We start from the raw sequence: 57671 nt of genomic DNA, 5'->3' as shown, positions 1-57671 counted from the left end.
GTTCATCTCATACAGCTGCTGCGGCTTATTCAAAGCAGCCGATTCATCCCGCAGCGAGACGGCGCGGCAGCCTTGAATATCCAGAATGAGATTGCCCTCCGTATCCATTAGTCGGATATCGCCAAGCAGGCCGGAAGCATCCTGCTCCGAGATTGTGGCGTGAATCCACATCGCATCCGACAGCTGGCGGTAGACATGCCCCTGAGTAACCCCAACCGGCATATAAACCGACGAAGCATTCGGGTCGATTGGCAGTGCAGCGGCCATGACCTGGAAGCAAACATCCAGCACAGCCGGATGAATGCGGTAGGCGGACAGCTCCGGTACCAGACCCACTGGAACGTCCACTCTGGCCAGCGCCTCGTTGCGGCCTTGCCATAGTTGCCGGATTCCCTGGAATGTCGGTCCATACTGAAGCCCCATTGTTTTGAAGTGGCTGTAGCAGATATCACGGGCAATCTCGGTCCCGCAGCGCACTTGCAATTCGTCCAGCTCTATTCGCCTGGCCTGACCATGATGCGGACTGACGCAGCCTTCCGCGTGAAGAGTCCAGTTCGTATCGCCTTGGCTGCTGAAAATGCTGAACCGTGAAGCAGTCGGATCAAGGGCAATACGCAGCTTGACGGTCTCTCCCTCCCCGATAAAGAGAGCTTTCTTGAAAGCAATAGCTTCGGTATGCAGGACGGCTGCCTCTTCGCCGTACAGCTCCCGCGTCGCAGCAAGGCCCATCTCCACATAGCCCGCACCCGGGAAGACAACCGCATTCTGAATGCGGTGATCGTCCAGGAACGGCAGGCGGCGGGCATCCAGCTCCACCTCCCATGTCGGGTATGGCGATGGCAGGCGGCGGCCGAGCAGCGGGTGAGAAGCACTTCCAATCCGGTCCTGCTCAGATAACGCGGATTCATGCCAGTAGCGCTGACGCTGCCAAGGATAAGATGGATAAGGGATAAATGGCTTCTTGCCCGGGTAGAGCGCATTCCAATGGATCTCATAACCGAATTGGTACAGCAAGCCCAGCGACTCCAGCACCGTTCTCCGCTCAGGTGCGCCGCGCTTCAAGGATGGAATGGTATGGCCTGTCCTTCCGAGCTTCATCAACGACTCCGAGATCGAGCTCGACAATACAGGGTGCGGGCCGATTTCTACGAAAGTGCCGTATCCGTCCCTAATCATATCCTGCACAGCCGAAGCGAAGTAGACCGGCTCCCGTACGTTCTTCCACCAATATTCCGCATGGAGATCCATGCCCTCGATCCTGTGGCCTGTCGCTGTGCTGTAGAGCGGAATAGCCGTATGAGACAGCTCCAGATCGTGAAGCTCGCCCGTCAGTTCTGCCCGTAGTGGCTCCATGTAATGGCTGTGGTACGGAACGCTGACATGCAAGTATTTGCAGAAGATCCCTTCCGCCTCCAGCTTGTCAGTCAGCGTCCCCAGCGCCTCCGGCTCACCGACCAGCGTCACCGCGCTTGGACTGTTAATAGCGGCAATGGATACTGCGGCGCCCTCCGAGCGATCCAATCTCCGCTCCGCTTCCTCTAGTGAAAGTCCGATAGCTGCCATCTTGCCTTGTCCAGTCGTCTGCTGCTGTAGACGGCTGCGGTGATAAATGACCCGGACAGCCTCCTCCAGTGACAATGCGCCCGCAACATGGGCTGCAGCCACTTCACCGGCGCTATGGCCCACAATCGCCTCTGGCACGATGCCCCATGATTGCCACAATTCAGCCAGCGCGACTTGAATGGCAAAGTTAGCCGGCTGAGCCACCTCAGTCTCGCCCATGCGTGATTCCGGCTCCTTCGCCATCATCGCATCCAGCAGCGACCAGCCGGCATGCGCCGTGAACAGCCGGTCGCACTTCTCGATTGCCGCCCGGAAGACGGGCTCCTCGCCGATCAGCTGGCGGCCCATCGCCCACCACTGCGGGCCCATGCCGGTGAAGACGAAGGCCAGCGGCGGCAGCGCCGCAGCCGTACCGTCGCGATTCAGTCCTGTCGACTCCGGCAGAACATCCCGCTGGGCAATCCCCTCGAGCAGCTCAGCCCACTCCTTCTTCGACCCCGCTACTGCAGCGATACGGACGCCATGATGATCGCGGCGCCTTGACAGCATATAGCCGGTATCCTGCAGGGACGCCGCCTCTGCGGACCGCTCCGACTTCGCTCGCATAGTCATGGCGAATGTCCGCAGCGCTTCCTCGCTTCGAGCAGACAAAGGCAGCAGCATATCCCGCTCCTCATCGCTGCCGCTCTGCTGCTGGATGCCTCTGACCAGCTCCGGTGCCTCCTGCACGATGACATGGGCGTTCGTGCCGCCGAAGCCAAATGAGTTAACGCCCGCCAGACGTGGTCCGTCCGCATACGGCCAGTCAGTCAATTGCTGCGGAATTTGCAGCTTCAGCTCATCGAACCGGATATTCTCATTCGCCTCAATCAGATGCAGGTGTGGAGGAATCTGACGATGCTTGAGGCAAAGGACTGCCTTGATCAAGCCCGCAATACCGGCAGCCGCTTCGGTATGGCCGATATTCGTCTTCACCGAGCCGATGTAGCAAGGCTTGCCGTCCTCCCTGCCCTCGGACAGGAACGAGCCCAGCGCGTTCGCCTCGATCGGATCGCCGACCGGCGTGCCTGTACCATGGGCTTCAACATACTGAACTTGTGCCGGATGGACACCGGCCCTCCGGTACACTTCCTCCATAAGCGCACGCTGAGCTTCCCCGCGAGGAACCGTAATACCGGAGCTGTGTCCGTCCTGGTTCACGCCTGTTCCCCTAATGACCGCATGAATCGGATCGCCGTCCTGAATTGCCTTCGACAGCGTCTTCAGCACAACCATGCCGGCTCCCTCACCGCGCACATAGCCGTTCGCCCTGGAATCGAATGCCTTGGAGCGGCCATCTGGAGACAGCATACCCGCCTTTGACTCGGCGATGAAATAATCCGGCTTCAGCATCACGTTGACCCCTCCGGCGAGCGCCAGCGAGCTTTCCCCGTTCCATAAGCTTTGGCAAGCCAGATGGACCGCTACCAGGGAGGAAGAGCAAGCCGTATCCAGCGAAATGCTAGGGCCGCGGAAGTCAAAGAGATAAGAGATTCGATTCGCCAGCAGCGTCATCATCGCGCCCGTCGCCGTATGCGAATCTACCAAATGCCTGTTGCTCTCTGAAAATTGCAGAAGCTTGTAATCCAGCGTAAAACCGCCCATAAAAACGCCGGTATCAGAGCCCTTCAGCCGTTCGGCTACTTGTCCTCCATTCTCCAGTGCCTCCCAGCAAACCTCCAGCAGCAAGCGCTGTTGCGGGTCCATAAGGGATGCCTCGCGTGGCGATATCCCGAAGAAAGACGCGTCAAAACGATCTACCTGCTCCAGAAAACCTCCCCATTGCGTATTCGTCTTGCCTGGTTTTGATCGGTCTGGATCGTAATAGGCTGCTTTGCTCCAACGATCCTGAGGAACATCTGTAATGCCGTCAACGCCCCTCTGCAAGATGTTCCAGAAGGCTTCAGGATTGCTCGCTCCTCCGGGGAAGCGGCAACCCATGCCAATGATTGCAATCGGTTCCTTCGCATGCTGCAATTCGTTGATGCCCATGGCTTGTTCCTGTCTGTTCACCCGATCTCACCTCTTGTTTCCTATGAAATTTTTTTATGATTCGACAGGCTCTGGAACCAGGCCATCGTCTCGGCAACGGCTTGCTCGTGAGGCGTCGTGTCCTTGCCGAACATCTTCTCATATTTGCTCGTGTTGACGACAAAAGGCTCCTCGAACAAATACAGCATTTCCTTAATCTCTCTCATATTCGCATTAAAAAGAGAGAGCAGTGCCACGAATGCTTTCGGCGCGACACGGAATTTAGGTTCCCTTCCTGCCATGCTGTAGATCATCGATACGATCTGACGCGTGGTAAGCGTCTCAGCGGCCGGGACATGCCAGATATGCCCAAGCGATGCCTGAGATTGACCCAGCTTCACCAGCCCCTTGGCAAAATCACGAATGTATATATAAGTGTGAGGAGCATCAATGTTGCCAAGTACCTCAGCCGGCTTGCCTTCAAGCGCCGCCCGGAAGACCCGCTCTCCCAAAGCGGAGTCCAGCACGCCCGGACCGAAGAAGTCCGGAGCCCGGCCGATTGCGGCGCGTACCTTGCCGCTGCGATGCGCAGTCAAGAGCCTGTTGGCCATTTGGGCCCGTGTAATGCCTTTGCGCCCGTCGGCCCTGTTCGGAAGGTCTTCCGTCAGATCCCGTCTCGCGCTGCCGTACATGTATAAATTGTCTGCATAGACGATAATGGCCTTCTCGTTCTCTGCCGCTTCGATAATACCGTCCATAATGGGCGGGAACATCTCAGGCCAAGCCGTATAGGGCGCCTTGGCACAATGGTAGATGACGGACGCTCCCCGGCAGGCACCTGCAAATTCAGCTGAAATCGTCGCATCCCCCTTCACGACCTGTACCGAATTAGGTACATTGGCACGTCCGCTGCGATTGACCATGCGCACCTTTTTGCCCTGAAACAGCAACTCCTCCATAACCGCCATGCCGAGCGGCCCGGTACCAATGACTACATGAAGTTCATTCATCTCCTCACACATTCCCCTTCCTAATATGGAGTCTACAACCTACGATGCTAATTATACCCATTTTGAGAATCGCAGTAAATATCTTTAGTCAAGTAAATTTTATTAATTGTGTTCAGTTATTTACGCACATACTCAAAAGTGCCTGGATCAGCAAAAAAAAGCAAGCCAGCAGCGGGTTTGGTCCGCTTCCGGCTTGCTTCAGCTATGCTTGTTCGGAGGTGTCTGCATCACAACCCCCTCCTAGAACGTGTTCATATGGAGCCGGACTACGACTTTCTTCCAATCCGTTGCCTTGCCGTATCCTTGCTTGCCGTAATCGGCTGATGGCTGCCCGCCTTGGCCAATCCGTAGACGGGCATGTTGTTGTACATGGCCTCATAGCAGCCCCTGCGCACCTCATACGTCTCATGGTAGATGCCGACGCTGCCGCTAGCCCCGACCTTCCGATGGAAGTTTCGCCAGGCCTTCAGATGCTTCTGCCCATGTCTCGCATAATGCTCCAGTTGCTCGAACGATCGCCAGTACTGAATGACTGTAATACCGCGCCAAGAGAAATGAAAGCTCGCATGGAGGAAACCAAGTTCCTTGTTCGTATACAATTCTTGCAGCATGGGGCTCATCGCAAGCGTCACCGGCAGCCACCGGTGCACCGCCCAAATCCGGTTAATCCGTACGCCGATATGAAACACGACGAACGATCCCTCCATCCCAGCGGTATACCTTCCGGGGAATATGACGGCCATCTGACTTCCTACCCTTTCTCGAGAAGCTGCAAATGAATCTCGTAGAACCCGATGATATCGGTAGAAGCATACTGCTGAGCGGTCAGGAACGAGCCATAGAAGATCGTGAACAGCACCTTGACCGCGCGGTCAAGCGATATCCCGTCCTTCAGTGTTCCTGTCTTCTCGGCATGCTCCATGCTGGTATGGAAGATCTTATGGAGATCGGGCGTGGAGCTCCCTACCTCTTCATGATCAGGAAAGAGAAGCCGAACCTCGGCTTCGCTCATTTCCTGCAGATGAGGATGCATTCTCATCTCCGCCAGGAACGAGATCAGGCTGGGCAGTATGCCAGGCGTCACCTTCGTCTGTTCGGCTACCTTGTACAGCAAGTGCCGGATGGCATCGAAGCCCTTCTTCTTCTCCTGTTCAATCTCGATAATCCGTTCCGTCAGCCATACCCGCATGAAGTAGACAAGCACGTCTTCCTTCTTCGGAAAAAACTTAAAAAACGTAACACGCGACACTTCGGCCTGTCGACAAATGTCTTCCAGCATCACTTCATGGAACATTTTGTCTTCCATTAAGGACAGACTAGCCTCATATAAAGCAATCTTGGCTCTAGCCTTCTTGATCTCCCTTAATGAAATATCCGCTATAACCACGAGCATCATCCTCATTTTTTCGTTAACTCATGTCAATAACTTTACTTACGATAAATATTATTGTCAACATTTATTCCAAACTTTAACAAGATTACCGTCATTCAAACGCTTGGCAGACGACCAACGACGCTCATTTGTCTTTATACGATCCGCTGCTGATTTCTCCCATCATACCATTTGCGCAAGTCTATCCGATACGTCGTCTCGTCTCATTCCTACCGCTTAACCTTGTCGGGTTTTGTCGAACGAACAATATGTAGATTTATAGGGTTTTCATGCGTACACTCAAGAGGCTGGAGAGTCGTTATCCGTCGATTCCTCACTGCGGCGAATTTGGCTATCCATCTACATTTTTTTCTACAACTATGTGTCTATTTCAATCTTCGATTGTCTAATAGAAGGACGAGGCTGACGGAGATGCGGGAGAGAGGTGATGAATTGCGGCAATTCTCTGAGGTCTATGAACAATATTCGGCTCCTGTGCATCGGTTCCTCTTATCCCTCACCCATGATGAGGCGATGGCGGAAGAGCTAACGCAAGAGACCCTCTATCGGGCCTTCCTTCATATCGACCGCTTCAAGGGTCAAGCCTCCCTGTATGGCTGGCTGTGCCAGATTGCGAAGAACTTGTACTTCAATGAATACAAGAAGAGCAAGCGGCGTGCGGATGAGCCTGCATGGGATGATACCGAGGCCGGGGGCGACTTTACCGTCCGGATGCTCCAGAAAGAACAGGCCATCATGGTTCATCGTATCCTACACGCGTTACCGGAGCCCTATAAGGAAGTGTTCACGTTGAAAGTATTCGGCGAGCTCAAATTCAGAGAAATTGCGAGCTTGTTCGGCAAAACCGAATCCTGGGCAAAAATGACCTATTACCGCGCAAAAGAGCGAATCGTAACGGAAATGGAGGAACGTGAATGAGCACATCTTGCAATATCGTGTATGACTTGCTGCCGCTTTATGTCGACGGCGCATGCTCCTCAGAGAGTAAGGCTTATGTCGAAGAACATCTGGCAGGCTGTCCGGCATGCCGGAAGAAATATGAAGCGATGGCACAGCCCATGGCGGTTGATGTACTGCTGGGAAGTCAAGAAGACGCGGGGCAGAATGAAGGAGTGGAGGAACAACAACGTGATCATGCTGCCAAAAGAGTGCTAAGACGCATCAAGAGGAGATGGCTATTATCGCTTATTCCTTTGCTGCTGATCATCCCCCTGCTGTTCCTGGGCATCAATCAATATCGCGGCGAAGGCATGTCGTTCACCAATCTGTATGATCATTATGCCGCAAGCCAATTTCTCACCGCGCTGGAGAAGCGGGATTACGAGCGGGCATTTTCTTATCTGAATATGGACTTTTATTATTATGATGACATTCAAGAAGGACTAAAGCATTCGGCGGATATACTGGCCTTCAAGGAAGAGAGCATCAGGCCGGAAACTGACGAGAACGGTCGCCTATTTTATACAAACGGAGAAATTAACTATACGGAGGAGCAGGTCAAGGCGATTATGCAGCAGTACGAGGAATTCCCAGAGTCAAGAGAGACGGACAAGAAGAACGCCCAGGACTTTATCGACAAATACGGAGACATGAGCTATGAGCAATTCTATGAGAGAAGCAAAGCGAATTTCATCGCCAATATGAAGGAGTGGGAGCAGCTAGGGCATACGCTAACCGGCCATCGAATCAGTTCCTCTTATGTAATCGAATACGACGGCGTGACAAGTTATAGCTTCTATCTTCATTTGACAGACGGCAAGCAGGTTGTGAAGTCAGGCAAGATCAGTCTGTCCGGCAATGACAAAGGAGTGTTCTACCTCACAGGCGGCTCTTACATTGCGGAAAATGATCCGCTTACACCAAAGCTGCTAGAGAGCTTGTCGATTTCTGATCTGAAGTAGTTGGGCCATTAAGTCTATAAACCTTTCATCCCATTAATAAAGGCGGCCGTTCTCTGGAACGGTCGCCTTCAATTTGCATCACTGTGCGCTATACGGCCCTCTTTCCGCTGCGGTAACGATTGAGCTTAAAAGTATACCAGATGTACGGCATGCCTGGGAAAACAAGCAGAATGAGTGAAGCCAAACCTGCAACGAGTCCAATCTGTCCAGCAGCTTGGGCAGCCAGTCGTTCATACTCATCATGCGAACGAGCAGAAGCGCTATAGTCACGATGAGCAGCGGCAAGGCTGCCTTGCCGGACATTTTCCGCTCACGTTCGTATCGTTCAATAAGAGAGTCTTGATCCGTATAGATCGGTCTGGTGCCTGGAGGAGCGCTGAAGATATGGAAGGCACTCTCCCCGCCCGCAGAACACACCTTCTTGCAGCCCGCTTCTTCGAACAAGGCGAAGTAATCGGCATCCGCATCCTCCTGATAATCTACGCTGTAGATAAGATTCTGAGGCTCTCCCTTTCTCAAGGTATATCCGAATGGGGCAAAGCTCTCTAGCAACCATCCTTTCCGTGCGTGCTTGCCTAGCTTCTTCATATCCGATGCTTCTGTAAATGCCAACCCGCCGCTAGCAACATACTTGGTTTTCTTCATACTCCCTTCACTCCCCTTTGTTCAAATATGGCTTCCGCATGGCGTACCATATCCTTGCGCCACTCGACGTTCTTCTTCAGCAGCTCCATCCCTTTGGAGGTAGCCGCATAGGTTTTGCGTTTGTCATCGTCGTCATCAAATAGCTCAATAAGTCCGGCAGCCAATAGCTTCTTAATGGTGGTGTACATCGATGCCGGTCCGACCGTCAATCGCTGATTCGTCATCGTCTCGATCGACTGCATAATCAAATATCCGTGCTTGGGCTCCACAACGGACAGCAAGATGTAGAACGCCGTATCCGTCAGCTCGCCCATCTCCAAAGAATCATTTCTCGGCAATTCGGCACCTCCTTTATATCATTTAACGATATATCATTGAATGTAGTATATCGTTTAACGATATACGTGTCAATGGGCAGATGCAGAGTGGGAATCGACTTCGTAAATTTGACTCGGCAACTATGATATGATGAAGATATGGGCGTTGTATAACCTTTGTTGTTATAGGAAAGGACATGGCTAATGATTACTTTGCCTTATGCAACAGAAATTGATGAGCCGCTCTTCTTACGAGATGTGCAGCTTCATTTTTTCTATAATGATCTCATGCTGATTTCTTTTGAATTTCAGGGATATCGCTTTGTCATGTACTGTGAAGATCAGGGTATGGGCTTTTGCCCCTATCTAGTTGAGCCGAATGACGATAATGGAGCTCTCCCTTCAGCCAACCTTAATCTTCACCAGCTGCAAAACCGCCTAGAAGATGTGTATCAAGCGATTGCCGAATACGATCTTTCGTTTCACAACTATATAAACAAGTATGTAGATCCTACAAATAAAATTGGAGGTTGAACGACAAATGAGAATCGCATTTATAGGACTAGGCACTATGGGCAAACCGATGGCTATGCATCTTCAGCACGCTGGACATACGCTGGCTGTCTATAATCGCAACCGCGACAGAGCCCGGGACTTCGAACAGCTGGACTCGGTCACGATCGTATCGACACCGAAGGAAGCTGCGGGACAAGCAGATATCGTGTTCACTATGCTGACGGATGACGCGGTGGTTGAAGCGGTATATTTGGGAGAGGACGGCATCTTGTCCGCTTGTACGGATGAGGCATTCGGTACGCCGAAGATCGTCGTAGATTGCAGCACTATCTACCCGGATACGACCAAGATGCTGGCGGAGCGCCTCGCTGACGTTGGCGTCGAAATGCTGGATGCACCGGTGTCGGGCAGCGAGCCGCATGCTATTGAAGGCATTCTCACCTTCATTGTCGGGGGCAAGAAGGAAGCGTATGAGACTTGCCTGCCGCTATTCGAATTGATGGGCAGGAAGGCTCTATATATGGGGCCTAACGGAACTGGAGCCAATGCGAAGCTCGCGAACAACTTGATTGTCGCAGCCAATATCTCCGCGCTGGCGGAGGGCATGTCCATTGTTCAGAAGTCCGGCGGCAACCCGGAGCTGTTCCTTGAAATTTTGGCCGGCGGAGGCGCCCGCAGCGCTGCGGCTGAGGTGAAGGGTCCACGCATTCTGAACCGCGACTTCTCGCCGCAATTCATGGCCCAGCTCATGTTCAAGGATGTGAAGCTCGCAGGACGTCTCGCCCAGTCCCTGCAAGTGCCTTCTCCTATCCAGGCCACCGTGCAGCAGTTGTTCCAAATTACTTGTAACAACGGTCTCGGTCAGGAAGATCTCAGCGCTGTAGTGAAGACGTATGAAGCGTGGATTGGGGAGACTATTGGGGAGAAAAACTGAAGGTCAAATGTAATACTGTTGGAAAGAGCCGAGAACGTCTGATTGGACGTTTTCGGCTTTTTGCTTATTGGGCGTTTTTTGAACAATGTAAGTTGGAGTATTTCGGTACATACTATCTGCCAGCGCCTCTGCATATTGACGCTTAACATTTCATCCACCGTCTTCGCCTCCCAGGTAGAGGATTTCAATCCTCGCACCGCGTAGGGTGCGACGCAGCTCTCACTATGTTCACTCATAGCATCTTCAAATTTCAATCCACGCACCCGCTTAGGGTGCGACATAGACAAAAGACACTCCCCCACCCGTTATTTGATTTCAATCTACGCACCCGCATAGGGTGCGACATATCTTGTGATTGACGTGCCGTAGTCTCGTAACATTTCAATCCACGCACCCGCATAGGGTGCGACTGCCCTGTCTACGTGTAAGATCATCACGTATCCAATTTCAATCCACGCACCCGCATAGGGTGCGACATGCTAACCATAAAGCTACGAAAAGATGGCAAGGAATTTCAATCCACGCACCCACGTAGGGTGCGACGATCGAAGATGTGGTTGTGACCTCGGCGGGCGCTATTTCAATCCACGCACCGGCGTAGGGTGCGACCACCGTATACAACCTCTGCGGCATCACAGTTATGATTTCAATCCACGCACCCGCGTAGGGTGCGACTTCTCTATGAATATGGTGATTACCAGTACAAAGAATTTCAATCCACACACCCGCGTAGGGTGCGACTTCTACAAGCGGCAAAAGAACATGAGAATATCACATTTCAATCCACGCACCCGCGTAGGGTGCGACGTGGTTGTCGAGATGATTACAATATACCTCATAAATTTCAATCCACGCACCCGCGTAGGGTGCGACTGGCTATTCCTATCAAGCCCATATTGACCGCATATTTCAATCCACGCACCCGCGTAGGGTGCGACTACTTCATACGTATCGGAGGGCGTGACACTGACGATTTCAATCCACGCACCCGCGTAGGGTGCGACAAAAGTAAGCAGCACGACGATGGTCTCTAACCTATTTCAATCCACGCACCCGCGTAGGGTGCGACCTTATGTGGATGGCATGGCTATAGCTATAAAAATATTTCAATCCACGCACCCGCGTAGGGTGCGACAACGGTGACATGATTACCATGTACCAGCTAGCAATTTCAATCCACGCACCCGCGTAGGGTGCGACGACAACTTAAGCGAAATGTACCCGAAGGCAAATAATTTCAATCCACGCACCCGCTTAGGTTGCGACCTGACATCAACCTCAATCAATTTACCATGTAGAGTATTTCAATCCACGCACCCGCGTAGGGTGCGACCATTTGAATCTAGCAACCTATTATTTCTGCAGTAATTTCAATCCACGCACCCGCGTAGGGTGCGACGTGTCCGGCACCGACGTCGAGCTGACGATCGAGGATTTCAATCCACGCACCCGCGTAGGGTGCGACCTAGTAAACCTGTTAAAGCTAACAAGAGCTTAAGTATTTCAATCCACGCACCCGCGTAGGGTGCGACTATTAAAGAGATTCTTTAAAGCAATCCCGATAAATTTCAATCCACGCACCCGCGTAGGGTGCGACAAAGAGGGAGATACCTACGACTACGAGGATGACATTTCAATCCACGCACCCGCGTAGGGTGCGACGAGCCAATTCGTTCCTAGTCTTATGCGCCAGATATTTCAATCCACGCACCCGCGTAGGGTGCGACTTGCGCTCGCCCTCGGCAATTCTGAGTTCCTTTACATTTCAATCCACGCACCCGCGTAGGGTGCGACTCTGTCGCCGCATCCATTGACGCTCGGTGTTGTTATTTCAATCCACGCACCCGTGTAGGGTGCGACTAACGATCGACTATGAACGGATGCGCGTCACATCATTTCAATCCACGCACCCGCGTAGGGTGCGACAATTATCAAATGGGTAGGTGCCGAGTTGGACAAATTTCAATCCACGCACCCGCGTAGGGTGCGACCATGCGGAATTTGCTTAAGCTTTTTGACGGGATATTTCAATCCACGCACCCGCGTAAGGTGCGACGATCAATGTCTCTTGCTTCCACTCATGACGACAATTTCAATCCACGCACCCGCGTAGGGTGCGACTCGCAACGTCTTGTCCCAGGTTCCGCGTGAAACTATTTCAATCCACGCACCCGCGTAGGGTGCGACTCGCAACGTCTTGTCCCAGGTTCCGCGTGAAACTATTTCAATCCACGCACCCGCGTAGGGTGCGACCTTGTCCAAATTTTCCTTCAGCTTGTCCCACTTTATTTCAATCCACGCACCCGCGTAGGGTGCGACGTCATGGAAAATGAAATCATCCAATACATCACTATTTCAATCCACGCACCCGCGTAGGGTGCGACTCGGATGACTTGCAAGTTATTGCTGATATTCTAATTTCAATCCACGCACCCGCGTAGGGTGCGACTATTTTCATTTATTTTCTTGTTTCTGTTGTGCAATTTCAATCCACGCACCCGCGTAGGGTGCGACTTCCTGAATGAGCTTTTTATTGTACCTGCTGAATATTTCAATCCACGCACCCGCGTAGGGTGCGACATATACTGACGTAAGTGTGTCTCCAACGTTTTCTATTTCAATCCACGCACCCGCGTAGGGTGCGACTCAAGCCCGGCAACGGTGGTCTTGGTTAGGCCGATTTCAATCCACGCACCCGCGTAGGGTGCGACCGATGGTCAAAGAGGAGTAGAGATTTACTCGAAATTTCAATCCACGCACCCGCGTAGGGTGCGACTCGCAGAGCGTGATACACAGATCGCGGAGTTAGGATTTCAATCCACGCACCCGCGTAGGGTGCGACTGCAACAAGTGACAAGGCAGCAAGCGGTCAGCCAATTTCAATCCACGCACCCGCGTAGGGTGCGACTCGCTTACTTTGTGAGGGGTAAGGCTTCATTCGAATTTCAATCCACGCACCCGCGTAGGGTGCGACCTCGATGGATCAGAAAGGCGAGCTGGATGAAGATATTTCAATCCACGCACCCGCGTAGGGTGCGACTGATCGTGGATATATCTTCATTACGAATTGGGAATTTCAATCCACGCACCCGCGTAGGGTGCGACCGGTATCGCCTGGAAGGATGACAATCTCATAGTCATTTCAATCCACGCACCCGCGTAGGGTGCGACTTCCAGATCCGGCGCTAGCGATCGGGTTTGGAATTTCAATCCACGCACCCGCGTAGGGTGCGACTTCCCTAACGGCAGTATCCGACCACTCAGACCTAATTTCAATCCACGCACCCGCGTAGGGTGCGACTTCACACAACAGCAAACCCAGACGCGCCCGCAGTATTTCAATCCACGCACCCGCGTAGGGTGCGACACGGCCAGCTGATGGTGAGAAAGACATAGGGATGATTTCAATCCACGCACCCGCGTAGGGTGCGACTGGGCAATTTTTATTGCAGTAGCCGTCTATTCGTATTTCAATCCACGCACCCGCGTAGGGTGCGACAACCTGATTACGTCGATTAAAGGTGTTGACGGCCAATTTCAATCCACGCACCCGCGTAGGGTGCGACTGTCTGGCACATCCATTTCATAATCAGGTTCTTCATTTCAATCCACGCACCCGCGTAGGGTGCGACCATACTGCATCCGACATCCGTCCGACATTCAATATTTCAATCCACGCACCCGCGTAGGGTGCGACTATTAGAGCTCCTTATGTGATCTTCGTCTCTAGCATTTCAATCCACGCACCCGCGTAGGGTGCGACGTACAAACCGGGCGCCACTGTAAAACAGATCGGAATTTCAATCCACGCACCCGCGTAGGGTGCGACTCGTGTCGTCGCATCTGCTACTGGACGCACAATAATTTCAATCCACGCACCCGCGTAGGGTGCGACTTCGACTCGAATATCATGTGATGCATTTCCGATAATTTCAATCCACGCACCCGCGTAGGGTGCGACAACCGTTTGACTATTGAAGTTCGCACACACAAGTATTTCAATCCACGCACCCGCGTAGGGTGCGACTTATGGTAACGGCACCTATGTAGTTGTTGGGGATTTCAATCCACGCACCCGCGTAGGGTGCGACAAGCAAGCTCGAGAAGTGGCTGCGGCTAAATCTGATTTCAATCCACGCACCCGCGTAGGGTGCGACAAGGCTAAGACGGAGCGTCGCAGCAAAGCAGAGATTTCAATCCACGCACCCGCGTAGGGTGCGACACTTCAAAATCGATCTGGAGGAAGCGATCGAAGAATTTCAATCCACGCACCCGCGTAGGGTGCGACAAGCGACTGGAACGCTGGCCGGTGCCTGATCATATTTCAATCCACGCACCCGCGTAGGGTGCGACGACGGTCGCCGCGTCAATATCTCAACATACGCCATTTCAATCCACGCACCCGCGTAGGGTGCGACAAACGCATAAAATTGTAGGTTCCAGCACTATAAAATTTCAATCCACGCACCCGCGTAGGGTGCGACAAGATACACGATCACGAAAAATGCGTTCGGTGAATTTCAATCCACGCACCCGCGTAGGGTGCGACCGACGCTAAAAAAGCGTTAGCTGTAGTACAAGAGATTTCAATCCACGCACCCGCGTAGGGTGCGACGAAAACGGAGGAGCAGCAACGTGACTCCTTCCGATTTCAATCCACGCACCCGCGTAGGGTGCGACCAGCCGAGAGTTAAGCGATGTAAACGCGGCGTTATTTCAATCCACGCACCCGCGTAGGGTGCGACCTCTTTGCTTGATGTGATATGTATGTATTGATCATTTCAATCCACGCACCCGCGTAGGGTGCGACATTCACTCGTAAGGGCGTACCGCAAGACGTAGCGATTTCAATCCACGCACCCGCGTAGGGTGCGACTCGCCGTAAGCAGCGTAGTCTTTCGCTGTATTGTCATTTCAATCCACGCACCCGCGTAGGGTGCGACACGCAGTCGATTTTTTAGAATGCGAATCAGACAAATTTCAATCCACGCACCCGCGTAGGGTGCGACATGCGATTGAAAACGGCAATGTTTTTCTTGCTGTAATTTCAATCCACGCACCCGCGTAGGGTGCGACAAAGTACAAAGACCCTTTTAGTCAGAAGACTAAAATTTCAATCCACGCACCCGCGTAGGGTGCGACTACTCCGTTTCTTCGGTAAGGAAATTTGGTTGATTTCAATCCACGCACCCGCGTAGGGTGCGACACATCTGTAGTCTTCATCAACTCAGGAAGCTGTTATTTCAATCCACGCACCCGCGTAGGGTGCGACAGTTTAACGGTGTTAATGCCAAGCGGACAAAGGATTTCAATCCACGCACCCGCGTAGGGTGCGACTTGCATTCAAATCGCTCCTCTTTTTTTATTGTTATTTCAATCCACGCACCCGCGTAGGGTGCGACTATCTTTTTCTGTATAATCTCCGGCGCCTTTAGCTATTTCAATCCACGCACCCGCGTAGGGTGCGACAACGATTTATGACCTAATAATTCAATAAAATGATTATAAGTGTCATAAATCAGATCTTATCAATCAATAATGACTTTACAACCAAAAAACAATCCTATTTTGAGGTGTTTATCGTCGTCATAACCCTAAAAAATGGTGCGAATCCCCCAGGGATTTCATGTGAGCTTCCCATTCGCACCAGTGTCTCGCACTAGAAAATAAGCGGCCCCTCCATGTCCAATGATTTTTTGACACCGATATGCTCAATCTTATTTTTGTACTGGTTACCAAGCTGATAGAATCTGAGACTATCCTGATCTCGATCTATAATATCTACTAACTCCAGCTTTAATGATGCTAGTTGAGTTGAATCTACAACACATTCAAATACTGAGTTCTGGACACGCTGTCCGTAGTTCTGGCATACTTTCGAGACTTGTCTCAATCGCTTCCGGCCTGAACTACTTAGCGTACTGACATCATAAGTAATTAGTACCAACATAAATATCGCCTACTTCCACAGGAAAGGTGGATATTCGTCCAGATCTTGACGTAAATAACGTGCCAACAATAGAGCTTGAACGTGTGGAACAAGACCCCACGAGATCTTTTCACTCAAATAAGGATGTGTAATTTTATCCTGTTTCTTGGCCTGCCAAGCGGTCAGGAACTTTTTCCGCCCCTCATCCGTCAGAAACACAGCGCCATTCTCCTTTACCACAAAGTCCTGCTTGTCCAACATTTTTTTATTAATGAGTGACAATACAAATTTATCCGCGAATACCCCGCGAAGTTCCTCCATCAAGTCTAATGCCAGAGAAGCCCTTCCGGGCCGATCTCGATGTAAGAATCCCACATATGAATCTAAACCCACACCTTCAAGTGCTGCTCCTACATCCTTGGCAAGCAATGTATAAGCAAAGGACAACATCGCATTCACCCGATCCAGCGGAGGTCTGCGTGAACGAGTGCGAAAAAAGAAGTCTTCCTTCTGCTGCAATATCATATCATTAAACAACTTATTATACGTAACAGCCGCCTGTCCTTCCAATCCGCGCAATCTCTCTAAATCCTCACAAAGCCTCACTTCTTTCATCAACACAGTTAGCTGTTGCGAAGCGGATTTGAATTCAGAAACGTCGATTCGTAAAGGGTAGTCTCTGGTCATCCGCTCCAACATCCATTTGTGATTGTACAACTTTCCTATTATAAAATTGCGGGCAACCGTTGCGGATGATGCCGTATTCTCTGATAGAAGATACTGTTTCTTGCGCATAACAACATTCCCATTGCTTTCACCGATAACTCTGGCCAGGAAACGTCCGTTCATCGTCATAAATACAAATGAGATATTGCGCTCCGCACAATATCCCATTAGCGCTGGACTAGCTCCCGTGTAGCCAAAAGCTACGACAGACTCCAAATTATGAAGCGGCATACGCGCGAGCTTCTCCTGCTCTTTCAGCAACACAATATTGTCTCCATCAAGCGACAAATAGACATCCGGCTGCGTAACAAATAAAGTGTTCAGAAGTTTCTTCATTCCACCATTTTCCCTTCAACGTAGCTTTTGACCGATCGTTTATTCATCAGTTCAGGCATGCAAATATGCTGCAGGGAACAACTTCGGCAAAATGTACCTGTCTTCACTTTCGGTGTATGTCGGCGCCTATAATAGTCCTGCATCTCCAACACAATTCCTCTAACCCTCTGTTTCCATTCAGCTGTAATCGATACTTCTACCCGATGCTTGATCTCATTGTAGAACAAATATCCAACATCGACTTCACATAACAGCATCTCCTCCAGGCATATCGCCTGGGCGACTAACTGAACAATATCTTCATCGCCTGATTTGGGCTTGCCACGCTTGTACTCAACAGGGTAAGGGATAAAAGCACCTTCCGTACCATGAATGGCTACGCCATTCTCGCTTCGGATGAACTCGACTACATCACATACACCTGTCAGACCAAGTTCTCTTGATCTGACAGGCATCGCTCTGACAATCAGCTTATCTCCACGCTTCTCCCGAGTAAATGGCTGATCGGCATTGCGGTGAAGATGCTGACCTTCGACCGTTTTTACGTTCTCGGCCCATTGTTGCTCAATATGGATGATGGCCCACTGCCGCTTGCAAAATTGAAAGTGCTGGATGCCCGACAGCAGCAGCTCATTATCTTCATTAAATTCCATCCAGCACTTCGACCTTCAGACCATCCAAACGTACTACATCAAATGAATAATCTTCAAAGGCTTTAGGTTCAGCTTCTAGTTTCTCTTTCAACAATGAGCGATGCACTTTGGCAGAGGAGTATTGCCCCAGCTTGGAAGAATGCTCCCACCAGTACAAACGGCGAACCTCCATGCTTCCTTCCGGCCTTGCCGAAGATACATCGTTCTCGAATAAGGTTCGGAGCGCTTCTTTGATCCTCGCAGCATCCTCATAAGTAAAGCCTGTTTTTTCCGCCAATTGTGTATTGATACTGCCATAAAATACATACACACCAGAATCCACACGATGCTTCATTCCCATCGTATCCGAGCTTTTTTCTTTGCCAGACGATTCCGAGTTTACGCTCTTCGTAATTTGTAAGCTAGTAATATCAATCGGATCAATGCTGATTGCTGGATGAACAGATACCGGGCCTCTAACTCCTACCGATACGCCACTGCCTTTGCTATCCGCTTTAAATGCGAATACCTGTCCGAAGCTTCTAACATCAATCCACTTGTCACAAGCCACCTGAGCGAATTGATCACTAGAACCTGTCTTAGATTTCATAATACTCGCTAATTCCTCTACTCCTTCAGCACGATCCTTCAAGCTTTGAAAAGAATCCGTCTTGCGGTCATTGGACTGGACAAAAATAGACTCACCCATATCCTGCAGACGATTTCTAATCTTGCGTTTAATCGCGACATCCGACATCTCGCCTTTACCGTCAAAATTTTGACGAGGACGATTGCCATTGAGCGGGTCTCCATTGGGATTGGCATTGGATACTGAGAAAACAACAGCAAAATCGATTTTATGGTCCAAAGTAGTCATCTTCATCTCTCCTTATTCGTTAATCTCTTCAACAGCTTCACTCTTTTGGTTCTTGCCTTGATACAGTGCATGACGCTGACTATAGAAGCCTAGCAAATATAGCCCGGTTAACGGCTCATTGTTAAAACCTTCAGCATTCATCAAGAAACCAACTTCATCCAATAACTTATTCAGATCTGTCGCCTTCCAGCCGAGTCTAGCCTGATAAGGAACCAGACTTTGCTGAATCACTCTCCAAGTTCTCTCAGGATGGCGTGAGAATGCGTTCATATAGCGGATGGCGTTGCTAGACCGATCATCATCCCCTAATGCCCTTCTTTCCAAAACATCCGCTATAGCCAACATGCGACCAAATAAATAATTTCGGTCATAATTATGGATATCAAGAGCCACACTGCGTCCCTCCCTAATATTTATTAATGCACACGCGATACTAAGTGTTTTTTCCCATTCCCACTTTTCCATAGAAATCGGGTTTGAAGCCCTATTCTTCGCGCTTCTCACAATATCAAGCGGTATCGCCCGACCATCTATGATGCTGGGCAGCATTCGCTCCATTAACCCTTTTACAATCTTGTCACTCGCTCTTGGGCCGTACGCCGCGAACGCAATATCTCTGGTCGATGGCGCTCCATAAAATTGCACCCATTCCCCTGATGAATCTTTGCGATACCGATGCAACCATGCACAAGATGTATGCCAATTAGTGAGTTTATTCAAGTAAAGATGCTTGTCCATGCTACGGTAATATAGAACAGCCATGCGACCAGTTGTTGCCGAATCCAACACCATAATATGAACTTCTGATCTGCCTTGAATTTGATTGCTGTATCCATCCATCGCCTTGGCAAACTCGGCAGCAAACTCTTGGTTGGTAAAAGCAACATACTTCACTACAGCTGCTGAGGGTGCTGTATCGAATGCGTCATCCGCAAAACTAGGAATATATGTCTGCTCTTTCCCCCATACAAGGAAAACACGCTGATCCATGATTTTACCCTGACGGTTAATCAACCATTTCAGTGCGTTATGAGCTTTCTGAGATACTTCATAACTGATGCTAGCAGCTTCCTTACTCGTTCGGAATCGTCCTCTATATGTGAATCCGCTTGAATCATTGGCAGAGATTAGCTTTGCTTTGTCCGCGGCATTCCTGATTTTGTTAGCATGCTTATCCGTCGCGGGCACAAGTTCCCCCGTTACATAGCAAAGATCAAGATCACCGAGCTGCTCACTGTAATAATCAATGAAGGAATTATACATTTCTGAATCTTTCCAAACCTCGGTCAAATGATTACCTGGAGCATGGACATTAAAGCGAATAAAGGCACTATCCAGATCACCGGCAAGCACTGAATATATGTCGGGTCTAGCCGTCTCACTTGATTTATCCCACTTGTTTATTAACCGGTTGTTCTCATCGACATACAAAATCTTATGTTCAATCAAATCCTGTATGAGACTGCCCTTGCTCACGTATTGGTAGATACTCTTGATCTTCTCTATAGCATATGGCGACTCTGCCCAACCTTTTAATTGTTGAACATATGCAACGAAGGGATCTTCCTTCTTTTTCTCTCCCCCGTAGGCAACTAAATCTCCGGCGACATAGCTGAGCTTATCGTGCAAAGGATACGGAGCCACTACCAACCCGGCTCTGCTCGCCGACTTTTCCGTACATGGAATCAGTGTACTCATATTGCTCTTCACCGTGATCACTTCTGCGGAATGAAACTCTCCATCTCTAGTCACGGTGACTTCAATATGTGCATTCTGAGTGGTATGCGCAATTGGCAGCAACGTGAATTCCTGATCATTGAATCGCTTCTCTATAATGCCGACCTGCTTCGAATGAGCCTTATATGTCTGATACAAATCAAGGAGCCAACTCATCGTTCTCCCTCCTTTCATTTAATATCAATCAATCTTCAACTGCGCGAACATTGGTATGATCGAAGTGTTTCATATTCATATCCTTAATCGGACGAACTCGCTCACACTCCTCTGGACGTTTGAATTTAATAACACCCTTCTCCATCACTGGGTTCCACAGCCGTACTTCCATCTGGTCCCTACCTGTCTCATCCGGATAATTAATGCCATGTACCATGTGCCCTAACGGTACTTCGTCGTAATGCTCGTAATAACTTTCACCATCGTCAAAATCACATGGTTCTACATATCCCTGGCATTCTCTCGTCCCTAGAAAAATATCTCTTCTTCCGCCTGCCGCAAGGGATCGCAGCATAATGTTATGATGCTTATGTTCGTTACGATCGAAAGCCATATCCGGTCGATTCTCATTAAATTCGAAATAGGCACGAACATGATATTCGACATCTCTTAGGTACGTGTAGTTGGCAAGTGTATTACCCCCATTGTATTCAATGGGCCTGATGCCCTTGGATTCCATCCGAATAGGCTTCATGATGCGGACCGCATCAATGTAGATAATGATGGTTGGCTTCCAATAGATAGATTCCGCAATCCCCTTCAACGCCTGATAGGTGGGCACGTTATACGACAGCTTCTCGCCCCCAAGCTTTGTAAGCGGATCTGTGAACAATGCATACTCACCATAGACTTTAAACTCCATCGCGTTTCTCATTTGCTCACCTCCTTAAAATAATCATCCATGCAGTTCTTGACCTATTCCAAAAGCGACTGATATTTCTTTTGTGTAAAGTTTTTAAACTCATCCATATCCGAATACCGTCGCTCCGCTTTCCATCTATTTTCTATTTCAATAAGCTCTTTCTCAGTCTCCGAAAAGGCTGTTTCAGCATCAATATTTAAAGAAAGAAAATTCAGACGATTTTTAATGAGCTTCCCTACGTTATTAATGATCGTCAATGAACGAAAACGAGTTCGATATTTAGAGGGATATTGAAGAATAGTGATCAAATGACTAAAGTTATTCTCTAATAATTTCATTGATTCATATGCACTTTGTTTATGCAAATGTAAAGTATGCTCTAAGTAATCTTGTGCCTTATGCAAATCAGGAGCAGCAGTGATAGCACATACCATGCTTTTAACACTAGCCTTTAACTCCTGTGGTACATGCCTCAAGATTTTATCGATCATATATACTTGGCATAATTGTACACTTGTTGTTGGGAAGTACTCTTTGAGAACTTGTAAAAGCTGCGGGTCATCCTTGCAAACTATACAATTAACACCTATTATCCCCTTGTGTATTAATTCAGCTATAAATGATGTCCAATTTACAGTAGGTTCTGAATCAGTTATAGAGAAACCCAGCATCTTCTTATGTCCATTACGATTCACACCACACGCTAAAAGAACATCCTTTGTTCTCAAACCCCCGCTCTCATTAATAACAACTCTTACTCGATCTATCATTAAGAGAGGCATCTCCATTTGTTCAAAAAAATAAGCGCTTACTTTTTTACTTCGTACTATTTGTTCTTCACTTTCAAATCTCATGGTGATTGGCACATTCATATCCGAAACTACTATTATAGGCGCTGATTGATTGGAAATATCAAATCTTATAATCATAATTAACAATCCTCCCAGACCATTCACAATCCTTTTTATTAAATGGTCCCTCATTTACAGGAAGAAGAAGGTTAAGTATCTGGAATCCATTTACAACCAAATCATACCAGTTGAAGAAAACTAAATCAACACCTTTTTTTCTTAAATACTATTATGAACAACTTTATTTTCAATGGTTTATTTTTTCTGTTGTGCTATACTACATTTGTCGCAAAACGCGTGGATTGAAATATAATTGTATTTAAGAAGAGAGCCTATCTATTGATAGGCTTCTTCTATTACCAAAACGCCCCTCCCATTGGACTATCATTACTCAAGTCAATTCCAAACTCGTCGTTATACGCACTCTCTCGCAATACGAATATCTTTCCATCAAGCAAAGCTTCAATACCATTGTTTCGATTCAGTTCATCGATCTCATATCTCCAGAGGTTAACCGCATACTGTTGTGCTTTCTGCAGAAGTTGAGACAATTGTTCTATACTTCCTTCACCGTTCAATTCAGCAATGATCCGTTTACCTTCTTCATTATACGGCGCCAGTACAGTAATCGTCCGATTCTTGATCACCTCAAAATGTTCTGCGGCACTTCTATGGCTGTGTAAGTTGTATAAAGCTAAGTCTTGTTTAAATTCATTCTTATAAGACTTTAAATAAGTATTATTACAACGGTCTACTGTTAGCAGCTCCACCATGTCCTTTTTTAACTCTGGAACATGATAATTTAAGGTGGATTGCAATTCCCTGTAATACTCAATGAAGAAATATTCAATAGCTTCAGCTGACAGCATATGTCCTCCATACAGACTCGAATCACGCTTTAGATCAATGAGCATCTTTCTGGAGATTTCCTTGCCAATACTCATCTCTTTCAAATACTTCAAATTCTCTTCTCCATAATTAATAACGTATACTTGACGCAGCTGATCTTCTCCATGTCTATTACATCTTCCTGCTGCTTGGGCAATTGAATCCAGCTCGGCAAGCGAGCGAATGACACACTGGAAACTAATGTCCACTCCCGCTTCAATTAATTGTGTGCTGATACAAACTACTTTCTCTTCATGATTCAGATGCTCTTTTACTTTGTTCAGAATGTGTTTACGGTGTGTAGCGCACATAGATGTACTGAGATGGTAGACAGGGACATCCCCATCAGATAAAGCTATATATAGCTTCTTAACAACCGACTTGGTATTAAGTACGATTAGCACATTATTAACTTGCTTAAGCCGTTCCAGAACAAACTGTTGCAGCTTCTGCTGATCAAATATTTCATCTGTTGCCTTATCTACAATCTCTACTCTCTTAAAGGCATCAATCACTTTTTCTATGTTTTCAATTATTTCGGCATCAGCTTGTATGTTTAGTTTGTTGTCAACAAACTCAAGTGCTGGTTGCGTTGCCGTACATAGGAGAATCGAAGAGTTTCCATATGTATTTAAAAAGTTCACTGCTATATTAAATAAGGAGACACAAGAAACAGGTACCTTCTGTACCTCATCTATGATAATGACGGATTCTGCTAGATTATGAAGCCTTCGAACATTCCGGCTCCCCTTCGCATAGAACACATTCAAGAATTGAACCATCGTTGTGAAAATAATAGGAGAATCCCAATTATCCTTAGCGTGCTTAAGTTTCTGTTCTTTGCTTAGATAACCATCCTGTGACTCATCATCGTCGTCATTATCATTCACAACATTGGAATGATGTTCAAGCAAATGGGCATCATCCTGTATAATTCGTCGGATTTCCTCAGCGTTCTGTTCGATCACAGTGGTGAACGGAACGATATAAATAATCCGTTTCTTCCTCTTCTGAATCGCATGTTGGAGTGCATATCTGAAGCTGGCGAGCGTCTTGCCGCCGCCCGTCGGAATGGATAATGTATAGATGGCCGAAGGCTCGGATGCATATTGCTCGCATCGCTCCGACATCTTTTTTCTGAGCTGCTGTATGTTTGAAGAACTGTGTGTCTTACCGTATACCTGAAGTTCGTGAATTCTGTCCATTAGCTTTAGGTAATATTGTTGAAAAAGCACTTCGTCGTCCTGCTTATCTTCGTCTATGATGTTCTCTTCGAATTCCCTGGTATTGGTTCGATCTGCATCAATTAGAGCGCTAAACACATACTTGCCCAAAAACATCAATTTGTTTTCCCTTGAGCTTTGAGGGTCTTTTTGCAAATATGCATCCAGCTCCACTGCTGCTTCCTCAACATATTGATGAAACTCTTCCCTAATCATCACACGCTCAAAAAACAAATCCACCGACTGCTCGAATTCCTTGGGAGCACTCTCTACTCTTTTTAAGTAACCGGACTCATGAGGTGGTCCTAGAAAATCATGCAAATAGGAATGATGTGAAATGACCGCGTTCCCAACGAGTTCTGCCAACGTCCACATATTCTTCTTGGGTTGTCCTTGGTGGTGCTCACTGAACATCAATTTCCCGCCAGCTGTAGAATGATCGACGCTCCCTCTGCGGGATGGAAGTTCCGGATGATGTACAGCATTCCAAATATAGTCTCTAAATAAAGTAGTATATTTACCCATGTCATGTAATACACCGGCTAAGCCGGCAATATGTTTTACACCAATTTTCTCTCCAATCGACTCCGCTAGTTTCTGAACGCCTAATAAATGCTCTTCTACGGTCTGGATTTGATGATCGCTCTTCCGAATATGTGCAATATAATCCACGTGGCTCCTCCTTATCCTGCAGTTAGAATAATGGATATCCTAACATGAGTCTAATTGCCTAGTGCTTTAGTTATAACATTCGTCACCCTAATACAAATACCTCCTAAATATTCTTATATTTTGGCCAAAGATTATATGTGTGGAAATAAGGATGCAGATAAATTAGATATGAAAATAAGCCTCTGTAAATTGCTACAAAGGCTTAGCTGTTAGAGATATAGATGATAGAGGAGTGCTAGTGTAGTGAGGAGGGGGATAAGATGTATTTGCTGCTGTAGCCTTGCCTTTGCACCCTTCTAAAACTCTTTCGCGAGAGGTGCGACCATATCATTTGCACCTGCTAGAGACTTATTGAGATTTTAATCCACGCACCTACGTGAGGTGCGACCCCCGAACTTGTTCAGTTTCCTTGTCATTCGTCAATTTCAATCCACGCACCTACGTGAGGTGCGACCCTCTCACAATCACGGATCACGTAATTGAGGTCATTTCAATCCACGCACCTACGTGAGGTGCGACTCTCTCACAATCACGGATCACGTAATTGAGGTCATTTCAATCCACGCACCTACGTGAGGTGCGACTCTTCTTACAGGTTGCGCGGTTTGTACTATCCGTATTTCAATCCACGCACCTACATGAGGTGCGACAAACTTCCGTGTCTTCACGTCTACCTCCGCCATATTTCAATCCACGCACCTACATGAGGTGCGACCGGCTGCAGTACGGTGGAGCAGGCGGCGCAAATATTTCAATCCACGCACCTACATGAGGTGCGACAAAGATTTCCGCTCATTGCCGCTCGGGCTAGCCGATTTCAATCCACGCACCTACATGAGGTGCGACGGCGATGGCGACAGGCGCCCACGCCATTATCATTATTTCAATCCACGCACCTACATGAGGTGCGACCTGGATTATCGAGCGTAAGGCCCGCGATGTGGATATTTCAATCCACGCACCTACATGAGGTGCGACGTTTCGGTTGGTGTTAGCAGCACCAAGAGCAATGATTTCAATCCACGCACCTACATGAGGTGCGACAGGAATTTGATAAGATCGTTGACTCTTTGCATTGATTTCAATCCACGCACCTACATGAGGTGCGACTTGCTGCATTTGTCGCATAAACAGCTCGCACTTATTTCAATCCACGCACCTACATGAGGTGCGACGATGGAATACTGTAAGGAGTTGGAGAAGCAGTTATTTCAATCCACGCACCTACATGAGGTGCGACTTCAAAGATACGGCCTACTTCAGTTCTCCCATTATTTCAATCCACGCACCTACATGAGGTGCGACCTACAAACTCGAAATGCAAGGCAAATACGTATGATTTCAATCCACGCACCTACATGAGGTGCGACAATTGTTACAAGCTGGAGATCAAGTCTTCAAGAAATTTCAATCCACGCACCTACATGAGGTGCGACATTTCTTCGTGTGACCATTGTCTAACTCACCGTAATTTCAATCCACGCACCTACATGAGGTGCGACGAGTCAGTTCCGTATACCATTGCCAGTTGTGAGATTTCAATCCACGCACCTACATGAGGTGCGACAACGAATTTAAGGATGAAACATCAAAACATGAAATTTCAATCCACGCACCTACATGAGGTGCGACGAACAGGACCCACAAATAAATGCCAAGTTTGCTATTTCAATCCACGCACCTACATGAGGTGCGACGGACAAGAACATTGATGTCAGCAAATACAATGTTATTTCAATCCACGCACCTACATGAGGTGCGACACCATTCGCGTATAAAGTCGTCATATGATCCGAATTTCAATCCACGCACCTACATGAGGTGCGACAACTGGCGAGAGGCTATTCGTGTCTCTGCGTCAGATTTCAATCCACGCACCTACATGAGGTGCGACGTAGCAGAAATCAGATATCCGAGACACATCGGAATTTCAATCCACGCACCTACATGAGGTGCGACTTGTCGACGGATCAACACCCGGGAACGATTCAAATTTCAATCCACGCACCTACATGAGGTGCGACTGTTGACGCAATCCGCGATGAGCATAGGCAAATGATTTCAATCCACGCACCTACATGAGGTGCGACCAGGCTGCCTTATAGCTTCGTCTTGCGCAGAGTCATTTCAATCCACGCACCTACATGAGGTGCGACCCACGACCTTATATAGCGCCTTATCGGATTCGGATTTCAATCCACGCACCTACATGAGGTGCGACAGGTATAGCTATAACCATTGATATAGACACTATAATTTCAATCCACGCACCTACATGAGGTGCGACTCTTCGGATATCAGCAGTAGCGTGGTATAGTTCTATTTCAATCCACGCACCTACATGAGGTGCGACCTTTCATTCCTTGATACCGCCCATCAATACCTACATTTCAATCCACGCACCTACATGAGGTGCGACACGAAGAGGGCGCCATAACCAAAATGGCAACGTGATTTCAATCCACGCACCTACATGAGGTGCGACCCTTAGTCCGCGGATTATAGCAGCGCCAATAGTTATTTCAATCCACGCACCTACATGAGGTGCGACGCGCAGTCGTCGTCCACGCCGTTTCCTCAACAATATTTCAATCCACGCACCTACATGAGGTGCGACGTTGAACAAATTCAAACCGGCCTTGATGTTGGTATTTCAATCCACGCACCTACATGAGGTGCGACTTGTTGATACGAACGCGGCGATTAAGGCGGAGATATTTCAATCCACGCACCTACATGAGGTGCGACAAAACGACATTGATTATTTTCGAGGAAGCGCAAATTTCAATCCACGCACCTACATGAGGTGCGACGTTAGGATACAAGGTAATGAGCTTCAGCGATGAATTTCAATCCACGCACCTACATGAGGTGCGACAAGCCTTCTCTCGCCACTCGCTACAATTGGTGAATTTCAATCCACGCACCTACATGAGGTGCGACACGTCTCGATGATCGAGTCGACCAAAGCTTTTAAGATTTCAATCCACGCACCTACATGAGGTGCGACATCGAGGCTATGATTAGACTCAATCCCGGACATATTTCAATCCACGCACCTACATGAGGTGCGACCCCGTCCAATTTAAGTCCAGTCCACCATCGACGATTTCAATCCACGCACCTACATGAGGTGCGACCGCAGGCCATGACTAACAACGTTCAGGCTACAATATTTCAATCCACGCACCTACATGAGGTGCGACGAGCTTGACGAGCTCGAACGACTTCGGGAGGAGATTTCAATCCACGCACCTACATGAGGTGCGACTAGTGGCCTCTAACGGAAGAGGGCGGACGTTTTATTTCAATCCACGCACCTACATGAGGTGCGACACGGACAGCGAGGGTATTTATGAGTTCGTCATTATTTCAATCCACGCACCTACATGAGGTGCGACATGCAGAGAGGGGTGTTAATTTGACCCAAGATCAATTTCAATCCACGCACCTACATGAGGTGCGACTAAAAGTATCATAGATAAGGGGGATGGTCGGGTATTTCAATCCACGCACCTACATGAGGTGCGACTATATGATTCATGAAGCAAGCAGTATCGTATGGGATTTCAATCCACGCACCTACATGAGGTGCGACATATATTGTATTGAGGTCTTCCATTAAATGTGTAATTTCAATCCACGCACCTACATGAGGTGCGACAGCGATTTTCAGTTCAGAAAGCGGCATCCGATCGTTTTTATGAAAAATAATATCAATAAAACGATTTTATCCTTCATTTATAGTTCATCATTAAACCTTAAAGCATCTTATAAACCGCTTTTCATGGTGCGAATCCCCCAGGGATTTCATGTTCACTTCACATTCGCACCAACGATTCGCACTACTTACAGTATAATTAATAGAGAGTATGAAAATTATAATCGAACCTGCATTTTATTACAATTTTAAACAAAATTACATTGTTACTTAACAGCAATAATTTCGTTAGAAATACCGCCCTCACTATCACCGCAATCCGCAAGAAATGATACCTGGCCTAATCGGTTATAGTAAGTATATATCTATCCACCTTACCAAGAGAGGATGCTTGCCCATGGGAAAGTTAAAGCCATATATCATTTCGGAGGATGCCCGAACGCAGGGCCAATTCTACATAGACTCGCTTGGCGGCAAAGTCATGTCGATCATGACCCACGAAGAAGCAATGGGAGCGCAGCACGCTGACAAAGACAAGGTTATGCATATGTGCATTGAGGTTGCAGGAGAGAACTATATCTTCTTGGCAGATGGCATGCAGCCGTTCACCCATGGATCGGGGCTCTATCTGTCTCTGGAACTGGATTCGGAATCTCAAGCCCGCGAGGCGTTCGAGAAGCTCTCGGCTGGAGGACAGGTGAAATATCCGTTCGAGTTTCAGCCGTTCGGTATGTTTTTGGGAGAGGTTATGGACCCATACGGAGTATGGTGGATGATTACAGCTCAGAGCAAGGCGGAGTAAGCCAAGCAATAGCATCCCCAGCAAAAAGACGAGCTCGTATCCTCTTCAGATACAGCTCGTCTTTTCGATTTTAATATACCCGTAGGTTATCAAACAACTCCAACATCGCATCCATATCCGTTGCGCCGCCAGAGCCGTTGAAGCTTTGCAGCAGCTCGACAAGCACAACATAAATCTCTTCCCGCTCCACTGTTTCAATAAAGCTTGATCGGCGATCCATTTTGTTGAAAGCAACCGTATAGGCGCGGACCAGTTCCTCCACCTCAGCTTGAATCACCCCTCCGCTTCGCAAGATTCGTTAATGCCGATAACGTCTTCTTGTATTGACGAGTCCAAAATATACCAAAGAGTATATCAAACCGCCCGGAAGCCACACATAGCCCGATGGTTCCAAATTGCGTCAAAAAATAGTAGGCACCATTCCCCCATCCATCCGAATTGGCGACCCTCTAAACGCAGATGCATAAGGACTGCATACAAAGGCTGCCAGTCTGCCGATCTCCGCTGGTCGGATGAATCTCTGAAGCTCGGACTGGGGCAGGTTGCTCTTCATAAATTGCTTTTCTTTTTCCGAAAAAGCCATCCCTTTATCCGAATAGATGCTGTCGATAATTTGATGCACATTCTCCGATAGTGTCGGCCCCGGCATAATCGTATTGACGGTAACTTCAGTGCCTGCCGTTAATTTCGACAAGCTTTTGGCTAGCGATAATAGCATCGACTTCGTTACGGCATACTGCGGCATTTGACCGGATGGCATGACAGCTTCTTCACTCGCGATGAAGATTACCCGGCCATCATTGCGATTCAGCATACCTGGCAAATACAATTTGGTCAGCGCATTAGCTGCCAGAACATTGGTGCGAATATATCTCTCCCACACTTCATCGTCAATATCCTCATACGACATGATTTCATAAATGCCCATATTGTTCACCAGAATATCTATCGCGGGGTGCTGCCGGAATAAAGCCTCTCTTTGCTCCGCATCCACCAGATCGGCTGTGGCCTTAAGTGGAGAAGTCTCTGGAAAGACCGACTTGATCTCCTGTACAGTACGCTCGACCTCTTCATCCTTACGGCCATTAATGAGCACATTCACGCCTTCTCTAGCTAGTTCAAAAGCAATCGCTTTGCCGATGCCTTTCGTTGATCCGGTAATAAGAGCCGTTTTATTCGATAATCCCATATCCATCTTATAATCCCCTTCCTTGTTCATCACTCACGACGAAGTCCTGAGCTTCGGATAGGAACTATATTACCTTCTGCAAGTGGTCCAGTAACTAGCGCCTTGCGCCAAAGTTCTTGCCGCACACGCCAACGTTGCTGCCATCTACGACGGTAGGGAGGGTTTCCCAATAAAAAATTTCAAGCCCATTCATCTGGCAGCGCGTCTGCACCTGTACGTTCTGCCCGCCAATGCGAAGGCGTATCCCCTTCCCAATCACGAAAGGCACGGTAGAACGAATTCTGGTCTTCATAGCCCAGCAGGTAAGCTACTTCCTTGATATCCAGCGAAGTGTCGGACAGATACTCGCGCGCCTGCTCATGTCTGGCCTGCCCCAGCAGATGTTTGAAGCTTGTCTGCTCATCGGAAAGCCGCCGCTGCAAGGTACGGTCACTAAAACCCAGTTCCTTCGCCACCTTCCCCATATCAGGACTTCCCCCAGCGAGGTTGCGCTTAATGATCCATTTGACCTTCTCGGTCATGGAGCCGCTGTCGAGCTCTTCCTGAAGCGATTGGTCCAGTACAGGAGTCAGAATGGCAAGCAACTCTTCATTATAGGAGACAAAGGGCCGGTCCAGATCCCTGCGATGCAGCGTGAGGCGATTGCATGCCGCCCCCATTCGAACACGACAGCCGAAATAAGCTTCGAGAGCCTGTACATTCCCCATCGGCTGCGAAAACTCCACGAGCTGCGCGGTCAAATATTGCCCGGTTCCCCGGCGCCCAAGCTCCAGCAGATAAGCCAGTGTAATGCCAATTAACATTGCCGGGCCGGGCTGCTCCTTATATAGCCATGCCAGCTCAATGGTGCATTGCTCGCCCTGCTCGGCAATTCGCAAGCTTTCTGGCGGACATAATTGCTTATAGCGAGCCATGCGGTGCAGCGCATCTCTGTAATCGCGGGCATGATAAGTCGCCAAGACGGTAGGCGGATATTTTGCCGTTTCAAAAGAGGTGGCCAGCTTAATGATGCCCTCCGCAGTATCGCCAATAAGATCGGAATAAGCTTGCCAGATCGCAAAATATTGAGCAGTCGTCACTACCGGCTCATCGATAATAGTCAGAGGCAGCCCCGCTTTGCGCGCAATGTCATGCGCTGCAATCCCAGCGAGACGTACGCCTTCCCAGAATCCTGGCGGGAACTTAATACGTTCGGACAAATGAGATTTCATGCAGTCGCTCCCTCCTTTACAGCTTTATTTTATGAGGTGAATAATGATTCAATCTCCGCACTTATGCATGCATGCATGTATGACTATGGTACCTCATTAAGCGCATAAATAAAAAATCGATTGATCTGAATCCCTCCATCATCTAGAAAAACAAAAAAGAGCTTGCATTAAATTTATATTAACGTTAAATTATTTTTAACGTTAATATAAATGAAACGTTAGTCTTGCATGTACAAGACCATCGTTGAATGGAGGATTCAGATGAGCGTCCCTGCAGCCCAGACCTATACCCCGACTACTGCTTCATCTTCTATGCGCGCATTAAGATATCACAAGCCCTTCCTTGTGCTGCTCTTTGCCAAAATGGTCACACGATTCGGGGATTCCATTGATTCCATTGCCTATAGCTGGATGGTGTATCAGCTCACCGGCTCCAAGCTGCTCATGGGCAGCTTGTTTGCGCTCAATTTTGTGCCGGGCATTTTGTTCAGCCTGTTCGCAGGCGTCCTTGTCGACCGCTTGCCAAAGAAACCCCTTCTTATCCTGTCTTACGCCTCTAGATTTGCGGTTGTCGCCTTAACAGCACTGCTATTTGCTATCGGTCAGCTTCAGCCGTGGCATTTATTTTTATTTACTTTGATGAACTCTACCTTTGAATGCTTCTCTAATCCGGCTGAGACCTCGCTAATCCCAAGGCTGCTGCCAAAGCATCTGCTGCTCAGCGGCAATTCCGTCATTACATCCTCCTCCCGGATCGCCGAACTTGCCGGGCTTGCCTTGACTGGTCCGCTTATTGCCTGGATCGGGATTGCTGGAGCCATCTGGGTCGATTCTGGGGCCTTTCTGCTGTCAGCTCTGATCCTGTTGTTTATTCGCATCCCCTCCGCTGAGGACGAACGGACTGGGAAAGCAACAGAAGCGAAGCCGCCACAATTCTGGCAGCAGCTCAAAGAAGGGCTGAGCTTTATACGCTCTCAACGAATCATGCTCTACACTTTAAGCACAAGCGCCGTTATTAATGTAGGCCTGACGCCGCTCAATGTCATGCAGCCGGTCTATGTGCAGGATATTCTCCAGTCCGGTCCGGCCACGCAAAGCGTGCTCGGCGGCTCGATCACCCTCGGCATGATTTTAAGCGGGCTTGGAATGGGAGCTTGGGGAGAGCGGTTTCGCAAAAGCACGCTTATCGTCACCGGCTGCTTCCTGCTTGGAATAGGGCAGGTCTGCTTGTTTATTCCGTCGCTGACTTCTTTACAGCCGCTTCTCATTGCGGGATGCGCAGCCTTCGCCAGCGGACTCGCGCTTCCCTTCATCAGCACGACATCAGCTACGTATATGATGGAAGCTGCTCCCCAAGCGATGCTTGGCCGCGTGAGCTCCGTATCGAGCATGATTGGCTTTTCCTTTATCCCGCTCGGCTCCCTTATCGTCGGCGCCGCAGGCAGCTTGGTTGGTGTGGAATGGCTTTTTCTAGGAGCAGGCATACTGGTACTGATTCCGCCCTTCTTTCTCCTGACGCAAAAAAAGTTCATGAAAATATAGTATACTGAATACGAAACTATCGTTCTCCAGGAGACAGGAGTGGCCGCTATCGAGAAAAAAGTGCTGAAGACAATCGAAGAAATCCGTATTTTCTCCGACCCGTACCGGATGAAGATTATGAACCAGTTCCATAAGGCTTCGCGTCCGGTTACGATCAAGGAAATCGCCGATAAGCTTGGAGAGGTTCCAGCCAAGGTCTACTACCATGCGCGCAAGCTGGAAAGAATCGGACTTCTCGTAATCGCGGAGACTAAAATGATTAATGGCATTACGGCCAAATATTATACAGCTTTTGAAGGCACGATCGAGATAAATCAAGATCACGTAGACGACTCTATCAAAGAAATATATGCCTCCGAAGCTCAGAAGCTAATCGCCCGGACGTTCGACGACAGCAAGGAAAGATATCTGAGTAACAAAGCCTCCAATCCGGCAGGTGTTGCACTTTTAATGAATACCGATCTCTTCCTGACGCCGGATGAGGCTAAGGATCTGAAGGCTTACCTGGAACAACTCACAAGCAAATACGGCAAAAAAACAAAACCGGAGCAAGCCTCCTACCATCTCTTTACATCAATGTCGGGCGACCCCGATTAAGTGGACGCGAGAGACGGTGAAGCATACCGTCGGTGAAAAAAAGCGGCAGCCATGGACATCTAGTTCCAGGCTGCCTTGATGTTCATTCAAACTCCCCCATAATGAGCTGATCCAATGTCGTCCCGCCAAGAACCATCGGATATACATTCTCTTCCCTTGGAATCACAAACTCCACCAACACCGGCCCGGCTGTATCCAATGCCTCTTGCCAAGCGCGACGCGCCTCTGTCTTGTTCGTCGCTCTCAATCCCTTAACCCCGTAAGCTTCCGCAAGCTTCACAAAGTCCGGACTACCCGCCAGCTCGATCTGGCTGTATCGCCTCTCGTACATGAGCTCTTGTTGCTGTCTTACCATCCCCAGCACTTCATTGTTAAGAACAACTATCTTCACGGGAATGTTCTGAATGGCGCAAATCGCCAGCTCCTGTGCGCACATCTGCATGCCGCCGTCACCGTTGATCGAGATGACCAGCCGATCCGGATTGCCGATCTGTGCGCCGATAGCAGCCGGAAAGCCGAAGCCCATGGTTCCTAATCCCCCAGAAGTGACGAGCGAACGAGGATGATTGAACTTGTAAAATTGAGCGGTCCACATTTGATGCTGGCCTACGTCTGTCGTAATAATCGCATTGCCTTCTGTCGTCTGATGAATCATCTCCAGCACATATTGCGGCTTAAGCTCGGTCTCGGAATCCTTATACCTCAGCGGATATTCCGACCTCATCTGCTGCACTTCTTCTATCCAGCGCGAGGATTGCGCAGACCTCACTTTTGCATTCGCGTATTCCAGTACCGCCTTTATATCGCCGACACAGGCAATATCCGTATTTACGTTTTTGCCGATCTCCGCCGGATCAATATCGATATGGGCAATCCTCTTGGCATGAGGAGCAAACCCATCTACCTTCATCGTAACCCGATCATCAAAGCGCGAGCCGATGGAAATAATCAAATCAGCGTTCTGAACCGACATATTCGCCGCATAGGTGCCGTGATGACCCATCATGCCCAGACACAGGTCATGCCCGCTCGGGAACCCGCCTAATCCAAGCAATGTGGTGGCTACAGGAATACGGGTTTTATTCACAAATGCCAACAGCTCACTCGACGCATCGGAGTAGACCACACCGCCTCCGGCGATTATAACTGGCTTTTCCGACTCGGCAATGGCCTGAATCAGCTGATCGATCGCCTCCCGGTTCGGGCTTGGAGCCCCTCCGTATCCCCGCAAGCTCAACTCATCGGCTGGCTTGTATAACATCTTGTGATTAGACACGTCCTTCGGAATGTCGATTAATACCGGTCCCTTCCTCCCCGTGCTGGCAATGTGGAAGGCCTCATGGACAATGCGCGGTAAATCGTTAACGTCGCGAACAAAATAATTATGCTTCGTGATCGGCATCGTCATGCTGATAATGTCGGCTTCCTGAAAGGCATCCGTGCCAATGACAGCTGTAGAGACATTGCCTGTAATAATGACCAGCGGCACTGAATCCATATACGCTGTCGCAATGCCGGTTATCAGATTGGTTGCGCCTGGCCCGGAGGTCGCGATGCATACGCCAACCTTCCCTGTCGAGCGGGCGTACCCGTCCGCCGCATGAATGGCCCCTTGCTCATGCCTGGTCAAAATATGCTTGAAATCCGGACGATCCACCATCGCGTCATAGATGTACAGAACATTGCCCCCCGGGTAACCGAATACACAGTCGGTTCCTGCTTGCAGCAAGCAACGCAATAGAACCTCCGATCCCGTAATCCACTCCTCCTGCTGCTGTTCCATGCTCGCCATTATTTCTTTTTCCATTAAAGCTCCTCCTTCAATCAAAATAACCCCTCTCAACCGGCAGTCATAAGTTGCCATGCTGAAAGGGGCGAAAGGGGAACATTTTCGCGGTACCACCCTGATCTGCCGGAAACCTCGCGGTTTCTGGCCTCATGAGGCAAGGCTTCCCTTGCCTACAGCACGATAACGTGTGCTATTCCGTTTGGGTCTACTCATCGAGCCTGGTCAGCCCGATTTTCCGCCAAAAGCTCGGAGACGACATCGCATAAAGGGTTATGGCAAAGGTTCCACCGCTTCCTCTGCTCTCTGGACATAAGTGCCCTCATGCTTTTTCTCTTCATCGCTTTATCCGTATCCATAAAGAAACCCCTCTCATCCTAGGCAGACAGCCATAAGCTGCATGCTTGAAGGGACGAAAGGGGAACATTTTCGCGGTACCACCCTGGTTTGCCGGAAACCTCGCGGTCTTCGGCCTCATGAGGCAAGGCTTCCCTTGCCTGCAGCACGATAACGTGTGCCATTCCGTCTGGATCTACTCATCGAACCAGTCAGTCCGATTTTCTGCCAAAAAGCTCAGAGGGTGACATCGCATAAAGGGTTTATGGCAAAGGTTCCACCGCTTCCTCTGCTCTCTGGACATAAGATCCCTTATGCTTTTTTCTCTTCATCGCTTATCCTTATAAAATAAAGAAACCCCTCTCATCCTCAGCAGACAGCCATAAGCTGCATGCTCAAAGGGACGAAAGGGGAACATTTCGCGGTACCACCCTGATTCACCGGAAACCTTGCGGTCTCTGGCCTCATGAGGCAAGGCTTCCCTTGCCTGCGGCACGATAACGTGTGCCATTTCGTTTGAGTCTACTCACCGAATCTATGTCAGATTCGACTTTCTGTCAAAATGCTCCGAGACGACATCATACAAAGGAATATGGCAAAGGTTCCACCGTTCCCTCTGCTCTCTGGACATAAGCGCCTTCGCACTTTCTTCTCTTCATCGCAACATTTATTGTTTTTCATGGTAGCACAGAATATTCAGATTTTCAAATTTTACTCACAAATAAAAACAGCAGCACCTCAGGAAACGAAAATCCCAGACTACCGCTGCTTAACGAGGTTAACTCCCTTAACGATATCAATACCCTACTTACACAAATCCCCCACAAACTTAGGCAGAACAAAAGAGGCTCTATGCAATTCAGGCGTGTAGTATTTGGTATCTATATTGAAGAAACGCTCGGCTTCTACCTGTAATGGATCATATGTCTTCGACCCCATGGTGAAGGTCCACATTCCGCTAGGGTAGGTTGGGATGTTGCATGTATACAGACGAGTGACAGGGAAGATCTCCCTTGTATCCTGAATTGCCTTGCGAATCAGATCAGCTTTAAACCAGGGATTGTCGGTTTGCGCCACGAAGATGCCGTCTTCCTTCAAAGCCTTGGCAATGCCTGCGTAGAAGCCTTTCGTAAATAGATTAGAAGCAGGGCCGACTGGCTCGGTCGAGTCTACCAATATTACATCATACTCATCCGTACTATTCAAAATATGCATGAAGCCATCACCGACAATCAGCTCCGTTCTCGGGTTCCCGTAAGCGGAGGAAATACTAGGCAGGTGCTTCTTCGAATACTCCACGACCTTACCATCAATCTCTACCTGCACCACTTGAACCACGCCCGGATGCTTCAGCACTTCACGTATCGTACCGCCGTCCCCGCCGCCAACGACCAGCACCTTCTGCGGATTCGGATGAGTGAACAGAGGGACATGAACAATCATCTCATGATAGACAAATTCATCTCTTTCCGTCGTCATCACCATATTGTCGAGCACGAGCATATTGCCAAACTCTTCGGTTTCTACCATATCGAGCTGTTGAAAAGGTGTTTTCTCGGTGTGAAGGGATTGCTTCACTTTAGCTGTAATCCCAAACGATTTTGTCTGATGCTCGGTAAACCAAAGCTCCATATAACTACCTCCCATATGCCTACATACTAAGCAGCTTACATTGTCAACTAACTAACGATCGTTAGTTTATCATAGAAAGAATCGGAACTCAATTGATTTTTCACAGGATACGCACGGCACGGCACAACAAAAAACCAGGGAAAACCTTAGTCTCCCCTGGCCCCGCTCCCAGCAGTCCATTATGTATGGTTTTGTATCCCTCGCCAAAAAATAAACCAGGATGCATCCAGCCGCTTCTGGAATCGCTCCAAATCACCGTAAATCATCTCGACAAATAACCCGTCCAATACCGCTGTAAAAGCGGTAGAAGCCCGGTCAATCGAAACCTCGGGATGCAACTGGCCGCTTTCTGCCGCAGCTTTAAATACGGTTTCGAGCACCGCATTCGTTCGATCGAGATGAAGATTGCTGTAATCCACAACCTCCTTCTCCAAATGAGCAGGCGGAAAGAACGCTATACGCAAAAAGAATTTCGTATCATCCTCTTGCTCATATCGATTTCTATATGCGCTTAAGAAGCTATAAAGCTTATTTTCCAGCGAATGAGAACTACTTTTCTCCAAATAGTCCTGAATGAAGATCGTCTCCCTATCACCCGCCGCCTTAAATACCGTGAGGAACATATCGTCTTTACCATTAAAGTGATTATAAATGGAAGGTTTCTTAATGCCTACTTCAGCGGAAATATCCGCAAGAGAAGCACCGTCATATCCATTTCGCGCAAAGTGACGAAGTGCGACTTCCATAATTTTATTGGCCGTCATGTTTTCACCTCCACCTACAAACCAGATTAATGTTTTAATCTAGCATTCTGTTGTCTAGCTCATTCATCCATGTTACTAAACACACCCCGCAGTATTCAAGGGTTATAGCCTTCCTACATGATGCTTTCGATTCGATAGGCCGCTCGTTTCACAAAACATTTTCCGAAATAGCCTTACAAAATGACAAATAAAAACAACACATTATGCTATCCTTTTGCTTGCCCTAATTGATTATAATGATATGCAAAAAGGAGCTGATTCTATGAAAAAACCAAATATTTTGCTTATTACGAGCGACCAGCAGCATTGGAATACGATAGGCGCATTCAACCATGAAGTCCATACTCCCAATCTGGACCGGCTGGTTCATGAGGGGACAACGTTCAGCCGGGCTTATTGCCCCAACCCTACCTGTACGCCTAGCCGGGCATCCATTATTACCGGCATGTACCCAAGCCAGCATGGGGCTTGGACGCTTGGAACGAAGCTGCTTGAGGATCGCCATACCATTGGTGAAGACTTCCAGAAAGCCGGTTATCAAACAGCGTTGGTCGGCAAGGCGCATTTTCAACCCCTGCGTTCAACAGAACAATATTCATCACTAGAATCGTACCCTATCCTTCAAGACCTGGATTACTGGAGAAAGAATCAGGACTCTTTTTACGGCTTCTCTCATGTGGAGCTAGCACGCAATCATACCAATGAAGCGCATGTCGGGCAGCACTATGCCGCATGGCTGGAGGATAAAGGCTGTGCCAATTGGAGGGATTATTTCTTGCCGCCGACAGGCACCATGGACCCCAATCAGACTTACAAATGGCCAATTCCTGAGAAGTACCACTATAATACATGGATCGCCGAACGAACCAATGCTTTACTAGAGCAATATAAGCAGAATGACGACAGCTTTTTCTTGTGGTCCAGCTTTTTCGATCCTCATCCCGAATATCTGGTACCTGAGCCATGGGATACGATGTACGATCCCGATCAGCTTACCATTCCCTCTCTGGTTCCGGGTGAACATGATCTTAATCCGCCGCATTTCCGCATGACTCAAGAAGAAGCCCCTGACTTCTCGGGCTTACGGGAGAGCGGATTCGACATCCACGGTTACCGCTCCCATCACTACTACGAATATGGCAGAAAATTCAAGCTGACGGAGGAAGACAGGAAGAAATTAGTCGCCGTGTATTACGGCATGGTCAGCATGATGGATAAGTATATCGGGACCATTCTCGATAAACTGGACGAGCTCGGTATGGCCGACAATACCTTGATCGTCTTCACGACCGACCATGGCCATTTCTTCGGACAGCACGGCTTGCAAGCCAAGGGCGGCTTCCACTATGAGGATTTGATCAAGCTTCCATTCATTGTGAGATACCCGGGTCATGTAGCGGCCGGCAAGACCTCCGAGGCCATCCAGTCGCTTGTCGATCTTGCCCCTACCATCCTGTCCTTCTCCAATCTGCCTATCCCTCATGCTATGACAGGAGTAGATCAGAAGGAGGTTTGGCTCGGGACATCGGATCAAGCAAGGGACCATGCGATCTGTGAATTCAGGCATGAAGCAACCACCATCCATCAGAAGACGTACGTCGATGCACGATATAAAATTACGGTTTATTACAACCAAACGTACGGTGAGATTTTTGACCTGCAAGAGGACCCGAGCGAGCTGCATAACTTGTGGGACAACCCTGATTTCGCCGCTTTAAAATCAGAGCTTCTGCTCAAATACGTATGGGCTGAGCTTGGGAAAGAGTCGATGCCGATGCCCAGAATTTGTCACGCTTAATTCTTCCGATCTGAAGGAGAAAAGCATGCAAGCTGGAACCGATAAGAGTATGGCGCCAGCTTGCAGGCTTTACTATTCTATTCATCCGTCCTGATGTTAAAATGATAGGGACATCCATCAACCTTTAACATTGGAAGAGGTCGTGTGCATGATAGAGTTTACCCATGAATATGCGGAGCATTTATATCACACGCCTAATGCACTCGAGAAGCATAACGGCGTGATCCCCATACGTATAGGCTATAATGAGGCCAAACCAAACTATCATATCGGACCGCGCTTTATCGCCTATTACAGCTTGCACTTCGTTCATGCAGGCCAGGTTACGTTGCGTGTAAATCAGGAAGAGATCGTCCTTACGCGAGGCGATCTGTTCGTCTTATTCCCGAATAACATTCATGAATATTACATTACACCTCATGAAGAACCCGCTCTCAACATGTTCTGGGTAGCTGCCGAGGGCAAACAAATGCCGCTAATCACCAGCCGTCTTGGACTTACGCTCAAAAACCCCTATATTAAAAACTTTTTCAATGAGGGGCTGGAGCAGTCGTTTTTTCAGTTTGCCTCAGAATGGAAGCATCTTGTGAAGCAGGATGACTTCTCCTTAACGCAACGGTTTTACGCTGTGCTGAATCAGATTGTCCAATTGGCTAAGCCACTAAAGACCGCTTCAAGAACCGATGATTGGGTCGCTACAAGCATAGACTACATTCATTTGTATTATAAGGAAGGCATAACCGTAACCGATATGGCCGATCATGTCGGGATCCACCGCTCGCATTTTTCCAACGTCTTTCACCAGAAGGTCGGCATGCGCCCGCATCGGTATCTGACGAATCTGATCATGGAGGATGCTATGAAAATAGTGAATACAACAGCACTTCCGATTTCTCATATCGCCCTTTCCCTCGGGTATTCCGACGTGTACTCCTTCACTCATGCCTTTAAAAGCTACTATGGACAGCCGCCAAGCTTTTATCGAAAGTCATAAGTTAACTGGCATAAGAAACGGACTGTGCATCTCGCACAGTCCGTTTCTTACGTTATATTTAGGCTAAATTAATGGCCTTAATCGTATCTAACGGAATTTTCGGCTTGCGATCTTCCGTCAGAAGCCCGTTGATTTCCTGCTGGACGTCGGCAAGCTGCGTATAGCAATACCCGCTAATATAGGCAACGTCCTTAATCGCTTGGGTAATACCGCGGAATCGATTAATGAAATCCTCTTCTGATGCAACCTGGTCACCATAGCCCCAGCCCTTGTCCGACTTGAACGCGATTCCGCCGAATTCACTGATGATGATCGGCTGTCCCCGGTATTCGTATCCTTCGGCAAACGCATACTTCCATTGATTGCAAGTCGTTTCATTAGTTACAATCGCTTCCTTGCTCGCATAACGCTTTAGAAAATCATCTCCCAACGCGACATAGTCATGCAGCGTTAGAATGTCGGACACCGTATGCTCCCAGCCGTCGTTCGTGATAACCGGGCGGTAAGGATCAATGGATTTGGTCAAATGATAGATGCCCTCGGTCAGCTTCTGCTGCCGCACATCTTGCAGAATGAGAGGAACGCCCCATGATTCGTTAAAGGGAACCCAAGTAATAATGCTTGGATGATTATATTGCTGCTTCACGATCTCCAGCCATTCCTTCGTGAACGCCTCAACCGCCCTGTCATGAAACTCGAAGGTAGCCGCCATCTCAGACCATACGAGCAGACCTTTCACATCGCACCAATAGAGAAAACGTGCGTCTTCGATTTTCATATGCTTGCGCACACCGTTGTACCCCATCGCCAGAATATGATCGATATCTTCGATCAGAGCTTCCTCGCTTGGCGGAGTCAGGTGACTGTCCGTCCAATAACCTTGATCCAGAATCAATCGCTGGTAGATCGGCACATTGTTCAGCAGCACTTCTCCATTCTTGATGGAAATCTTCCGCATGCCGAAGTAAGAGAACACCCGGTCCACGACTTGGTCATTCGCATACAGCACAAATTCCACGTCATAGAGGTTCGGTTGATTGGGAGACCAGAAGCTTCTCTTCCACGGGCCGTTCGCCTCATGCAGCAGATCAACCTCAACGGTCAGACAAGGGCGGTCAATCGCCAGGCTAACTCGCTTTACGGGCTTATCTTTGAACGTAACGATAGCTTCCAGCCTTAAGTCGCCGGCTGCCTCTACCCCATTCACCTCGTAATCGAAACGGACGATGGAACGGTCGAAATCCGGTGTGATCTTGACCGCATCCAGCCGTTGTTCCTCGACATATTCCATCCATACCGTCTGCCAGATTCCAGTCGTCTGGACATAGAAGCACTCGAAATTGTTGTCGGTCCAGCGCTGCTTGCCGCGCGGCTGATAACAGCTATTGCTGTCTTTGACCTTTACCGTGATTTGATTCTCCGCCCCGACCACGAGATACGGGGTGATATCAATGGAGAAGGCCGCATAGCCGCCCTGGTGCCCGCCTGCCAATGCTCCGTTCACCCATACCTTGGCATCATAATCCACCGCTTGAAAATGAAGGATCACCCGCTTCCCTTCAGCTTCCTTCGGGATATGAACGGCTTTGTTGTACCAGACTTGCGAGTGGAACTCTTCGATTCCGATTCCGCTTGCTTTGGTCTCATACGTAAAGGGCACGTTGATTTTATGTGTCTCTTCGAATTTCTCCTGCCACTTTTCTTTCTCTCCTACGCGTTGGTCATCGAAGCGGAAGCTCCATTCGCCGTTCAAGGAGAGCCAATGATCGCGTACGAATTGAGGTCTCGGATAGTCTTTGATATATGCCTTAGTTGTCATGCTGTACCTCCTATTTATGATGCTTTGCCTTTATTTCCAGTACATACACGGAAGCAGGACGCAGTGGGTAGCCGAGCTTCCATTGCTTAGCAGGGACGACTTTTTCCTCACATAAAACCCGTTCTGGCTCGAACACGGAATTAATATCGTCGTAGGATTCTCCCGTAATTTCATATAGAATCGTCTCTTCCGAAGCTTCGAACGCTTCCAGATCAAGCGCCGCCTTCACCTCGTTCAAGCTGCGGTTCACGATAAATACGGTGACGGAGCTTCGGTCGTCGTTCGTGCCAGCCACAATATCAAGATCAGGCAGCGCGTCCAGCTTCATAGGCGTCTCCTTGAGCGACGGGACGGCAAACTTACCGCACTCAGCTGCGACGGGCAGAATATGCCGAACATCCCGATTCGCGTAAAGCTTCATGACTTCATACGTTGGCGTTCCGTATACGGTAAGCGGCAACCCGCTCCAGCCGGGCTCCTTGCCGCAATATTGGTCGGCATAATAATCACCTACGCGGATGCATCCGCCAAGCCAGCCATTCACCAGATCGGAGAAGCTGCCGATGTGAACCAGGTCGCTGCTGCGTATCATTTCGTTCAAGTTGGCAGCATTAGCGACAGCCGCGCCCAATGTATGCTCATTCGGGAGACCTTTCCGTGACGTGTTGGGATCATACATCGTGTTGTATTCGGTAATGGCCAGCTTCACATGGCTATGCTTCGCGTCCGCCAGAATATGCTCGGCTGTCTGCTGGATATGATGACGGGTAAATTCGGGATAAGAAGCAATTGCCTTATACCGATCCTCCTCCGGCGTATTTCGATTCATGCCGAAGAGACCGTAACCGTGATACAAGTGCAAGGTAAGATAATCGAAATGCTCGCCCGCTATATCGAGGACGGTCTTATTCCACTCCTGCTCGAAATGGCCGCAGGCCAAGAGCACGATAGAGGGATCAGCCGCCTTCATGGCTTCAGCGAAGGAAACCGCACGTCTGGCGAATTGATCTGCAGTACAAGTGCCTACCTGCCACTGTCCCCACACCTCGTTGCCAATCTCCCAATAGCGGACATTGTACGGCTCAGGATTCCCGTTCGCCGCACGCAGCGCTCCCATAGGAGTATCGACGCCGCCGTTGCAGTATTCGATCCAATCGGCAGCTTCCTGGGGCGTTCCCGATCCGTCATTGACACAGATAAGGGGCTCCACTTGAAGCTCGCGGCAGAACTGAATAAATTCATCTGTACCGAAGTATTTGCTCGTCCATCCGCCCCAAGCTTCGTTGTACATGACCGGTCTCTCGAGGGTTGGACCTACGCCATGCTCCCAGTGATAGGCGCTGATGTAATTGCCGGCAAGCCTCATCATCCCCGCGTTCAGATCCCTCGTCATGTCGATGACTTCGCGCTTCACCATAGCGACGCTGTCGACAGGCAATAAAGAGACATGGTCGAGCCACAGCATGCCGGTGGACACATGATCGGCCCACCTCGGCTGATCAGCCGGAACGTATACGCGGATTTCGGCGTCGACACACTCGCGGGTAATGGATAGCCGCGCCTCATACTCGCGCCAGTTGTGGCTGCCCAGCTCAAACTGGACTCTTCCCAGAAGCTCCTCCGAGCGCCGGTCCACCGCTTCGACGATGATCGCCTTCAGCTCGATGGAGGCACGGGCCACAAGCTTGACCGCGTATTCCGCAGGTCCCATGAGCGCTGCCTTCTGCGCGATACCGGCATAAGCTTCGTCATCGCTCAGAATACGGATGCGCTGCGCGCGCCCCGAATGCTTCGGGGCAGATGCCTCCAGCGCGTACTTCGTGTTCCGTCCGTTCGTATAGGCATACCAGCTTCCGGATATCTCTTTCCTCGTCTCGGCTTCGCTTTCGAAATCCATATCCTTAAGCGGGAACGCAAGCATCGCTTCCATATGATCCCGAATGTCCTCTACAAAATGGCCGAACAAGTATGGGTTGACCGTATGCTCGCTTGCTTGGCTGCAGTCGATCCTGATCTTTGCGTTTGTATTCAAAATAAACCTCCAGCTGATTTGTCTTAATGGTTGCGGATTTAACCTTTAATCGATCCGATCATAACGCCCTTGACGAAATGCCGCTGCACGAATGGATACATGATCAATACCGGCAAAGTAGACACGATAATGACCGCGAACTTAATACTCTCCGCAAGCAGAATCTGCTTCTCCAGTCCGACACTGCCGCCCTCAACGGCTGACGAGTTGCTGATCAAGAGAATTTCACGCAGCACAAGCTGAAGCGGATGCAGAGCCTCGTCGCGGAGATAGATCAGCGCAGGGAAGAATGAATTCCAATGGCCAACCGCATAAAACAGAACCATAACCGCCAATATCGGTTTGGATAGAGGCAATATAATGCTAAACAGAAGTCTCCAGTTGGAGCAGCCGTCCATGTGAGCCGCCTCCTGCAGCTCCCATGGAATGCTTGATTGGAAGTACGTCCTCATGACGATCAGATTGTACGTGGCGATTGCCCCGGGAACGATCAGCGCCCACATGGTATTGACCATCCCTAGATCCTTAACCAGCAAATAGGTTGGAATCAATCCGCCGCCGAGAAACATCGTGAGCGTAATCAAGATCATAATGGCGTTCCGCCCGGGAAGGTCTGGTCTGGACAACGGATAGGCCGCCAGTATGGTCATGATGATGTTGATGATCGTACCAACCACGGTATAAACGATCGTATTGCGGTATCCCGTCCAAATTTTATCGTTGTGCAAAATGCTCTTATACGCTTCCAAAGTCACTCCCTTTGGCAGAAGCCATACTTCTCCGCTCAGCACCTTGGCCGGATCGCTGAACGAAGCGCTGACAATAAAGATCAACGGATACAGCACAATAATCATGATGACTGTAGCAATCACATACACGATGAAGTCGAATACCCTCTCATCCGACGGTTTGCTTATGGCCTGTTGCTTCGACATGACTGTAATCCTCCTTTACCATAAGCTCGTCTCCGACGTCTTGCGCGCGAACCGGTTCACCATCAGCAGCAAGATGAGATTAATGACCGAGTTGAACAGTCCAATAGCTGCGGTGTAACTGTATTCACCCTTCAAGATGCCTGTCGTATAGACAAACGTGGAGATGACGTCACTTGATTCCAGGTTCAAGTTATTTTGCATGAGCAAAATTTTCTCAAAGCCGACATTCATGAAATGGCCGATATCCAGAATGAGCAGGATGACGATGACCGGAGCTATGCCCGGAAGCGAGACATGCCATATGCGTCTCAGCCTCGACGCTCCGTCCATCTTGGCCGCTTCGTAAAGCTGCGGATTCACCCCGCTGAGCGCTGCAATGTAGATAATCGATTGCCACCCCATGTTTTGCCATATGTTCGAGCCGATGAAGATTGTCTTGAACCAGCCGGCCGACTCCAGGAATCGGACGGATGAACCGCCGAATGCCTCGATCAGCATATTGATCGGTCCTGTCGGCGACAGGAACACGTTCAATATGCCTACGATTACGACAACCGAAATGAAATGCGGGATATACGTAATATTTTGCAGCCATTTGCTATAGGTCTTGCTTCGGATTTCGTTAACAAGCAGAGCCAGCATAATCGGAATGGGGAATGCGATAAGCAGCGAGAACAAGTTGATGGACACCGTGTTCCATAACAGCCTCCAGAAATAATACGAATCGAAGAACCGTACGAAATGCCCGAACCCTTCCCATGGGCTTCCCATGATGCCCTTGGCCGGATTGAAATTTTTGAATGCGATTTGCAGCCCGTACAGTGGACCGTAGTGAAAGATTAAGTACCAGGCTATCGGCAGAAGCAGCATGAGGTACAGGTCATACCGTTTGGCTATATTTCGGAATAGGCCGGATCCCCGCCTCGGCTGGATAGGGGATAGAGCGGCTGCATCATCTTGTACGCTCTTCATGGGCACTCACTCCTTACTAATGCGGTGTCGATATTATTTCGCCATCTTGTCATAAGCTGTTTGATAGATCCCTTCCAGTTCATCGAGCTTCATTTTGTTCAAAGTAGACTGGAATTCCTCCCACTTATCGAAGCCGAGCGCGCCGACGATAAACTTCGTGCTTTGCTCATTGACATACTTGTCGATGTCGTTGCGCAGAATGTTAACCTTCTGAGCGGTCTCTTCATCGAACATCGGATTCGCGTAGCGGATCTCCGGCATGTACGGCTCCAGCTTCTTGAACGCCTCTTGAACTTGCGGCGGATTAATGAAAGACGCTACCTGGTCGCTGATCAAGTGAGGCGCGCCGCCTCCTGCATACGGGGTCATCTTGCCTTGTGCGCCTGTAATGGCCACAAAATCATCAAAGTAATACGGAACGCCGTCCTTCATCTCGTAATGCTCGCCCTCTCTGCCGAAACGCAGCAGCGTAGAGCCTTCGTCACTGTAGAAATAGTCGATCCAGCGCATCGTCGCTTCCGGATGTTTGTTCACGGATGTAATGGCGAAGGCTCCGAAGTCGCGTGGCACCGGTGCTACCGCGCTTTGCATCTGGTCGCCATTCGGGCCGGCTTGAGGAGCGATGCCCACATATTGATCCATGATTGGCAGGAAATTGTTGTTCGTCTGGTCGAAGAATAGACCCGTATTGCCCGATCCTTGCTTCGCCAGATATTGCGCTTCCGTATGCGAGAAAATTTCCGGGTCCAGCAGCTTTTCCTTATACAGCCTGTTCAAGTACATCAACAGCTCTTTATGCTTCTCATCGCCGCTCCAAATATTGACCTTGTCATCTTCGATGTTGATGTTATAGCCGAGCTGCAAATCCAGGCCAAACGATCCGGCCATCATATTGACGATAATGATCCCAGCAGCAGCATTACGTGCGGTCATCGGAATTTCGTCCGCTTTGCCGTTGCCGTTCGGATCCCCATCCCGGAAAGCGACGAGCACATGATAGAGCTCTTCTGTCGTTTTGGGCTCTTCCAGGTTCAGCTTCTCCAGCCACGCTTTGTTGATCCAGCGTTTGTCCGTACGCGCCGAGCCTGTCGTTACGATGCCGGGGATCGAGTAAATGTGTCCTTCCGGAGTCGTAATGGCCGAGCGGATCTCTGGATATTGCTCCATCAAAGCTTTCAAATTAGGTGCATACTCCTCAATCAAATCCTCCAGAGGAATCAGCTGGCCGGCTGTCCCGTAGCGAATCGTCTCAAGCGGATTAAGTTCCGAACGGAACAAAGCATCCGGAAGCTCATTGGACGCGAACAATAGATTCTTTTTCTCCGCGAAGCCGTCTGTAGGTGCTTCGGTGAATTCAACTTGAATATTGCTTAATTTCTCATAGTCTTGGAACACTGGCATATCTTTGAACGCTCCGTTAGCAGGCGCAATTCTTGTGAACATCTTAAGCTTGATCGGTTGATCTACGATCGGGAAACCTTCCGCTTTAACAGCGCTTTCAGTTGAAGACGACGGATTATTGGTCTCTTTCTTTGAGTCTCCGCCGTTGCTGCAGCCGGCCAGTATCAGACCGGAAATGATCAGCATGGTTAGCGCGCTTCTTCCCCAATGTCTACGCATATATCTGTGACCTCCAATGTACGATTCACCGTGATTTGAAAACGTTTACTTCCGGTGTTCACTCATTATAGTTCACGCGTTTCGCAGCAAAGTTATAAATATATGACTATTTACTCCACATATTTTACGACTTCGCTGACGCTCTCCCGCCTCCCAATCCGTTCAAGTAGGCCTGAGGCGTCACACCGGTGATTTCCTTGAACACTTTGAAGAAATAGTTATAGGTAGCAAAGCCCGCCAGATTGCTAATTTGCTTAATCGTGTATTGACCGCTGCCCAGCAGCTTGCGAGCCGCATCGATTCGAACCCGATTCACATATTCCGAGAATGTCGACTGCGTCTCTTCTTTGAATATCCTGCTTAAGTACGATGGATTCAGACCGATTGCGCCTGCCGCCAGCTCCAGCGTAACGAGGCCCGAATACCTTTCCAAAATAAATACGATCGCTTGCGACACATGCCTGGAGTACGATCCGGCCGCATACTTCTCCTTAAGCAGCTTCAGCAGCCCGGCATAATAGTCTTGCAGCCACTGCTCCATCTCTGCGACGCTGCCTAACCTGCCCAGCTCATTGCGAGCAGGCAGACTATCCATCGCAGCAGAGTCGGCCTGGGACATCCCTTTCTTCCAAGCTTTATCGCCGATATGCAGCAGCTCGCTGATGATCATCTGCACCGCATGGGAATGAACCGGTTGCTCTCGAATGGAATCGAATACAGCTGCAATCAGCCGATGCATGCCTTCCTGATCAAGTATCTCGATAGAGAGCAGCAGCTGCTTCTGCTCCTCAATCGTTAATGACACGCGCTGAGCATGTGCGCTGCTCCCCCATTCTGTTGCTTGTCCCGTCGGCTCAGCAGCAGGATAAGAGTCCAGCTTCCGCTCAGCGGAGACGTAGCTCGCTTCAAGCTGAGACAGACTGTGGCATACATGCCCGACGGCATAGACGCACTTCAAATTCAGAAACAGCTCCAGAGCATGGCTGAGCTTGCTCATCATTCGGCCGGCCTCACTTACAGCGACATGCTCGCTGCGTTCCTTGAATGCAAATACAACAACCAGGCGTCCATTCTCCAGGTAAGCGACCGTGCGTTCTTGCACATCGCCTAAGCTCTGCTGCATGGTCTCTATAGCCTGCTGGACGAGCCGATTCGTCTGCATGTCACTGTAAGATTGCGTCAGCAGCAGGAATGGGACAATCTGAAGAGACGCTGCAGCGTAGCGGATCGTCCCAGAATATAAGCCATTCTTGCTCGCAAAGGCTTCGAGTTCCTGGAGGGATCCCGGCTTCCCCCTCACCAGGTCGGCTATAAACCCGCGGATGAGCACGGGATTCATTCGTTCTGCTATAGCCTTCTGGGCGCTCAAATCCTCAAGGATTTGATCATCCTGGCGTAGCTCCAATGCCGCTTTGTTCAACAGGCCAATAAGCGTTGCGCCGTCAAGCCGATGCTTCAACAAATAATCGATGGAGCCGTTATTCAGGCAATCGCGCACATAATCATAGTCGTCGAAGCTGCTAAGCATGATTGTCTTGATGGCTGGATATCGTTCCTTAATCGTCCGATTAAGCTCCACACCGTTCATCTCGGGCATATTCACATCAATAATGGCGATATGCGGCGGAGACTGCTCGATCATCGCCAGAGCCATAAGTCCGTTATGGGCTTCGCCGCATATTTCAAAGCCGTGCTTTCGGAAATCCACTAACGTCCATACATCGCTGCGGGCCAACGGCTCATCGTCTACCAATAGCACTTGATACATGACTTATATCACCTCTTGAGCAGATTTTCCCTCCTCCCGCAGATCGGGAAAAGTAATAACGACCTTCGTATACAACGTCAGCTCGCTATACAGGCTCACCCCGTACGGCTCTCCATACTGACGGACGATTCGTTCATGTACATTGCGCACTCCCATGCCGCTGAAGCGTGAAGGTGTCTCGCCTTTGAATGGGCCGCCCAGCAGCAAGTCCATTTGCTCCCGAGTCATGCCTTTGCCGTTATCCGTCACTTCGATCTTAAGATCGTGATTCTCTGTATAGACGCGAATCATGACCAGCCCCCCTTCCTCCAGAGGGCCGATTCCATGAATGATGGCATTCTCCACAATAGGCTGCAGCATCAGCTTAGGCACCTGGCATTCCAGCAGATCTTCCTCAATCTCCTCATGCACTGGAATCGGCTGCATGTATTTATATTTCACGATGGAGATATAGCTGCGCACGTAGTCCAGCTCCTCACGAACCGTAACATATTCGTTGGAATGGCCTAGAACACCGCGCATCAGCTCGATTAACGAGCCGGATACCTCCTCGATATTAGGCACCCCGTTCATCTTGGCCAAGTACTTGATGGTATTAAGGGAGTTGTATAGAAAATGCGGACGTATCTGTGCCTGAAGTGCGGTCAACTCAGCCTCCCGCTTCTCCTTCTCACTGATTCGGATCCCCTTCATCAGTCGATTCAGTTCCTCCACCATGCTGATAAAGACTTGGTACAGTTGTCCTATCTCGTCCTTCGTTTTGATCTCCTTCATGGGGAAAGTCAAATTACCATCCTTGACCAGCATCATCATTGACTTCAGACGACGGATATTAATAGTGATGCGTGATGACACTTTCAGTGAGCCAATTAACACGACGATCAGTACAATGACTGACACTTCTGCCATCAGCTTGCGTAGCTTCGCGGATTCGCTGAGCAGCGAATCCATCGGGATAAGCGCCAGCGTCGTCCAGCCCGTATACTCAGATGAACGGCTAACGACGGTATAGGATTTTCCGTCGATACTCATCTCCGCTGCATCGCCGGGCCCTGAAAACTCCTGTCTGATGCTTATGATCTTCTCGATGGAAGGAGCGAAGGACGGCGCCGATTCGGACTGATAGACAAATCCGCCTTCCTTATCGAGCACATACAGCATGCTATCGGCGGTCGGCTTCACACCGTACGTTTTTTTGATAAAATCATAGTTCAAATCCACCATGACAACGCCGATGGTCTCCTGGTCAAAACGGATCTCACGGCCTACGGTAATGGCATCCGATACACCCGTCTGCTTCAAATAAGCATGGCGCGATCCATTCTCCAGCATAAAATCCATCATCGGCGTCCCGATGATCGTCCGGTCCAGCCAAGGGCCTCCGGTGAAAAACACCTTTCCGTTCAGACCGACAACGGCAATCCGCGAAATATAGGGCTTATAATCAATGAGCACCGATAGAAATTCATCGATCCGCTTCTGTTCCAAAAACCATTCATAACTGATCTCTTCCGACGGGCTGAGAATTGTATCAATCACCGTATTTTTGTTGGTCACCACCACGGTGTTCAGCCGGTCGATCTCTTCCAGCATCATATTGAGGGATTCATCCGCTTGGCGAATACTATCCGACACCGAGGTAACCGCGTTATCCTTTATGTTCTCACGCATGTTCACATAGACAATGCCGATCGTAGAGAAAATGGAAAGCAGGGCGACCAGACTAAATGCGATAAATATTTTTCCCTGGATGCTAAGACTGGGCGATATCCATCGCCTAAGATTGGACAGCTTCATATCGGGAAATCTCCTTTAGGTTCATAGAACATGCTGACTTGCAATCGACGTAGCTATAAAGTGCCTATTCTCGGTTAATGGATCATCTTCCGCAGAGCTAGAGGAGAATCTTTAAAATAAATTTTGAAGGCTCTAGTGAACGTATACAGGTTCGGATAACCAAGTGATAAGGCGATTTCCGTAACCGTCGCGTCCGTGTCGATCAGCAGCTGCCTTGCCTTCTCCATACGGATCTTCTGTATGTACTTCATTGGGGGCAAGCCCGCCTGGCTCGTGAACACATGGGTAAAATAGGAACGGTGTACACCTGCGAAATCTGCTACCTGCTGGACGGATATTCCCTCCGATGCGTGCAGCTCCATATAGTTCATGCATTCATGAATCCAACCGGCAAGCTCAGCCTCAGGTGCAGGTGCCGTCTCCGTTATCAACTCAGCGAATAGTGCGTAAACAAGGCTTTGCAGCTCCAATGCCCCTGCCGGAGACCACCGCTTAGCGCTTGCCAGCGTATGGATGACTCGATCCGCCGACATTCGGATGCCTGAATTGACCGCTTTTTTCCGAAAAGGCTTCTCATGCGTTAACCCCGCGAGCTCCAGCAGCGTCAGTGCTCTCTCGCCATCCACCGCCAACCAGCTCATTTGAAGCGGCTTTCCTGAAGGGAGCATGTCGTAGCTATAGGTTCGTCCCGGGAACAAACAAAATAGGTCATCCTTCTGCAATTCAACCTGATTGCCTTCGTACTCCAGCCCAACCCTCCCCTCCTGCACGAAGTGAAGACTGTAGCACTCGATCCTTTTGGGTCCCACTTTGTAGTTCGGCTTGGCCATGCTGCAGCCCGCCCGTACCGGCCATATCCGTCCTTCCTTATCCAGATCCCCTGGCGTATAGTAAATGAAATTAGCAAACTCGTAATCATATTCCTGCATCATAGAGCCCACTCCCATCTCTTGTTCCCTCCCGCTAATGCTAACAAAATGATAATTATGAATCCTCTATTCATCCAATATAAAGCGCTTTCTTATAAGTTTTATCATAAATCGATCAAGTGTGTCCTGTCTAGTAAACCTAACATAATGCTAATATTTTGGCCTAAATATAAATACGACCTGCTGGCTTGCCAGCAGGTCGTATTTATGAATAATCCATATCATGATTTCGCATCCACGAGGATACTCCGATTCATCTCTAGAAGAGACCATAACCGTTCTGTCAATTCTTCCGCAGAACAAGGCATCGATTGGCTGAACCACCATTCGATCACTCCAACGATCGCCGAACTCATGAATTGTACGAATATTGATTTGTCCAGTTCATCCAAGTTCAAATGATTTTCGTTCATATGTTCCATGATCTGTTGGTTAATCATTCTGCTCAGATGAACCCGGAAGGAAGGAACGTCTTTAATGCTTAACAAAGTCTTATACACCCGAGCATTTTTTTCGATTTCTTTAATCGTACGGAGCAAAGGCATCTTCGATGGGAACGGTCCAGTCGCATCCGGAGAATAGCAGCTTTCCATCAAATGAATCAGTTGATTCTCTATGCATTTGTCCAATAGATCATATTTGTCCGAGTAATGCGAATACACAGTGCCTCGATTGACATCAGCACGCTCCGCAATTTCGTTAATCGTTATTTTCCCGAATTCTTTCTCGGTTATCAAATGCATGAAGGCATTCATGATGGCGGTTTGGTTCTTTTTAACTCTTCTGTCCACAGAGTGCTCTCCTTTATTAAACAATCCATTTCAGTCTGTTGAAAAACCAACAAAACTGGTGTATCTAGCGATTGCTGCTTGCCTAAGGGGACTGCTATTCTTATTTTATTCAATGAATGATCAAAAAACAACATATGTTGAAAAAGGAGATTGACGATGAGAATATTGGTTTACGGGGCGGGCGTTCTAGGCAGCTATCTTGCTCATGTACTGGCGCGCGGCGGCAATGAGGTTACTGTGCTGGCGAGAGGCAAGAGAGCAGAGCAACTAGAGACTGACGGACTTGTCATTCGCCATTACTTTCAGCGTCGCAACACCGTCGATAAAGTAAACGTTATTCGCGAGCTTGCATCCGATGATCTCTATGACCTTATTTTTGTCGTAATGAAATACAATGATTTCCCATCTGTTCTGTCTATTCTCGCTGACAATCAGTCTTCCAATATCGTTCTGGTGGGTAATAATGCAGATGCCTTGGGGATGCAGAATGTCATTAAGGAAAAGAGTAAAGTGAAGAAAAATGTCATCTTCGGCTTTCAGATTAGTGCTGGTCTTCGAGAGGAGAGCGGACGCATCATCTGTATCCGTGGAGGCGGTCAAATGGTATTAGGCAGCCTGGACGGCGAAATCTCCATTAAGCCTATCCTTGAGGAAGCGTTTAGAAGAGTTAAATATAAATTAGCTTATCATGAGGATATCGATGCCTGGCTTAAAAGCCATTTCGTGATGATCGTCGCTTTAAACTCGATTAGTTTTCTTTACGACGGCGACTTAAATCAAGCATCAAAGGACAAAAAACTTTTAAAACAAGCCATAGATGTGATCGACGACGGGTTCCGATTGTTGGAAAAGTTGAATTATACGATTACACCCACCAGCCAAGTTGACCTTGTTCGAAAGCATAGACGTTTCTTCTACTATGGTCTAATGATCATTCACAAATTGCCGTTTATGAAGTTGGTAGATGGTTCTTTCAGCGAAATCGCCGCTTTGTTCGATTCATTCCGAAAACTGAAAAACCAAACCAATATCGCTACTCCCCATTGGGACGCAATGGAGAAGCTGACGATGTCCAAGTGGAAGTAAATCCGATGAATCATGCAAAAAAACCTTCAAAATCACTTTGTAAGTGATAATGAAGGTTCTTTCTAATCTACCTGTGGATTCGCATCTTCTTTTCTTTACTGGATGCTCTCTTGTTAAATCAGATCCGATTTTTGCAAAAGTCTTTGAATGACCGTTGCAACTTCAGCCCTCGTCATGTATTCCTTCGGCGCAAGCTGGGTTGTGCTTCTTCCGGATACAATGCCGGACTGCAAGCTTTCGATAACGCTGCTTTGCGCCCATCCAGATACGTCGGCTGCATCTCCGAACGAACGAAGTGTTGCGTCTGCCGACTGCACAGGCAGCTTGGCTTGTAGTCCGGTAATCTCCATCGCTCTAGCGAGTATCACCATCACCTGTTCCCGCGTAATCTTGTCATTCGGGCGGAACGTGTCATCCGCAACACCGCTAATCAATTGATACGTATAAGCCGTATAGATTGCGCTGCTGTACCAATCCGATTCCCTCACATCCGCGAACGGAGTTGCGCCATTTTCCAGCTTGAGTCCCAATGCACGTACGAGAATAGCAGCAAATTCTGCACGAGTGATGTCTCGGTCAGGGCTGAACAGACCGTCTCCGGTACCTTCAATGATCATCCGCGAGCCCATGTCGTTAAGGGCATCTTTTGCCCAATGGTTAGCCGAATCCTTAAATTCAACCGGATGCCACACGACGGCATACGTGCTATTGGTCAGGCTGTTAATGATTGCGTAATATTTGCCGTCGATCATCGAGATCTTGGTCGGTACATGACGTACCGTACCGTCGGGATCGATCACTACGCCTGTCGTAATCTTGTTCGGATCGACACCATCCGGAATCGCGATGGTACGCTCCACATAGATGTCGAATTTCGATACGTTGATTGTCGTTTCTCCATATGTCGCTCTGACTGTGAACTCAACTGGCGGAACGACAAGCGTAAATGTTCCTTTTTCTGCCGAATTATTCACGACTTTCACCGTAGCGCTTGCTGGCGCGGCGATTTCGACTTGTATTTTGATGTCTTCTAGAGCGACCGACTTCCCGATAAGTTCGGATATTGCATTAATATTCACCTGTTGCGCAGGAAGCCTATAAGTCGCTTGATCCGTTTTGATTTCCAAAATGGCTTTATGGTTTTCCATATTTTTGACCATTTGGCCATTCAATTCGCCAACGACCACGTCAAACTTCGTATTGACCGGAATAGTAATGATTGCCCCCTGGCCTTCCGCTGCCAGCTTGTCTGCCAGCTTCTTCTGGTCAATCGTAATCGTGAGGACGGTTTGGTCGTTACGCTTGCCAGTTATGGCTGTTCCTGCTTTTTCCTGCTTGCCGTTCACCAATATAATGACATCTTCACTGCCCGAGTTGCCGGATTCAGGTGCTGATTCCTCATCGTCATTTCTTGGAGGCGCTGGTTTTGCTTTCACCTTAACGCTGAATGTCTTCGTTTCGGTTTCGCTGCCCTTCGTAATCGTTGCCGTGAGCGTTACCGTTTTGTTCCCTGCTGCTGCAGATGGACGGCTGACGGTTCCGTCATTCGCAATGACAGCAGGATCGCTGGACGACCAGCTGATTGTGGTGCCACTTGCTCCCGTTTCAGGTAGATTCAAGTTTTGGGTCACACTCTCCGTGCTGTCTCCACCCTTAAAGCTGAGTTCCAAGGCCGCTTTAGCTTGGGCTACAGCTTCGGCATCGGTTTCGGATTCCGGCTGTGCTTTCACCGTAACGGTGAACGTTTTCGTTTCGGTCTCGCTGCCCTTCGTAATCGTTGCCGTGAGCGTTACCGTTTTGTCCCCTGCTGCTGCAGATGGACGGCTGACAGTTCCGTCATTTGCAATGACAGTCGAATCGCTGGACGACCAGCTAATCGTGGTGCCGCTTGCTCCCGTTGCAGGCAAGCTCAGGTTCTGAGTCACACTCTCCATGTTGTCTCCGCCCTTAAAGCTAAGTTCCAAGGAAGCTTTAGCTTGGGCTACAGCTTCGGCATCGGTATTGAATTCCGGCTGTGCCTTCACCGTAACGGTGAACGTCTTCGTTTCCGTTTCGCTGCCTTTCGTAATCGTTGCGGTGAGCGTTACCGTTTTGTCCCCTGCTGCTGCAGATGGACGGCTAACGGTGCCGTCATTTGCTATGATAGTCGAATCGCTGGATGACCAGCTGATCATGGTGCCACTTGCTCCCGCCACCGGCAGAGTCAAGTTTTGGGTCACACTTTCATCATTGTCGCCATTGCCATAGTTAAGCTCCAAAGCCGCTTTAGCTTGGGCTACAGCTTCGGCATCGGTATTGGACTCCGGCTGTGCTTTCACCGTAACGGTGAACGTCTTCGTTTCCGTTTCACTGCCCTTCGTAATCGTTGCCGTGAGCGTTACCGTTTTATCCCCTGCTGTTGCAGATGGACGGCTAACGGTCCCGTTATTCGCAATGACGATGGGATCGCTGGATGACCAGTTGATCGTGGTGTCGCTTGTTCCCGCCACCGGCAGAGTCAAGTTTTGGGTCACACTTTCATCATTGTCGCCATTGCCATAGTTAAGCTCCAAAGCCGCTTTAGCTTGGGCTACAGCTTCGGCATCGGTATT

At 48.9% G+C, this 57671-nt stretch carries 40 protein-coding genes and 2 CRISPR repeat arrays (1 of these 42 running past the window's edge); of the genes, 10 read left to right on the top strand and 30 right to left on the bottom strand.

Annotated elements, in window-relative coordinates:
* From AC0YNW_RS15760 to AC0YNW_RS15745, 4 genes are all read right to left on the bottom strand, one after another.
* Window positions 1-3615: the 5' portion of a type I polyketide synthase gene (locus AC0YNW_RS15760; RefSeq protein ID WP_475832742.1), read on the bottom strand. The gene continues 1944 nt to the left of window position 1, outside the view; the window shows 3615 of its 5559 coding nt (coding positions 1-3615); it begins with the start codon at window positions 3613-3615; its stop codon lies beyond the left edge, outside the window.
* 20 nt (window positions 3616-3635) lie between these two features.
* The gene (locus AC0YNW_RS15755; RefSeq protein WP_475832741.1) at window positions 3636-4583 is read right to left on the bottom strand and encodes an NAD-dependent epimerase/dehydratase family protein; all 948 of its coding nucleotides are present in this window, start codon (window positions 4581-4583) and stop codon (window positions 3636-3638) included.
* Window positions 4584-4849: 266 nt separating this feature from the next.
* Window positions 4850-5326 (bottom strand): DUF4188 domain-containing protein, encoded by a 477-nt coding sequence (locus tag AC0YNW_RS15750; RefSeq protein WP_475832740.1) that lies wholly within the window; start codon window positions 5324-5326, stop codon window positions 4850-4852.
* An 8-nt stretch (window positions 5327-5334) separates the two neighbouring features.
* The gene (locus tag AC0YNW_RS15745; RefSeq protein WP_475832739.1) at window positions 5335-5970 is read right to left on the bottom strand and encodes a TetR/AcrR family transcriptional regulator; all 636 of its coding nucleotides are present in this window, start codon (window positions 5968-5970) and stop codon (window positions 5335-5337) included.
* Window positions 5971-6387: 417 nt separating this feature from the next.
* Here AC0YNW_RS15745 and AC0YNW_RS15740 point away from each other — a divergent pair, with 417 nt between their 5' ends.
* Together AC0YNW_RS15740 and AC0YNW_RS15735 are read left to right on the top strand one after the other, a co-directional pair.
* Window positions 6388-6894: an RNA polymerase sigma factor gene (locus AC0YNW_RS15740; RefSeq protein WP_475832738.1), complete on the top strand. Its 507-nt coding sequence runs from the start codon at window positions 6388-6390 to the stop codon at window positions 6892-6894.
* A complete protein-coding gene (locus AC0YNW_RS15735; protein ID WP_475832737.1) occupies window positions 6891-7877 on the top strand; it encodes a zf-HC2 domain-containing protein in 987 nt (328 codons plus the stop codon). Before AC0YNW_RS15740 ends, AC0YNW_RS15735 begins: the two co-directional genes overlap by 4 nt.
* 78 nt (window positions 7878-7955) lie before the next feature.
* Here AC0YNW_RS15735 and AC0YNW_RS15730 read toward each other — a convergent pair whose 3' ends face one another.
* Window positions 7956-8522 carry a DUF2812 domain-containing protein gene (locus tag AC0YNW_RS15730; protein ID WP_475832736.1) on the bottom strand — a complete coding sequence of 189 codons (567 nt, stop codon included), beginning with the start codon at window positions 8520-8522 and terminating at the stop codon, window positions 7956-7958.
* Entirely contained in the window at window positions 8519-8860 is a 342-nt protein-coding gene (locus AC0YNW_RS15725; RefSeq protein WP_475832735.1) for a PadR family transcriptional regulator, read from the bottom strand. The genes AC0YNW_RS15730 and AC0YNW_RS15725 overlap by 4 nt, the downstream gene beginning before the upstream one ends.
* 183 nt (window positions 8861-9043) lie before the next feature.
* Between AC0YNW_RS15725 and AC0YNW_RS15720 the strand changes: the two genes are divergently transcribed.
* Together AC0YNW_RS15720 and AC0YNW_RS15715 are read left to right on the top strand one after the other, a co-directional pair.
* A complete protein-coding gene (locus tag AC0YNW_RS15720) occupies window positions 9044-9373 on the top strand; it encodes a hypothetical protein (RefSeq protein ID WP_475832734.1) in 330 nt (109 codons plus the stop codon).
* Window positions 9374-9380: 7 nt separating this feature from the next.
* Window positions 9381-10289, top strand: a complete 909-nt coding sequence (locus AC0YNW_RS15715; RefSeq protein WP_475832733.1) for an NAD(P)-dependent oxidoreductase — start codon at window positions 9381-9383, stop codon at window positions 10287-10289.
* A 247-nt stretch (window positions 10290-10536) separates the two neighbouring features.
* A CRISPR array of direct repeats spans window positions 10537-15758; the repeat unit is 32 nt; unit sequence ATTTCAATCCACGCACCCGCGTAGGGTGCGAC.
* Between the two features lie 190 nt (window positions 15759-15948).
* Here the strand turns inward: AC0YNW_RS15715 and cas2 are convergent.
* The 8 genes from cas2 to cas3 form a co-directional block, all read right to left on the bottom strand.
* Window positions 15949-16239, bottom strand: a complete 291-nt coding sequence (gene cas2, locus AC0YNW_RS15710) for a CRISPR-associated endonuclease Cas2 (RefSeq protein WP_475832732.1) — start codon at window positions 16237-16239, stop codon at window positions 15949-15951.
* A 9-nt stretch (window positions 16240-16248) separates the two neighbouring features.
* Window positions 16249-17280: a type I-C CRISPR-associated endonuclease Cas1c gene (gene cas1c / locus AC0YNW_RS15705; protein ID WP_475832731.1), complete on the bottom strand. Its 1032-nt coding sequence runs from the start codon at window positions 17278-17280 to the stop codon at window positions 16249-16251.
* Window positions 17277-17933, bottom strand: coding sequence for a CRISPR-associated protein Cas4 (gene cas4, locus AC0YNW_RS15700; RefSeq protein WP_475832730.1), 657 nt, complete (start codon window positions 17931-17933; stop codon window positions 17277-17279). The genes cas1c and cas4 overlap by 4 nt, the downstream gene beginning before the upstream one ends.
* Window positions 17923-18789, bottom strand: a complete 867-nt coding sequence (gene cas7c, locus AC0YNW_RS15695; RefSeq protein WP_475832729.1) for a type I-C CRISPR-associated protein Cas7/Csd2 — start codon at window positions 18787-18789, stop codon at window positions 17923-17925. Before cas7c ends, cas4 begins: the two co-directional genes overlap by 11 nt.
* Before the next feature lie 12 nt (window positions 18790-18801).
* Complete coding sequence (gene cas8c, locus AC0YNW_RS15690; protein ID WP_475832728.1) at window positions 18802-20682, bottom strand: type I-C CRISPR-associated protein Cas8c/Csd1; 1881 nt, start codon at window positions 20680-20682, stop codon at window positions 18802-18804.
* A gap of 28 nt (window positions 20683-20710) precedes the next feature.
* Entirely contained in the window at window positions 20711-21397 is a 687-nt protein-coding gene (cas5c, locus tag AC0YNW_RS15685) for a type I-C CRISPR-associated protein Cas5c (protein WP_475832727.1), read from the bottom strand.
* Between the two features lie 41 nt (window positions 21398-21438).
* Window positions 21439-22314, bottom strand: coding sequence for a transposase (locus AC0YNW_RS15680; protein WP_475832726.1), 876 nt, complete (start codon window positions 22312-22314; stop codon window positions 21439-21441).
* A gap of 278 nt (window positions 22315-22592) precedes the next feature.
* Window positions 22593-25019, bottom strand: coding sequence for a CRISPR-associated helicase Cas3' (gene cas3, locus AC0YNW_RS15675; protein ID WP_475832725.1), 2427 nt, complete (start codon window positions 25017-25019; stop codon window positions 22593-22595).
* Between the two features lie 356 nt (window positions 25020-25375).
* A CRISPR array of direct repeats spans window positions 25376-28683; the repeat unit is 32 nt; unit sequence ATTTCAATCCACGCACCTACATGAGGTGCGAC.
* Window positions 28684-29077: 394 nt separating this feature from the next.
* Here cas3 and AC0YNW_RS15670 point away from each other — a divergent pair.
* A complete protein-coding gene (locus AC0YNW_RS15670; protein WP_475832724.1) occupies window positions 29078-29482 on the top strand; it encodes a VOC family protein in 405 nt (134 codons plus the stop codon).
* Between the two features lie 70 nt (window positions 29483-29552).
* Here AC0YNW_RS15670 and AC0YNW_RS15665 read toward each other — a convergent pair whose 3' ends face one another.
* The 3 genes from AC0YNW_RS15665 to AC0YNW_RS15655 all read right to left on the bottom strand — a co-directional run bounded on the left by AC0YNW_RS15665 (window position 29553) and on the right by AC0YNW_RS15655 (window position 31882).
* Entirely contained in the window at window positions 29553-29759 is a 207-nt protein-coding gene (locus AC0YNW_RS15665) for a hypothetical protein (RefSeq protein WP_475832723.1), read from the bottom strand.
* 123 nt (window positions 29760-29882) lie between these two features.
* Window positions 29883-30677 carry an SDR family NAD(P)-dependent oxidoreductase gene (locus tag AC0YNW_RS15660; protein ID WP_475832722.1) on the bottom strand — a complete coding sequence of 265 codons (795 nt, stop codon included), beginning with the start codon at window positions 30675-30677 and terminating at the stop codon, window positions 29883-29885.
* A 173-nt stretch (window positions 30678-30850) separates the two neighbouring features.
* Window positions 30851-31882 carry a helix-turn-helix transcriptional regulator gene (locus tag AC0YNW_RS15655; protein WP_475832721.1) on the bottom strand — a complete coding sequence of 344 codons (1032 nt, stop codon included), beginning with the start codon at window positions 31880-31882 and terminating at the stop codon, window positions 30851-30853.
* A 261-nt stretch (window positions 31883-32143) separates the two neighbouring features.
* Here AC0YNW_RS15655 and AC0YNW_RS15650 point away from each other — a divergent pair, with 261 nt between their 5' ends.
* Together AC0YNW_RS15650 and AC0YNW_RS15645 are read left to right on the top strand one after the other, a co-directional pair.
* On the top strand, window positions 32144-33424 hold the full coding sequence (locus tag AC0YNW_RS15650; RefSeq protein WP_475832720.1) for an MFS transporter: 1281 nt from the start codon (window positions 32144-32146) through the stop codon (window positions 33422-33424).
* A gap of 39 nt (window positions 33425-33463) precedes the next feature.
* On the top strand, window positions 33464-34021 hold the full coding sequence (locus AC0YNW_RS15645; protein WP_387470664.1) for an ArsR/SmtB family transcription factor: 558 nt from the start codon (window positions 33464-33466) through the stop codon (window positions 34019-34021).
* An 82-nt stretch (window positions 34022-34103) separates the two neighbouring features.
* Here AC0YNW_RS15645 and ilvB read toward each other — a convergent pair whose 3' ends face one another.
* The 3 genes from ilvB to AC0YNW_RS15630 all read right to left on the bottom strand — a co-directional run bounded on the left by ilvB (window position 34104) and on the right by AC0YNW_RS15630 (window position 38539).
* On the bottom strand, window positions 34104-35828 hold the full coding sequence (gene ilvB / locus AC0YNW_RS15640) for a biosynthetic-type acetolactate synthase large subunit (protein WP_475832719.1): 1725 nt from the start codon (window positions 35826-35828) through the stop codon (window positions 34104-34106).
* Between the two features lie 1119 nt (window positions 35829-36947).
* Complete coding sequence (speE, locus tag AC0YNW_RS15635; protein ID WP_475832718.1) at window positions 36948-37775, bottom strand: polyamine aminopropyltransferase; 828 nt, start codon at window positions 37773-37775, stop codon at window positions 36948-36950.
* A gap of 179 nt (window positions 37776-37954) precedes the next feature.
* Window positions 37955-38539, bottom strand: coding sequence for a TetR/AcrR family transcriptional regulator (locus tag AC0YNW_RS15630; RefSeq protein ID WP_387470660.1), 585 nt, complete (start codon window positions 38537-38539; stop codon window positions 37955-37957).
* Between the two features lie 262 nt (window positions 38540-38801).
* On the opposite strand from AC0YNW_RS15630, the gene AC0YNW_RS15625 reads away from it, so the two are divergent.
* Both AC0YNW_RS15625 and AC0YNW_RS15620 read left to right on the top strand, forming a co-directional pair.
* Complete coding sequence (locus AC0YNW_RS15625) at window positions 38802-40337, top strand: sulfatase family protein (protein ID WP_475832717.1); 1536 nt, start codon at window positions 38802-38804, stop codon at window positions 40335-40337.
* A gap of 148 nt (window positions 40338-40485) precedes the next feature.
* Window positions 40486-41331 (top strand): helix-turn-helix transcriptional regulator, encoded by an 846-nt coding sequence (locus tag AC0YNW_RS15620; RefSeq protein ID WP_475832716.1) that lies wholly within the window; start codon window positions 40486-40488, stop codon window positions 41329-41331.
* A 58-nt stretch (window positions 41332-41389) separates the two neighbouring features.
* Here the strand turns inward: AC0YNW_RS15620 and AC0YNW_RS15615 are convergent, their stop codons facing one another.
* From AC0YNW_RS15615 to AC0YNW_RS15575, 9 genes are all read right to left on the bottom strand, one after another.
* Window positions 41390-43150, bottom strand: coding sequence for a glycoside hydrolase family 2 protein (locus tag AC0YNW_RS15615; protein WP_475832715.1), 1761 nt, complete (start codon window positions 43148-43150; stop codon window positions 41390-41392).
* Window positions 43151-43160: 10 nt separating this feature from the next.
* Window positions 43161-45182, bottom strand: a complete 2022-nt coding sequence (locus AC0YNW_RS15610) for an alpha-L-arabinofuranosidase C-terminal domain-containing protein (protein ID WP_475832714.1) — start codon at window positions 45180-45182, stop codon at window positions 43161-43163.
* A 38-nt stretch (window positions 45183-45220) separates the two neighbouring features.
* Complete coding sequence (locus AC0YNW_RS15605; protein ID WP_475832713.1) at window positions 45221-46117, bottom strand: carbohydrate ABC transporter permease; 897 nt, start codon at window positions 46115-46117, stop codon at window positions 45221-45223.
* A gap of 15 nt (window positions 46118-46132) precedes the next feature.
* On the bottom strand, window positions 46133-47089 hold the full coding sequence (locus AC0YNW_RS15600; RefSeq protein WP_387470647.1) for an ABC transporter permease: 957 nt from the start codon (window positions 47087-47089) through the stop codon (window positions 46133-46135).
* 33 nt (window positions 47090-47122) lie between these two features.
* Window positions 47123-48709, bottom strand: coding sequence for an extracellular solute-binding protein (locus AC0YNW_RS15595; protein WP_475832712.1), 1587 nt, complete (start codon window positions 48707-48709; stop codon window positions 47123-47125).
* A 124-nt stretch (window positions 48710-48833) separates the two neighbouring features.
* Window positions 48834-50477: a response regulator gene (locus AC0YNW_RS15590; protein WP_475832711.1), complete on the bottom strand. Its 1644-nt coding sequence runs from the start codon at window positions 50475-50477 to the stop codon at window positions 48834-48836.
* A 3-nt stretch (window positions 50478-50480) separates the two neighbouring features.
* Window positions 50481-52274 (bottom strand): sensor histidine kinase, encoded by a 1794-nt coding sequence (locus AC0YNW_RS15585; RefSeq protein ID WP_475832710.1) that lies wholly within the window; start codon window positions 52272-52274, stop codon window positions 50481-50483.
* 74 nt (window positions 52275-52348) lie between these two features.
* Window positions 52349-53221 carry an AraC family transcriptional regulator gene (locus AC0YNW_RS15580; protein WP_475832709.1) on the bottom strand — a complete coding sequence of 291 codons (873 nt, stop codon included), beginning with the start codon at window positions 53219-53221 and terminating at the stop codon, window positions 52349-52351.
* 203 nt (window positions 53222-53424) lie between these two features.
* Complete coding sequence (locus AC0YNW_RS15575; protein WP_387470636.1) at window positions 53425-53994, bottom strand: TetR/AcrR family transcriptional regulator; 570 nt, start codon at window positions 53992-53994, stop codon at window positions 53425-53427.
* 156 nt (window positions 53995-54150) lie between these two features.
* Between AC0YNW_RS15575 and AC0YNW_RS15570 the strand changes: the two genes are divergently transcribed.
* Entirely contained in the window at window positions 54151-55080 is a 930-nt protein-coding gene (locus tag AC0YNW_RS15570; protein WP_475832708.1) for a ketopantoate reductase family protein, read from the top strand.
* 113 nt (window positions 55081-55193) lie between these two features.
* Here the strand turns inward: AC0YNW_RS15570 and AC0YNW_RS15565 are convergent.
* Window positions 55194-57671, bottom strand: a 2478-nt coding sequence (locus tag AC0YNW_RS15565) for an immunoglobulin-like domain-containing protein (protein WP_475832707.1), incomplete at its 5' end; no start/stop codon positions are given.

The sequence above is a fragment of the Paenibacillus sp. J31R120 genome, from assembly GCF_056269225.1.
Note: the sequence above shows the minus strand (reverse complement) of the source record. Positions and strands in the feature narration are given on the sequence as shown.

Excerpts from the sequence above, each read along its gene's own strand:
- AC0YNW_RS15755 (WP_475832741.1), bottom strand. The coding sequence starts at position 4,583 with ATGAATGAACTTCATGTAGTCATTGGTACCGGGCCGCTCGGCATGGCG.
- AC0YNW_RS15750 (WP_475832740.1), bottom strand. The coding sequence starts at position 5,326 with ATGGCCGTCATATTCCCCGGAAGGTATACCGCTGGGATGGAGGGATCG.
- AC0YNW_RS15740 (WP_475832738.1), top strand. The coding sequence starts at position 6,388 with ATGCGGGAGAGAGGTGATGAATTGCGGCAATTCTCTGAGGTCTATGAA.
- AC0YNW_RS15735 (WP_475832737.1), top strand. The coding sequence starts at position 6,891 with ATGAGCACATCTTGCAATATCGTGTATGACTTGCTGCCGCTTTATGTC.
- AC0YNW_RS15730 (WP_475832736.1), bottom strand. The coding sequence starts at position 8,522 with ATGAAGAAAACCAAGTATGTTGCTAGCGGCGGGTTGGCATTTACAGAA.
- AC0YNW_RS15720 (WP_475832734.1), top strand. The coding sequence starts at position 9,044 with ATGATTACTTTGCCTTATGCAACAGAAATTGATGAGCCGCTCTTCTTA.
- AC0YNW_RS15715 (WP_475832733.1), top strand. The coding sequence starts at position 9,381 with ATGAGAATCGCATTTATAGGACTAGGCACTATGGGCAAACCGATGGCT.
- cas2 (WP_475832732.1), bottom strand. The coding sequence starts at position 16,239 with ATGTTGGTACTAATTACTTATGATGTCAGTACGCTAAGTAGTTCAGGC.
- cas1c (WP_475832731.1), bottom strand. The coding sequence starts at position 17,280 with ATGAAGAAACTTCTGAACACTTTATTTGTTACGCAGCCGGATGTCTAT.
- cas4 (WP_475832730.1), bottom strand. The coding sequence starts at position 17,933 with ATGGAATTTAATGAAGATAATGAGCTGCTGCTGTCGGGCATCCAGCAC.
- cas7c (WP_475832729.1), bottom strand. The coding sequence starts at position 18,789 with ATGACTACTTTGGACCATAAAATCGATTTTGCTGTTGTTTTCTCAGTA.
- cas8c (WP_475832728.1), bottom strand. The coding sequence starts at position 20,682 with ATGAGTTGGCTCCTTGATTTGTATCAGACATATAAGGCTCATTCGAAG.
- cas5c (WP_475832727.1), bottom strand. The coding sequence starts at position 21,397 with ATGAGAAACGCGATGGAGTTTAAAGTCTATGGTGAGTATGCATTGTTC.
- AC0YNW_RS15680 (WP_475832726.1), bottom strand. The coding sequence starts at position 22,314 with ATGATTATAAGATTTGATATTTCCAATCAATCAGCGCCTATAATAGTA.
- AC0YNW_RS15670 (WP_475832724.1), top strand. The coding sequence starts at position 29,078 with ATGGGAAAGTTAAAGCCATATATCATTTCGGAGGATGCCCGAACGCAG.
- AC0YNW_RS15660 (WP_475832722.1), bottom strand. The coding sequence starts at position 30,677 with ATGGATATGGGATTATCGAATAAAACGGCTCTTATTACCGGATCAACG.
- AC0YNW_RS15655 (WP_475832721.1), bottom strand. The coding sequence starts at position 31,882 with ATGAAATCTCATTTGTCCGAACGTATTAAGTTCCCGCCAGGATTCTGG.
- AC0YNW_RS15650 (WP_475832720.1), top strand. The coding sequence starts at position 32,144 with ATGAGCGTCCCTGCAGCCCAGACCTATACCCCGACTACTGCTTCATCT.
- ilvB (WP_475832719.1), bottom strand. The coding sequence starts at position 35,828 with ATGGAAAAAGAAATAATGGCGAGCATGGAACAGCAGCAGGAGGAGTGG.
- speE (WP_475832718.1), bottom strand. The coding sequence starts at position 37,775 with ATGGAGCTTTGGTTTACCGAGCATCAGACAAAATCGTTTGGGATTACA.
- AC0YNW_RS15630 (WP_387470660.1), bottom strand. The coding sequence starts at position 38,539 with ATGACGGCCAATAAAATTATGGAAGTCGCACTTCGTCACTTTGCGCGA.
- AC0YNW_RS15625 (WP_475832717.1), top strand. The coding sequence starts at position 38,802 with ATGAAAAAACCAAATATTTTGCTTATTACGAGCGACCAGCAGCATTGG.
- AC0YNW_RS15620 (WP_475832716.1), top strand. The coding sequence starts at position 40,486 with ATGATAGAGTTTACCCATGAATATGCGGAGCATTTATATCACACGCCT.
- AC0YNW_RS15615 (WP_475832715.1), bottom strand. The coding sequence starts at position 43,150 with ATGACAACTAAGGCATATATCAAAGACTATCCGAGACCTCAATTCGTA.
- AC0YNW_RS15605 (WP_475832713.1), bottom strand. The coding sequence starts at position 46,117 with ATGTCGAAGCAACAGGCCATAAGCAAACCGTCGGATGAGAGGGTATTC.
- AC0YNW_RS15600 (WP_387470647.1), bottom strand. The coding sequence starts at position 47,089 with ATGAAGAGCGTACAAGATGATGCAGCCGCTCTATCCCCTATCCAGCCG.
- AC0YNW_RS15595 (WP_475832712.1), bottom strand. The coding sequence starts at position 48,709 with ATGCGTAGACATTGGGGAAGAAGCGCGCTAACCATGCTGATCATTTCC.
- AC0YNW_RS15590 (WP_475832711.1), bottom strand. The coding sequence starts at position 50,477 with ATGTATCAAGTGCTATTGGTAGACGATGAGCCGTTGGCCCGCAGCGAT.
- AC0YNW_RS15585 (WP_475832710.1), bottom strand. The coding sequence starts at position 52,274 with ATGAAGCTGTCCAATCTTAGGCGATGGATATCGCCCAGTCTTAGCATC.
- AC0YNW_RS15580 (WP_475832709.1), bottom strand. The coding sequence starts at position 53,221 with ATGGGAGTGGGCTCTATGATGCAGGAATATGATTACGAGTTTGCTAAT.
- AC0YNW_RS15570 (WP_475832708.1), top strand. The coding sequence starts at position 54,151 with ATGAGAATATTGGTTTACGGGGCGGGCGTTCTAGGCAGCTATCTTGCT.